The 57,671-nt window shown below is 64.8% G+C and carries 42 protein-coding genes and 1 tRNA gene (1 of these 43 only partly in view); 25 read left to right on the plus strand and 18 right to left on the minus strand.

Annotation, left to right across the window (positions count from 1 at the left end; all coding sequences use genetic code 11):
* Positions 1-875 carry the 5' portion of a glycoside hydrolase family 43 protein gene (locus tag EMB92_RS09940; protein ID WP_150394741.1) on the minus strand. 733 nt of this gene lie to the left of the window's left edge, so the window shows 875 of its 1,608 coding nt (coding positions 1-875); it begins with the start codon at positions 873-875; the stop codon falls past the left edge of the window.
* Positions 876-1,029: 154 nt separating this feature from the next.
* On the opposite strand from EMB92_RS09940, the gene EMB92_RS09945 reads away from it, so the two are divergent.
* The 6 genes from EMB92_RS09945 to EMB92_RS09970 all read left to right on the plus strand — a co-directional run bounded on the left by EMB92_RS09945 (position 1,030) and on the right by EMB92_RS09970 (position 9,195).
* Complete coding sequence (locus tag EMB92_RS09945) at positions 1,030-3,180, plus strand: family 43 glycosylhydrolase (RefSeq protein WP_150394742.1); 2,151 nt, start codon at positions 1,030-1,032, stop codon at positions 3,178-3,180.
* A 113-nt stretch (positions 3,181-3,293) separates the two neighbouring features.
* The gene (locus EMB92_RS09950) at positions 3,294-4,352 is read left to right on the plus strand and encodes a LacI family DNA-binding transcriptional regulator (protein WP_150394743.1); all 1,059 of its coding nucleotides are present in this window, start codon (positions 3,294-3,296) and stop codon (positions 4,350-4,352) included.
* Positions 4,353-4,513: 161 nt separating this feature from the next.
* The gene (locus EMB92_RS09955) at positions 4,514-5,551 is read left to right on the plus strand and encodes a glycoside hydrolase family 43 protein (RefSeq protein ID WP_150394744.1); all 1,038 of its coding nucleotides are present in this window, start codon (positions 4,514-4,516) and stop codon (positions 5,549-5,551) included.
* Positions 5,552-5,809: 258 nt separating this feature from the next.
* Positions 5,810-7,126: an ABC transporter substrate-binding protein gene (locus EMB92_RS09960; protein WP_150394745.1), complete on the plus strand. Its 1,317-nt coding sequence runs from the start codon at positions 5,810-5,812 to the stop codon at positions 7,124-7,126.
* 189 nt (positions 7,127-7,315) lie between these two features.
* Entirely contained in the window at positions 7,316-8,272 is a 957-nt protein-coding gene (locus tag EMB92_RS09965) for a carbohydrate ABC transporter permease (protein ID WP_150394746.1), read from the plus strand.
* Positions 8,269-9,195 (plus strand): carbohydrate ABC transporter permease, encoded by a 927-nt coding sequence (locus EMB92_RS09970; protein WP_150394747.1) that lies wholly within the window; start codon positions 8,269-8,271, stop codon positions 9,193-9,195. The genes EMB92_RS09965 and EMB92_RS09970 overlap by 4 nt, the downstream gene beginning before the upstream one ends.
* 173 nt (positions 9,196-9,368) lie before the next feature.
* Here EMB92_RS09970 and EMB92_RS09975 read toward each other — a convergent pair whose 3' ends face one another.
* Together EMB92_RS09975 and EMB92_RS09980 are read right to left on the minus strand one after the other, a co-directional pair.
* Positions 9,369-10,430 carry a LacI family DNA-binding transcriptional regulator gene (locus tag EMB92_RS09975; RefSeq protein ID WP_150394748.1) on the minus strand — a complete coding sequence of 354 codons (1,062 nt, stop codon included), beginning with the start codon at positions 10,428-10,430 and terminating at the stop codon, positions 9,369-9,371.
* A 122-nt stretch (positions 10,431-10,552) separates the two neighbouring features.
* On the minus strand, positions 10,553-13,189 hold the full coding sequence (locus tag EMB92_RS09980) for an HAD-IC family P-type ATPase (RefSeq protein WP_150394749.1): 2,637 nt from the start codon (positions 13,187-13,189) through the stop codon (positions 10,553-10,555).
* A 226-nt stretch (positions 13,190-13,415) separates the two neighbouring features.
* Here EMB92_RS09980 and EMB92_RS09985 point away from each other — a divergent pair, with 226 nt between their 5' ends.
* The 4 genes from EMB92_RS09985 (at position 13,416) to EMB92_RS10000 (ending at position 16,804) form a co-directional block, all read left to right on the plus strand.
* Entirely contained in the window at positions 13,416-13,697 is a 282-nt protein-coding gene (locus EMB92_RS09985; RefSeq protein WP_107043811.1) for a metal-sensitive transcriptional regulator, read from the plus strand.
* 35 nt (positions 13,698-13,732) lie between these two features.
* Positions 13,733-15,208, plus strand: a complete 1,476-nt coding sequence (rmuC, locus tag EMB92_RS09990; RefSeq protein WP_150394750.1) for a DNA recombination protein RmuC — start codon at positions 13,733-13,735, stop codon at positions 15,206-15,208.
* 103 nt (positions 15,209-15,311) lie between these two features.
* A complete protein-coding gene (locus tag EMB92_RS09995; protein ID WP_150394751.1) occupies positions 15,312-15,953 on the plus strand; it encodes a type I phosphoribosyltransferase in 642 nt (213 codons plus the stop codon).
* 8 nt (positions 15,954-15,961) lie between these two features.
* On the plus strand, positions 15,962-16,804 hold the full coding sequence (locus EMB92_RS10000; protein WP_150394752.1) for a TrmH family RNA methyltransferase: 843 nt from the start codon (positions 15,962-15,964) through the stop codon (positions 16,802-16,804).
* A gap of 542 nt (positions 16,805-17,346) precedes the next feature.
* Here EMB92_RS10000 and EMB92_RS10005 read toward each other — a convergent pair.
* A complete protein-coding gene (locus tag EMB92_RS10005; protein ID WP_150394753.1) occupies positions 17,347-18,306 on the minus strand; it encodes a hypothetical protein in 960 nt (319 codons plus the stop codon).
* A gap of 723 nt (positions 18,307-19,029) precedes the next feature.
* On the opposite strand from EMB92_RS10005, the gene EMB92_RS10010 reads away from it, so the two are divergent.
* The 9 genes from EMB92_RS10010 (at position 19,030) to EMB92_RS10055 (ending at position 31,501) form a co-directional block, all read left to right on the plus strand.
* The gene (locus EMB92_RS10010; RefSeq protein ID WP_150394754.1) at positions 19,030-19,716 is read left to right on the plus strand and encodes a hypothetical protein; all 687 of its coding nucleotides are present in this window, start codon (positions 19,030-19,032) and stop codon (positions 19,714-19,716) included.
* A 95-nt stretch (positions 19,717-19,811) separates the two neighbouring features.
* Positions 19,812-20,111 carry an Asp-tRNA(Asn)/Glu-tRNA(Gln) amidotransferase subunit GatC gene (gene gatC, locus EMB92_RS10015; RefSeq protein WP_043167208.1) on the plus strand — a complete coding sequence of 100 codons (300 nt, stop codon included), beginning with the start codon at positions 19,812-19,814 and terminating at the stop codon, positions 20,109-20,111.
* Positions 20,112-20,119: 8 nt separating this feature from the next.
* The gene (gene gatA, locus EMB92_RS10020; RefSeq protein ID WP_150394755.1) at positions 20,120-21,661 is read left to right on the plus strand and encodes an Asp-tRNA(Asn)/Glu-tRNA(Gln) amidotransferase subunit GatA; all 1,542 of its coding nucleotides are present in this window, start codon (positions 20,120-20,122) and stop codon (positions 21,659-21,661) included.
* A gap of 34 nt (positions 21,662-21,695) precedes the next feature.
* Positions 21,696-23,195, plus strand: coding sequence for an Asp-tRNA(Asn)/Glu-tRNA(Gln) amidotransferase subunit GatB (gene gatB, locus EMB92_RS10025; RefSeq protein WP_150394756.1), 1,500 nt, complete (start codon positions 21,696-21,698; stop codon positions 23,193-23,195).
* 268 nt (positions 23,196-23,463) lie between these two features.
* A complete protein-coding gene (locus EMB92_RS10030; RefSeq protein WP_150394757.1) occupies positions 23,464-24,570 on the plus strand; it encodes a GNAT family N-acetyltransferase in 1,107 nt (368 codons plus the stop codon).
* A gap of 54 nt (positions 24,571-24,624) precedes the next feature.
* Positions 24,625-24,939: a DUF2469 domain-containing protein gene (locus EMB92_RS10035; protein WP_150394758.1), complete on the plus strand. Its 315-nt coding sequence runs from the start codon at positions 24,625-24,627 to the stop codon at positions 24,937-24,939.
* A 91-nt stretch (positions 24,940-25,030) separates the two neighbouring features.
* Positions 25,031-26,635 (plus strand): NAD(P)/FAD-dependent oxidoreductase, encoded by a 1,605-nt coding sequence (locus tag EMB92_RS10040; protein WP_150394759.1) that lies wholly within the window; start codon positions 25,031-25,033, stop codon positions 26,633-26,635.
* An 835-nt stretch (positions 26,636-27,470) separates the two neighbouring features.
* Positions 27,471-29,828 carry a transcription termination factor Rho gene (gene rho, locus EMB92_RS10050; protein ID WP_150394761.1) on the plus strand — a complete coding sequence of 786 codons (2,358 nt, stop codon included), beginning with the start codon at positions 27,471-27,473 and terminating at the stop codon, positions 29,826-29,828.
* Between the two features lie 386 nt (positions 29,829-30,214).
* Positions 30,215-31,501, plus strand: a complete 1,287-nt coding sequence (locus EMB92_RS10055; RefSeq protein ID WP_223847691.1) for an ABC transporter substrate-binding protein — start codon at positions 30,215-30,217, stop codon at positions 31,499-31,501.
* A 105-nt stretch (positions 31,502-31,606) separates the two neighbouring features.
* On the opposite strand, the gene EMB92_RS10060 is transcribed toward EMB92_RS10055, so the two are convergent.
* From EMB92_RS10060 to EMB92_RS10080, 5 genes are all read right to left on the minus strand, one after another.
* Positions 31,607-32,512 carry a glutamate cyclase domain-containing protein gene (locus EMB92_RS10060; RefSeq protein ID WP_395952092.1) on the minus strand — a complete coding sequence of 302 codons (906 nt, stop codon included), beginning with the start codon at positions 32,510-32,512 and terminating at the stop codon, positions 31,607-31,609.
* A 140-nt stretch (positions 32,513-32,652) separates the two neighbouring features.
* Positions 32,653-34,614, minus strand: coding sequence for an acetyl/propionyl/methylcrotonyl-CoA carboxylase subunit alpha (locus EMB92_RS10065; protein WP_150394763.1), 1,962 nt, complete (start codon positions 34,612-34,614; stop codon positions 32,653-32,655).
* Position 34,615: 1 nt separating this feature from the next.
* Complete coding sequence (locus EMB92_RS10070; RefSeq protein ID WP_150394764.1) at positions 34,616-36,649, minus strand: 5-oxoprolinase subunit B/C family protein; 2,034 nt, start codon at positions 36,647-36,649, stop codon at positions 34,616-34,618.
* A gap of 97 nt (positions 36,650-36,746) precedes the next feature.
* Positions 36,747-37,511, minus strand: coding sequence for a LamB/YcsF family protein (locus EMB92_RS10075; protein WP_150394765.1), 765 nt, complete (start codon positions 37,509-37,511; stop codon positions 36,747-36,749).
* A gap of 60 nt (positions 37,512-37,571) precedes the next feature.
* Positions 37,572-38,390 (minus strand): putative hydro-lyase, encoded by an 819-nt coding sequence (locus EMB92_RS10080; RefSeq protein WP_043165979.1) that lies wholly within the window; start codon positions 38,388-38,390, stop codon positions 37,572-37,574.
* Positions 38,391-38,624: 234 nt separating this feature from the next.
* Between EMB92_RS10080 and EMB92_RS10085 the strand changes: the two genes are divergently transcribed.
* The 4 genes from EMB92_RS10085 (at position 38,625) to EMB92_RS10100 (ending at position 42,678) form a co-directional block, all read left to right on the plus strand.
* A complete protein-coding gene (locus EMB92_RS10085; protein WP_150394766.1) occupies positions 38,625-39,581 on the plus strand; it encodes an aminodeoxychorismate lyase in 957 nt (318 codons plus the stop codon).
* A 55-nt stretch (positions 39,582-39,636) separates the two neighbouring features.
* Positions 39,637-40,005: a hypothetical protein gene (locus EMB92_RS10090; RefSeq protein ID WP_150394767.1), complete on the plus strand. Its 369-nt coding sequence runs from the start codon at positions 39,637-39,639 to the stop codon at positions 40,003-40,005.
* Between the two features lie 86 nt (positions 40,006-40,091).
* Positions 40,092-40,577: a chorismate mutase gene (locus EMB92_RS10095; RefSeq protein WP_223847692.1), complete on the plus strand. Its 486-nt coding sequence runs from the start codon at positions 40,092-40,094 to the stop codon at positions 40,575-40,577.
* Between the two features lie 16 nt (positions 40,578-40,593).
* Positions 40,594-42,678 (plus strand): hypothetical protein, encoded by a 2,085-nt coding sequence (locus EMB92_RS10100; protein ID WP_150394768.1) that lies wholly within the window; start codon positions 40,594-40,596, stop codon positions 42,676-42,678.
* A gap of 11 nt (positions 42,679-42,689) precedes the next feature.
* Here EMB92_RS10100 and EMB92_RS10105 read toward each other — a convergent pair whose 3' ends face one another.
* The 5 genes from EMB92_RS10105 to EMB92_RS10125 form a co-directional block, all read right to left on the minus strand.
* Positions 42,690-44,174, minus strand: a complete 1,485-nt coding sequence (locus EMB92_RS10105; protein WP_317908933.1) for a sugar porter family MFS transporter — start codon at positions 44,172-44,174, stop codon at positions 42,690-42,692.
* A gap of 631 nt (positions 44,175-44,805) precedes the next feature.
* A complete protein-coding gene (gene valS, locus EMB92_RS10110; RefSeq protein ID WP_150394769.1) occupies positions 44,806-47,580 on the minus strand; it encodes a valine--tRNA ligase in 2,775 nt (924 codons plus the stop codon).
* Between the two features lie 54 nt (positions 47,581-47,634).
* Positions 47,635-49,338, minus strand: a complete 1,704-nt coding sequence (locus EMB92_RS10115) for an ABC transporter substrate-binding protein (RefSeq protein WP_223847693.1) — start codon at positions 49,336-49,338, stop codon at positions 47,635-47,637.
* A gap of 52 nt (positions 49,339-49,390) precedes the next feature.
* Positions 49,391-50,056, minus strand: coding sequence for an endonuclease III (gene nth / locus EMB92_RS10120; protein ID WP_190973650.1), 666 nt, complete (start codon positions 50,054-50,056; stop codon positions 49,391-49,393).
* A 194-nt stretch (positions 50,057-50,250) separates the two neighbouring features.
* Entirely contained in the window at positions 50,251-50,994 is a 744-nt protein-coding gene (locus tag EMB92_RS10125; protein ID WP_181281165.1) for a winged helix-turn-helix transcriptional regulator, read from the minus strand.
* A gap of 377 nt (positions 50,995-51,371) precedes the next feature.
* On the opposite strand from EMB92_RS10125, the gene EMB92_RS10130 reads away from it, so the two are divergent.
* On the plus strand, positions 51,372-52,193 hold the full coding sequence (locus EMB92_RS10130; RefSeq protein ID WP_150394771.1) for a hypothetical protein: 822 nt from the start codon (positions 51,372-51,374) through the stop codon (positions 52,191-52,193).
* Between the two features lie 50 nt (positions 52,194-52,243).
* Here the strand turns inward: EMB92_RS10130 and EMB92_RS10135 are convergent, their stop codons facing one another.
* From EMB92_RS10135 to EMB92_RS10145, 3 genes are all read right to left on the minus strand, one after another.
* Positions 52,244-52,822 (minus strand): manganese efflux pump MntP, encoded by a 579-nt coding sequence (locus tag EMB92_RS10135; RefSeq protein WP_107043832.1) that lies wholly within the window; start codon positions 52,820-52,822, stop codon positions 52,244-52,246.
* A 219-nt stretch (positions 52,823-53,041) separates the two neighbouring features.
* Complete coding sequence (locus tag EMB92_RS10140; protein ID WP_150394772.1) at positions 53,042-53,536, minus strand: inorganic diphosphatase; 495 nt, start codon at positions 53,534-53,536, stop codon at positions 53,042-53,044.
* A gap of 67 nt (positions 53,537-53,603) precedes the next feature.
* Entirely contained in the window at positions 53,604-55,892 is a 2,289-nt protein-coding gene (locus EMB92_RS10145) for an alpha-1,4-glucan--maltose-1-phosphate maltosyltransferase (protein WP_150394773.1), read from the minus strand.
* A gap of 433 nt (positions 55,893-56,325) precedes the next feature.
* Between EMB92_RS10145 and EMB92_RS11540 the strand changes: the two genes are divergently transcribed.
* Complete coding sequence (locus EMB92_RS11540) at positions 56,326-57,438, plus strand: hypothetical protein (protein WP_190973651.1); 1,113 nt, start codon at positions 56,326-56,328, stop codon at positions 57,436-57,438.
* Positions 57,439-57,492: 54 nt separating this feature from the next.
* Here EMB92_RS11540 and EMB92_RS10155 read toward each other — a convergent pair.
* Positions 57,493-57,569, minus strand: a tRNA-Met gene (locus EMB92_RS10155).
* Between the last annotated feature and the right edge of the window lie 102 nt (positions 57,570-57,671).

Genomic DNA, 57,671 nt, shown 5'->3' on the forward strand with positions numbered 1-57,671 from the left:
AGATACCAGTGGTCGTTGGCGTGGATGATGGCGTTGCCCTCGCCGGAGTTGCCGAAGCCGCCGGCGATCTTGATGCCGTAATAGGCGTCGGACTGATTGGGAACGGTCTGGTAGGTGGTGGCGTAGTCGCGCAGGCCGGTCTTCGGGTCGATCCTGAACATCCAGATGCCGCCGAACCAGGAGCCGAAGCTCATCCACAGGTCGCCGTTGTCGTCCTCGGAGATGTACGGGTCGATCGCGTTGATGCCGGTGTCGGTCTGCGAGGTGTAACGAGTCAGGTCCGCGCCTTCGCCGAGGACCTTCCACACGTCGGTCTTGCCGGCGTTCACCTTCTCGAATCCGGAATAGGTCACCGGTCCCACGTACGTCCAGTCGCCCTCGATGTCGTCGGCGGTGAGCAGGACGATCGCCGAACGGTAGTTGGCGCCGTTGATCGACATGTACATGCACCACTTGTTCATCGTCTTGTTCCAATACACTTCGGGCGCCCACATGTTGCCCTTGACGTCCGGGTTGGATGACTGCTTCGACCAGTTGGTCCAGATGTCCTTGAAGATCGTCTCGTAGTCGGTGCTCAGATTGTTCTTGAACGGTGTCCAGTTGATCAGGTCGTCGCTCTTGAGCCAGGCGAGGTGCGATCCGAAGATGTAGTACTTGCCATTGGCCTTGACGATGTCCGGGTCGTGCGATTCGCCGCGCTTGATCGTAGCGGTGCTGGTCTGTCCGTCTGTCTTGGATGAGCCGGACGACGACGAGGACGCCGTGTCGGACGAGGACGTTGTGCCGGCGGTCGAGCAGCCGGCCAGCGTACCGATGAGCATGGCGGCGGCCAGGCCGGTGGTGATTGCCTTGCGTAGTGCACCTGCGAATGTCATGGTTCCTCCTTTGAACGCATGCCGGGCATGCCGGATGGTTGGCGCATGGCGATGCCGATGCGATGGATCAGGCAACGCCGCATTTGTACATCGATGTAAATCCGTCTATATTATACATCGATGTAAACTTCTTGTCGAATCGAAAGGACAAGGAATGTCCGATTCCTACTCCCTGCTGTGCTACACGCGCATCCCCACGGCGCGCGAAGAAGCGAACAACGCGGACATCGCGTTCAGCGTGCACCTGGCGCTGCGCTCGCATATCGACGGCTCATGGACGCCGCTCAACGAGAACTACGGCATATTCTTCGCCGCAGGCGTGCCGATCGCCGCCGCGGACCGACGCTCGCGTCGCGCATGCACCGCGGCCGGGCGGTTCGGCGACGATCCGTATGAGGGCGTCGCCCGGACCGGCGAATCGAAGCGACTCAAGGCCAGTGCCGCCGTCACGCACGGTGCGGTAATGCCCGGCGTGGATATCGAGCTCAAAAGCCTCAAGGACCCCTATCTTTTCCGCACATCCACCGGACGATTCGCGATCGTCGCGACCCGTACCGCCCGCGGTGGAGCCCCGGACGGCTCCGAACGCTCCGCGTTCCTTCTGGCGACCAGCCGCGACCTGACATCCTATGATCAGCGCGGCTTGGTGCGCCTTGACACCGATAGAGGTGTGCATCGCCCGTCCGTCGCCTACGATGCCGCCGCCAAGCGATACGTCATCCGTTGGCGTGACGACGATGGCGTGCCGATGCGCGCGACCTGTGCCGATATCATCGCCGCGGCGGGCGGCGCACCGTTGCCGATCGAGGTGTCGGACGCAGGCATCGGCGACGCATCCGCGATCGGGCGAGATGCTGCGACCGCCGCGCATTATGACATCGCCGACGTCGTCCCCGGCAACGAGATCTCCATAAGCGGGAAGGAGGCGGCCGCGCTCATCGCACGATTCGGCCGCGTCTACAACACCGGCGTGAGCGTGCAGGAGATGACCGTTTCGTCCGCTTTGCGTGACGGTGAGGCGCGCGACCTGATCGGATCGCTACGCCGTACCACCGCAAAACTCCATTACTCCGACGGCTCCACGGCCATGCGTGCCGTCGATTGGGACGCCGCACAGCTCGAGGCACTCGTCGACGATGCCGAGACCGGTCGACTGCGTGCCGGCGAGCGTCGCAGCATTCGCGGCGTCGTCCGTCAGCCCGTCTATCCGGTGCCATTTGCCGTCGAGCGCGCCGATCCGTCGGTGTTCGCGTGGAACTTCAACGGCGAGCCGATGTTCCTGTTCATCGCCACAGACGATACCGACGGCAACTGTGTCGATCCGAATGACGGGGCGACGCATATGCCGTTGCGGGCGGCATCGTGCATCGCGGATTTGGCGGATGAGAACGGCGGCAGGGAACGTGAGGACGACCTGCTCAGGTGCGGTGATCTCAACTCGGAGGGGCGTGCGATGACCGGCTGCTTCTGGGCGCCGGAACTGCATGTGATCGGCGGAAGGTTGTCCATCCTGTTCATGCCATGCTTTGACGGAGAGCAGACCAATCCCGACGGCAGTGCGAACGATCGTGCGGGCAAGCCGGACATGTGGACCGGTCGATGCCATATCATGCAGCTCAAGCGGGATGCCGACGGACGTGATCTCGATCCGCGCGAGCCGGGCAATTGGACCGTGCCCGAACCGATTCTCGGTATCGGGGAGAGGGGCCTCAACCCGGTGGAGCGCATTTCGCTGGACATGACCGTGATCGTCGACTCCGGTCGCTGGTACTACGCGTGGCAACAGGTGGGCAGCGTGTGGATCGCCCCGTTCGATCCGTCCCGTCCGGCTCGCCTGACCGGTGAGCCGACGCAGATCGTCGTGCCGGAATTCGCCTGGGACAACATGATCGCCGAAGGGCCGAACGCGTTCGTGCATGAGGGGAGGATCTTCCTGATCTACTCCGGTTCGGCCGTAGGCATCGACTACACCACCGGACTGGTGACGGCTCCGGCGGGCGTGCGCGCCGATCTGACCGATCCGGCCTCATGGACGAAGCTCGATTATCCGCTGCAGAAATCCGGCATCTACAACGGTGAATGGCAGTTGGGGACCGGGCATGGCATGTGGTCGCATGACGAGGACGGCAACCTCATCTACGTGTTCCACAACGCGGAGTATGAGAACGGGAGATACGGCGGACGGGATGCACAGGTGCGCCGCGTCCATTGGTCGAACGAGGGCATGCCGATCCTCGACATGCAGCGAGACGAGGAATTGAGCCCGGTCTATGCTGATATAACGATGGAAATCGCCGTGCGGTAAGGCCGCCATGCGGCGTGGGGTCTGTTTTTCGGCCCTCCGATCCGCCGGACATGGGCAGTACAAGGCATGACGAGCATCCGTCATCATCGAGAACAGAATATTGAGGATTTTCCATGGTCAAGAAAACATCCGCAAAGGGCGGCGATCACGTCGTCACCATGCGCGAGGTCGCCAAGGCCGCCGGTGTGTCCATCAAGACCGTGTCGAATGTGGTCAACGACTATCAATTCGTCTCTGATGCGACGCGTCAGAAGGTGCACCGGGCCATCGACGAACTCGGCTATGTCATGAACGTGTCCGCGCGCAATCTGCGTCGCGGCCGTTCCGGCATCATCGCGCTTGCGATTCCCGACCTGCAGCTGCCGTATTTCGCGCAGTTGTCGTCGCTGGTCATCACCGAGGCGAAGAAGGTCGGTCTGCGCGTGATCGTCGAGCCGACGCTGTATTCGCGCGAGGGCGAGCTGGACGCCCTGCATGGTTCGCAGACGGCGATGGTGGACGGGCTGATCTACTCCCCGCTGGAGCTCGGTCCGGATGATGCCGCCGAGGTTGACGTGGATTATCCTCTGGTGCTGATCGGCGAGCGCATCTTCACCGATAAGGTCGATCACATCGCCACCGAAAACGTGGAGGGTGCCAAGCACGCCACCTCGTATCTGCTGCAGAGCGGGTGCAGGCGCGTGGCCGTGGTCGGCGTGCATGAGGGGGAGGAGGTCGGTTCGGCCGCCCTGCGATTCCGAGGCTATCGCGAGGCGCTGGAGGAGGCCGGCGTGCCGTTCGACCCCTCTCTGGTGGTGCCGATGAAGATGTGGCATCGTGTCGACGGCGTGAACGCGATGAACGCCCTGCTCGACTCCGGTGTGCGTCCGGATGGCGTGGTGGCCCTCAACGACATGCTCGCCTCCGGCGTCATGCATTCGATCCAGATGCACGATCTGCGCATTCCCGAGGATATTTCGGTGATCGGCTTCGACAATTCGGACGATTCCCAGTACCTGTCGCCGTCGCTGACCTCCATCGCGCCGAATCTCGAGGCCGTGGCGCGTCTGTCGGTGCGCGTGCTCAAGAACCGCATCGACGGGCTGCCTCCGTTGGATGATGCGTCGACCGCGCCCGTGTTCCGCAAGGTGTCGTCCTCTCTGGTCGTGCGCAACTCCACCCGCAGAATGTAGCGCCTCGCGACACCGGTTCTCCGGCGCAGGACTCCGGTGTTCTGCGCCCGCCCTCAAATTGGCTTTACATCGTTAGAAACGCCGAGTTGTTACATCGTTGTACATCTGATATATTCAACGATGTAAACACTGAGCCACTTGGATTGCGGAAGGAAGAAACAATGACTGTTTACAACAATCCGATCGTGCTCCAGCGTGCGGATCCGTGGGTGGTCAAGGTCGACGGCGAATACTATTTCACCGGCTCCGATCCCGAATACAACTGCATCGCCATCCGTCACGCCTCGACGATCAACGGCTTGCAGCAGGCCCCGGAGACCGTGGTCTGGCGCAAGCACGAGTCCGGAGCGTGCAGCAAGTACATCTGGGCTCCCGAACTGCATCGCGTGAACGGCGTATGGTACATCTACTTCGCCGGCGCGGAGCATGAGTTCGAACCGAACGGCATGCCCACGCATCGCATGTTCGTGCTGGAGAACACCGACGACGACCCGACCTCCGACAACTGGGTGGAGAAGGGGCAGATCGCCACGCCGATGGACTCGTTCTCGCTTGACGCCACCACCGAGGTGATCGACGGTGTGCAGTACCTCGTCTGGGCGCAGAAGGACTACGCCATCCCCGGCAACTCCAACCTGTACATCGCCCCGATGTCCAACCCCTGGACGCTGGCCGCAGATCCGGTGATGCTCTCCAAACCCGAGTACGACTGGGAGTGCATCGACTTCCTCGTCAACGAGGGGCCGGCGTTCCTGTTCCATGAGGACGGGATCTACCTGACGTACTCCGCGTCCGGCACCGGCGTGCCGTATGCCGTGGGTCTGCTGACCGCACAGCGCGGCTCGGATCTCATGGATCCGGCGAGCTGGACCAAGAGCCCGGTGCCGGTGTTCAGGACCTGCGCCGAGAACGGCCAGTACGGCCCCGGCCATAACTCATTCACCAAGTCCGAGGACGACTCCGAGGATCTGATGATCTACCATGCCCGCAACTACACCGATATCAAGGGCGATCCGCTCTTCGATCCGAACCGTCACGCCCGCGTCGGCGTGGTGCGCTGGAACGCGGACGGAACCCCCAACTTCGGAGTCCCCGAGCCGGACAATCTCTGGACCCCCGTCACGACCGATGTCCTGCCGCCCGACGGCGGACCGCGCGCCGGCACCCGGGTCGAGGAGATTCCGGTGCAGGCCGCGTAGGGCTGTCTATAATCCACAATCCGCCAATTCCATCGGTGTGTCACGCAGTTGTACAACGATAGAAATGGCGTTATAATCAATTCCAACGTTGTAAATGAGCGCTGCGGCTCGACAAAAAGCAAGTCCGAAACAGAGATGTTGACGAGGCGTGCACCTATTCGCCCGGTAAGGCGGGAACCATCAGGGATTCGTCAGGGCGCGGGCCCCGCGCACAACACAAGATTCTCGGGAAACCAAGAGAACCAAGGAGGAAATCCAATGAAGATCAAGAAGAACCTCATCGCGGCCACGGCGGCCGTGCTGGCGGCCGGCATGGCGCTGGCCGGCTGCGGTTCCAGCAGCAACGGCGGCGATGTGCAGAAGACGGCCGACGGCAAGGTGAAGATCACCATGTGGCATGGCTTCTCCGAGGCCGACGGCAAGACGCTGGAATCCATCGTCGACGACTTCAACAAGTCCCAGGACAAGTACGAGATCGACGCCCAGCTGCAGCCGTGGAGCACCATCGGCGAGACGATGGTCACCAAGGTCACCACCGGTGACGGCCCCGACTTCGTGACCACCGGCGCCGACAACGGCCAGGGCTGGTCCATCGACGGCACCTTCCAGTGCGTCACCGACTTCTATGACGACAAGGACAACGGCACCGACGAGTACCTCGACAACGTCGTCAAGCAGGTCACCTTCAACATCGACGGATCCGAGGAGAAGTGCGCCGTCCCGATGGGCTACGCGCCGACCTCCGTGTGGTACAACACCGACATGTGGAAGGCAGCCGGCCTGACCGACGCCGACATCCCGACCACGTGGGATCAGATGCTCGAGGTCGCCAAGAAGCTCACCAAGTCCGACGGCTCCCAGTACGGTCTCGCGATGGCCGACTCCGGATGGGCCGCCTTCATGAAGGGCAACGGCACCGGTCTGTACACCACCGATGGCAAGGTCTCCATCAACTCCAAGGAGAACAAGGCCTTCCTCGAGAAGATGCGCGCCTTCTACAAGGGTGGCTACGCCCTGTCCGGTCTGGACGACACCGCCGCCCGCGAATCCTTCGAATCCGGCCAGTCCGCGATGGTGATCGTCGGCCCGTGGGAGGACCAGGCCGCCACCGACAAGGGCATCAACCACGACACCTTCGCCGTTCCGGACGGTGACGGCACGTACAAGTACTCCGACGGCAAGACCGGCTCCAACACCGGCTCCACCGGCCTGTACTGGTGGGTCACCTCGCAGGTCGGCGACTCCGAGAAGCTACCCGGCATCTACGAGTTCTTCAAGTTCTACAACAACCACGACAACCAGGTGAAGTGGTCCCTCGGCTCCGCCTACCCGCCGAACAACAGCACCGTCACCGAGGATGAGCTGTCCGAGCGCCCGCTGATCGCGAAGATCGCGCAGTACACCGACAACTCCTACATCGGCATCGCCGGTCTCAAGGGCGGCTTCGGTGACATCGCCGCCTCGCTCGACACCCTGACCCAGAACACCGTCCGCACCGACGATGACATTCAGGGTCTGCTCGATCAGGCAGAGACCTCCATCCAGGGCTACCTCGACGAGTACGCCGACAACTGATCGGCTCACCCGGACGACTGATCCGGTCGGCTGATCCGCGGTCCTGACTCCCGCGGACCAGCCGCCGATCATCCCGAAAAGCAGCCCACGTTCCGCCTCCCCATGTTCCGCACGGACGCAAAGTGCATGGGGAAGGGGGAGGCGGAACATCCCCATCGCCCAATCCACGTGTCCTTTTGGAGGAGCAAAATGACCACAGCAACTTCGCCGCGAAGCGAAGCACATCAGGTCGCCAAGGAGAACCGGAAGGCCATCCAGATGCGCAACCTGCGCACCGGCATCCTGTTCACCGCGCCGGCGCTCATCGTCCTCGCGATCTTCGTCTTCTATCCGGCCGTCCAGACGTTCATCACGTCGCTGACCAACGGCCGCATCAATTCCAACGCCCGACGTCCAGCCAAGTTCATCGGCTTCCAGAACTACATCACGCTGTTCCAGAGCCGTGACTTCTGGACCGACGTCAGGAACACCCTCGTATACGCCGTGCTGTACGCCCCGATCGTCGTGATCGTCGCGCTTGCGTTCGCACTGCTGCTCAACCGCAAGGACCTCAAGTTCGTCGGATTCTTCCGCACCTGCATGTTCCTGCCGTTCGTCATCTCGCTGACCGTCGCCGCCATCGCATGGCAGTTCATCCTCTCGCCGTCCCTCGGTCTCGTCCCGTACTGGATCTCGCTGCTCGGCGGTCCCGAGCACATCGATCTGCTCGGCACCCGCGAGACGTCGATGGCCACCATCGTCTTCATCACCGTGTGGAAGATCTTCGGCTACTTCATGGTCATCTTCCTCGCCGGTCTGCAGGGCATCTCCGCCGAACTGTACGAGGCCGCATCCCTCGACGGCGCGAGCGCATGGCAGAAGTTCCGCTACATCACCCTGCCGGCTCTTCGCCCGACCTTCAACTACGTCGTCATCTTCGGCCTCATCGGCTCCTTCCAGGTCTTCGATCAGGTCTTCATCCTCACCTCCGGTGGTCCGGCGCGATCCACCGAGACCATCGTGTACCGCATCTACACCGAGGCGTTCGGCAACGGCAAGCTCGGCTACGCATCGGCACTGTCGTACGTGCTGCTCATCATGACCCTCATCGTGGGTCTCGTTCAGCTGTACACCAACAACAAGCATGAGAAGGAGGAGATCGCATGAGCACCGCAGCCGCAACCTCCGTGAGACTGACCGCGGAGCAGGAAGCCGCCAACGCGCGCATCAACGCCGAAAACGAGAAGCTGCGCAGGAAGGCGCGCACCAAGCGCAACATCAGCCTGACCCTGAGCTACATCGCCCTGATCCTGGTGACGTTCCTCATGATCTTCCCGCTGATCATCGTCGTGATCGTCTCGTTCACGCCGAACGCAGTCACCCAGACGTGGCCGCCGAAGGTCATCCCGAGCGCGTGGACCCTTGAGAACTACACCAGCCTGTTCCAGCGTCTGCCGATCGGCCGCGAGCTGCTCAACACCGTCGTGTTCGCCGGCGCCGTGACGATCATCTCCGTGTTCTTCGACTCGCTCGCCGCCTACGGCCTGTCCCGCGTCGACTTCAAGGGCCGTGGCATCCTCCTCGCCGTGCTCATCGCCACGATGATGATCCCGGGCATGGCCCTGCTCATCCCCGTCTACAAGCTTCTCGGCTCGATGGGTCTGGTCAACAGCTACCTCGGCATCATCATCCCGCGTATGGCCGATGTCGGCGGCATCTTCCTGCTACGCCAGTTCTTCATCTCCATTCCGAAGGATCTCGACAACGCGGCGCGCATCGACGGTGCCGGTGAGTTCCGCATCTTCACGCAGATCATCCTGCCGAACGCCATGCCGGCGATCCTGACCGTGGGCATGTTCAACTTCATGGGCAACTGGAACGACCTGCTCTGGCCGTTGATCATGACCTCCAAGCCGGAGACCCGCACCATCACCGCAGGCCTCGCGATGCTGACCGGCCACGGATCCTCCGTAACGCCGTACGGCGTGGTCATGGCCGGCGCACTGATCTCCGCCCTGCCGCTGCTCATCGTGTTCTTCTTCGTGCAGAAGCGCTTCGTCGAAGGCATCGCGATGACCGGCATGAAGTAACCAATCCGTATCGCGTCGGTTGTTTCCCTTCTTCTTCCTCGGCCGTACGCGATATCTCCACCGGGTGCCGTACCGCAGCTCCTCCTGCGGTGCGGCACTTCTGCCATCTGCTCTGCCATCTGCCCGGAAAACACCGTTCGGCATCGCCCGGCTGCGGTCGGCCCGCGCACGAGTCAGTCGGCTGTCTCCGTCAGACTTGACTCTCGCTCCCTGATCGTGGAGGGCGCGGTGAACTGCACGCGTCCATGAACCGTCACACCTGCCAGCGTCGGCGCCTGTCCTTCGATGCGATCGCAGATGAGCTCTACCGCCGTCCGGGCCACTTCCTCAAGATTCGGATTCACCGAGCTGAGCGACGGGTACAGGTACTGCGAGTCGACGGAATCGTCGAACCCGAACACCCGGACGTCCTGTGGCACCCGAATGGACTGCCGGCGCAGCTCCTGCAGCACGCCCGCGGCCAGCAGATCGCTCATGCACACGATGCCGTCCGGATTTAGGCCTGCGGCGAGCATCCTGCGCACGGCCTCCTCGCCGCCTGGCTGATGCCACATGGCCGCCGGGATCTCCAGCGCCGGGTCATTGGGCAGCCCGGCGTCGCGCAACGCCTGTCGATATCCTGCGAGCCGCAACGGGGCGGCGCCGGCGGTCTGCCCGTCATGCACGCCGATGATCGCGATGCGTCGGCATCCGTGTTCGATCAGACGGGTGGTCGCATTGTAGATGCCGACGCGGTTCTGCGTGGTCACGCGATCGAACGAGGTCAGCGGCAGCTGGTCGCCGATGATGACCAGCGGGTAATCGACGTCAATGACGGGTTCGTCCGCCGCGGACAGATGCAGGGGACTCATGATCATGCCGTCGGCGAGCGAGGAGAGCGGTCCGTGCAGCAGATCGAGCTCGTGCTGCCTGCTGACTCCCGAAGGGCTGAACATCACCTGTCTGCCCCGCAGATGTGCCTCCTCGATGATCGAGGACAGCAGTCGCGCGAAATACGGCACCTGCGGGTCGGGAATGCACAGACCGATGATGTCGCTGCGCCCCTGACGCAGGCTTTTGGCCGTCACGTTGACGCTGTAGCCCAGTTCGTCGATCGCCTCCAGCACCTTGCGCCGGGTGCTCTCCCTGACGAACTCGTACCCGTTGACGACGTTGGAGACGGTTTTCAGCGATACTCCGGCCAGTTTGGCGACGTCGTTCATCGTGACGCGCCTATGGGCCATTCCGCGGGCCATGACCTTCACCTTTCTTCCGATTCTTCCGATCCGTCCGTTGATCCGTCCGCCAGTATGCAACGACGGCTCCCCTCACACGAGGAGAGCCGTCCATACTGCGTACTGCGTCTGTCCGCTTTGGCTCACTGCTCGAGGAAGAGCTGCGGGGCCTTGTCGAAGTTCTTGGCGCAGTGCTCGCCGCAGAAGTAGTAGGTCTTGCCGTCGTGCTCGCGCGTGATCGCGTCGGCGTTCACCGCGACGGTCATGCCGCACACCGGGTCGGTTGCGGTCTCGCCGTCGGTGGGGGCTGCGTGATGCATGTGCATGTGGTTCATTTCCATGGTGTTCTCCTTGTGATTGGTGTTATGGGAAGTGTTGTCCGTGGTGAGCATGGTCCGTTCGTCGATGATCACGTGCGGGCCGTCGCCCGACGGCTTGGCGGACTCGGCGGTGTCCGCCGCACTGCGTCCGGTCACCGTCTCCGCGCTCGGATGCGCGAGATTCAGGCGATTCGCGTTGAGCACGAGGCACACCGAGCTCAGCGCCATCGCCAGTCCCGCGATCATCGGGCTGAGCAGCCATCCGGTGAACGGATACAGCACGCCGGCCGCGATCGGGATGCCGATCACGTTGTAGCCGAACGCCCAGCCGAGATTCTGCCTGATGTTGCGCATCGTCGCCTGCGAGAGGTTGATCGTCCTGATCACGCCGCGCAGATCGCCGCTCATCAGCGTCACGTCGGCCGACTGCATCGCCACGTCGGTGCCGGTGCCGATCGCGAGTCCCAGATCGGCCTGCGCGAGTGCGGGCGCGTCGTTGATGCCGTCGCCGACCATCGCGACGAGTCCGTCGTGCGGCTCGCGCTGCAGCTTCTCGATCCAGTACGCCTTGCCGTCCGGCCTGACCTGCGCGATCACCGTGTCGATGCCTACCTCGCGCGCGATATGCGCGGCCACGTCGGCCTTGTCGCCCGACAGCATAACCGTGCGGATGCCGGCGGCGCGCAACGCGGCCACCGCCTCCTTCGATCCCGGCTTGATCGGATCGCGTTCGTAGCTGGGACGGCTCCAGTCGGTCGAATCGGCGTCGGCCACGCCGCGCGTGATCGTACCGGTCTTGTCGAAGACGACGACGCCGATCCGGCGCGCGTTCTCCAACGCCTTCGCGCTGGTGACGAGCACGCCGTTCGTCGCGCCGACGCCGGTCGCGGCCGTCACCGACAGCGGCGTCGCCAGTCCCAGCGCGCACGGGCAGGCGATGATGAGCACGCTCACCGCCGTGACGAGCGCGTGCGCGAGCGCCGGATCGGGGCCGATCGCGAACCAGATCGCGAACGTCCACACCGCGATGATGAACACCGCCGGCACGAACACGCGGGCGATGGAGTCGGCCATGCGCTGCACCGGAGCCTTCGTCGCCTGCGCGCGGGCGACCATCGCGACGATCTGCGAGAGCACCGTGTCGCCGCCGACCTGCGTGGCGCGCATGAGGAGGTTGCCTTTAAGGATGATCGTCGCGCCGGTGAGGATGGCGTCCGCGGGATCGTCGGCGTCCGGCGTGCCCGCCGACTTGCGCACGGGACGCGATTCGCCGGTGATCATCGATTCGTCGACCTGCGCATCGCCCGCGACGACCACGCCGTCAGTCGGGATGCGCTCGCCGGCCTTGACGACGATGAGGTCGCCGGGCTGGACCTCGTCGATGTCGACGTCCGTATAGGCGTGCGGATCGAGCCAGTCGGACGCGGCGGCTTCGCCGTTGCCCGTCGTCCGCGCGATGGCATTGCGACCGGACTCGTCTCCGGCCGCGATCAGTCGGTGCGCGGTGCGCGGACGCAGTCCGATCAGCGCCTGCACCGCCTTGCCGGTGCCCTCGCGCGCCTTCGTCTCCAGAAGGCGCCCGACGAGCACGAGCGTGATCACCACGCCGACCGATTCGAAGTATGGTTCGCGCGATCCCTCCGGCAGCAGCCACGGCGCGATGCACACGAGCAGGCTGTATAGGTACGCGGCGCTCGTGCCGAGCGAGACGAGGGAGTTCATGTCGGGGGAGCGATGCTGCAATGCGGGGAATCCGACGCGATGGATCGGCGCGCCGCAGTAGAACATGACCGGTGTGATGAGCACGGCCTGCAGCCACGGGTTGATGAGCCAGTCCGGCACGAGCATGTGGTCGATCATGTGCAGCATCATCCCGACGAATACGGGCAGGGTGAGCACCGTGCCGAGCGCGACGAGCTTGGTGAGGTTCCTGATTTCGGCGCGACGTTCCTCGGCCTCGCGCGTCTGCGCGGCGGCGAAGTCGGCGCCGGAGGTGGCGGAGGTGGTCGTGTTCGGCGTGTCCGGCGCTGCGGCGGAGGTCGTTGCGGCCGATGTTTCGCCGGCATCGCCCTCCCCTTCTCCTTCGACGCGCAGCAGGCCGTGCACCATGTTCATGCCGCAGGCGAACGGGTAGTCGCCCGCCTTGAGTGCGGGAAGGCGGACCTCCGTGGCGGTGTTGCCCGGCAGCATCGCGTCGAGCCCGAGATCGCCGAAGACGACGTGCGACGTGCATTCGCCGGTCTCCTGACGATCGAAGTTCAGCACGATCGGCACGCCGGCGCGCATCGTCACCACGTCCGGCGAGTATCCGCCCTTGACGGTGATGGTGGCGTGCTGCTCGCCGTCGCCCATCTCGCCCTGCGCGGCCTTGCGCGTGCCGAAGAAGAAGCGCAGGATGAGCCATGTGAGCAGGACCGCGCCGATCAGCGATGCCCCGATGGTGAATATGTTGAGTTCCATGCGCCCTTCGTCTCCTTGCCGTATGCCGTGCGTTGCCGTGTGCCGTGCGCCGTGTGCGGCCCGTCGTGCGGATCGGTTTCATTGTATCCCTGATGACAGTGTATACCCTATACCCCTATGGGGTATAATGAGGGGAGTTTCCCTCATGGAGAATCGGTCGGAAGGGACGACGCGCCGGAGGGGCGGCAAGCCGGAAGATACGGCAAGTACGGCAAGGAGGACTGCCATGCACGGTTACGGTGACGACAAGGCGAAGGTGTTGGCGCGACTGCGCCGCATCGAGGGCCAGGTGCGCGCGATCGAGCAGATGGTGCAGGACGACAAATACTGCATCGACGTGCTCACGCAGATCGCGGCGTCGAACTCGGCCCTGAAATCGGTGGCACTGCTGTTGCTCGACGACCACCTCAAGCACTGCGTGTACCAGGCCACGCAGGACGGCGGCGCGGTCGCCGACGAAAAGATCGACGAGGCCTCCGCCGCCATCGCCCGCCTCGTCAAATCCTGAAGCAGGGCTTCGCGCGTCCGTGGTTTACTTGGGGCATGACTGATAACGCTGTTGTATGGATCATGGCCGCGGTCGTGCTGCTGATCGGCTTCGCGCTGGGCGCGGCCATCGGCTTCGTGCTGGGCAAATCGAAGGGGCAGGAAAGCGCGCGCGGCGTCCGCGTCGCCGAACTGGAGGACGCCAAGTCGAACGTCGAATCCGCCAATATGGAGATCGCGCGACTCAACGCCGCATACGCCGAGGCGCGCGCGCAGCACGAGGGTGCCATCCAGCAGCTCTCGTTCGTCAAATCGCAGCTGGCGCAGGCGCAGCAGGCCGAGCAGATCCGCATCCAGCGCGATCGCGAGCGCGCCGAGGCCGAGGCCGAGGAACGGCGTCAGGCCGCGCTGGAGGCCGCCGAACAGCGGCGTCAGGCGGAGGCCAAGGCCGCGGCCGAACAGCGCAGGATCGAGGCGCAGGATGCCGAACGCCGTCAGGCCGAGCAGGCGCAGCGACTGAAGGAGCAGAACCGCGTCATCGAGGCGCTCGCCCCGGTGCAGAAGAACCTCGACGCGCTGCAGGCCAAGGTCGCGCAGATCGAGGAGGGGCGCAAACGCGAGATGGGCGCCCTCGGCGAGCAGCTCAAGGGCCTCAACGAGCAGCAGACGCGCCTCGACCGCGAGACCAGCGCCCTGTCCGCCGCGCTGAGCAACAACAAGGTGCGCGGCGCGTGGGGCGAGGCCCAGCTCAAGAACATCGTCGAATCGGCCGGACTGCTCGAGCACGTCGACTTCGACACGCAGGTCGCGGTCAAGGGCGACGGCGATCGCGACCAGCGTCCGGACATGGTCGTCCACCTGCCTGGCGGCAAGACCATTCCGATCGACGCCAAGGCGCCGTATTCCGCCTATCAGCGCGCCTGCGAGATCCCCGACTCCGCCGGCCCCGACGAGCTCGCGCGCCGGTCCGAACTGCTCAAGGAGCACGCCAAGGCCCTGCGCGAACACGTGAACGTGCTCGGCGCCAAGGCCTACTGGAAGGCGTTCGATACGACGCCCGACTTCGTCATCGCGTTCATCCCGAACGAGGCCCTGCTGCAGGCCGCGCTCGTGGCCGATCCCACGCTGCTCGACGACGCCTTCTCGAAGAAGGTGGCGCTCACCTCGCCGGTCACCCTGTGGGCGGTCCTCAAATCCGTCGCGTACGCGTGGCAGCAGCAGAATCTCACCGAGGACGCGAAACTGCTGTTCGATCTGTCGCGCGAACTCTACGAGCGATTCGCCAAGCTGGGCGAGCACGCCACCAAGCTCGGCGCGCAGATCACCCGCACCGTCGCCGCGTACAACACCTTCGCCTCGAGTCTCGAACGCCGCGTGCTGCCCACCGCGCGCAAACTGCAGAAGATCGACGCGACCAAGGTCATCGCGGAGGTGCCGCTGCTCGACCCGGACAAGAGCAACATCACCGAACTGACCGCCCCGGAAGTCAGCGGTGACGCGGACGGCGACGGTGCCGCGTCGGATGAAGGCTGACATGGACTGACGTCTGATCTGGGCTGAGGTCTGATATGGTCCGGCGTCCGTCGTCGACGATTGCTGACATTCGGTGACGAGACCGGGCCGTATTGTTGGCGCTATGACTGATTCCGGTTTCCGTTCCACTGGTCCCGCCGATCTGCGCGGCGACGCCATCGACTTCGCGGCCCTCGACCCGCGCGATCAGCTGCGCGCCCTCCTCAAGGAGCGCGTGGTCGGCCGCCCGTTCTCCGAACTGTACGGTGTCACGCTCGACCATCACGGCGCCGCGGTGATGGGTCACGTCCTGCTCGACACGCTTGAGGACGCCGGATACTCCGTGGACGACTTCGACGCGGTCGGCGCGCTGACCGCCGCCTCCGTGCCGCTCGTCAGCTCCGTGATCCAGGCCGCCGCCTCCCGCGGTGAGGACCTCGACGGATTCGTCATGGACTTCGTCTTCCCGTCGATCAAGGGCCCGTCGATCAAGGGCAAGCGCGTGGTGCTGCTCGATGCGTGGCTCTCGGAGAAGTCGTACGTGCAGACCAGCTCGCTGGTGACGCTGCGCAACGGCAACGAGCTGAGCCTCGATTTCTCGATCGTCGAGCACGAGGGCGCTTCGGTCGTGGCCGTCGCCTCGCTCGTCGGCGAGGTCGGCGAGGGCGCGGACGAGCACGAGATCACCGTCATCAACCCGGTCGACGACTCGCGCCACGAGGTGCCGTTCATCCAGGTCTTCCACGAGTCCGAACTCAACGCCTGACAGGTCGCATGCATCCCCGTAATCCCATCGATATCGAGGCCGAACGCTCCGGCGAGCCCGTCTTCCGCGAGGTGGGCGTGGGGCCGTGGGCCCAGACCCATCCCGGTGAGCCGCGTCCCGACGACCCGGCGTCGCCGGCCTACGATCCGTACCGGTACGACTCCGCCCTGCTCGATGAGGGCGATCGGCGCAACGTGCTCGACCGCTACCGCTACTGGAGCGTCGCCGCGATCAAGGCCGATCTCGACGCGCGCGGCCGTCATGACTTCGAGATCGCCTGCGAGAACTGGACGCACGACTTCAATATCGGGTCGATGGTCCGCAGCGCCAACGCGTTCCAGGCGCGCCGCGTCCACATCGTCGGCCCGCACAAGTGGAATCGCAACGGCGCGCTGATGACCGAGCTGTACAGCCACGTTGAGCATCATCCGTCGATCGCCGAACTGGTCGAATGCTGGCGCAATCGCATCGCCGGTGAGATCGCCTACGAGCGATCCCGCGCCGCGGCCGCCGCACTCCGCGCGAGTGGGGACGCCACCGGCGTCGCCTCGCATACGGATGCCCTTGCCGAACTCGACGCGGCCGACGTGCGCATCCGGGAACTCGAGGCGGCGCGCGTCATCGCGATGGACATCATCCCCGGCGCTGTGCCGATGGAGACCTACGCCTTCCCCAAGCGCTGCCTGCTGCTGTTCGGCGCCGAAGGCCCGGGACTGACGCAGACCGCCCTCGACCTCGCCGACGACGTGGTCTACATCTCCCAGTTCGGTTCGGTCCGCTCCATCAACGCCGGAGCCGCCGCCGCCGTGACTATGCACGCCTGGATCGCCCAGCACGCCACCATCCGCTGAACGCGGCCCCGACGAACGATCCCCGCCGCCTCTGGCGGTGATCACCCACTGGAGGGATATGCCCGTTGCCTCCTGACGGAAACCTCTCGCTGAGGTGGTTCTTCGCGAGAGAATTCCGTCATTACCCCACCGGAACCTCTTGCTATGAGGGCCGTGTGCGAGAGAACCGTGTTCTGAAATGGCAGAAGTGTCTCGCTGAAACTCCGTCAGTGAGAGGTCCTTGGCATATGGGTAGGAATAACCTCTCACTGGAGAAGTCTCAGTGAGAGCTTCGTGCCACCATATGGCAGCGATCTCTTGCTGATGGGGCGTCAGCGAGACGTCATCGTTGCCTCCTGACGGAAACCTCTCGCTAAGGTGGTTCTCCGCGAGAGGTTTGCGTCACCGTTGCCGTGAGATCTCTCGCCATGGTGGTGATCCGGCGCTATCTGTGAGAGATCGATGTAATACGGTGGCGACGGCCTCTCTCGGACGGACGGGCATGGGACAGGAGCTGCGGGTGGGGTGCAGGGATGCGAGCCCCTGCCGGCTGGGTCGGTCGACTAGAGCTGATTCCTCGGTACCCCGGCGGCAAGCAGCTTGCCGATGAGCGGTTCCCGGCGGATCGCATCATCGAACGTGAATCGGAATATCGTCGTGACTCCGGCCTGGCGCAGCGCGGTCTCGCGTTCTCGTTCCGCGAGTACCACGCCTTGGATGCTTCTGCGATTGGTCATCTCCGGATTCACATACTTCTCCGTGCCATCCAGCTCGCCGACGATGACACGCCCGTCTGGCAGTCGCCAGACGAAGTCGACCCGATACGTCTGCTCCGTAGCGGGGTCGACGAAAGTCGTCTGGATCTCCGGAACCATGAATCGCTGTTCGATGATCGTGCCGCGCGCCAGTGACTCGCCGCCGTTCTCGCTGGCGGGATTCGCATAGTGCAGCAGGCGGAGCACCGGTGTGGAATCCTGTTGTATGCGCGAACTCGCCACCAGCATGTCCGCGATGGACAGACCTCCGGCCATCGCGGAATCGACGATGGCGAGCGCATCGCGGAACTGCAGGGTGAGGCCGCAGTCCACGACGGTGCGGGCGCGATCCGTAACCGGAATCCCGTTGGCGGTGACGATGTGCTGCTCCGGCGGGATCCGTAGTCGTTGGATGCGTTTGCCGGCGGTGGTGTCGGTGCTGCGAGTGGTGGTGGTCACGGTGATCCTACCGTCGTGCAGCCTCCAGCGGTGGTCGAAGCCGTGTGCGGCAGCGGCGGTGAGTCCTCCGAAGACCCAGCTGGGATGCTTCCTCGACAGGGTGCGAGCCATATGCAGCGTACGCTCGGGAGGACTGAGCGATTGCCAGTATGCGGCGTCGGCGTACATATTGGGCATCGCCTGATGGAGCTCGTTCGCGTGTGCACGGCGGGACAGTGCCTGACGCTGTGCGTGTGTGGTCCCGAACGCGCATCGGCGTTCGGATTGCGCCGTCTGAATCAGCGCCGTGACTTCGTGGTGTTGTCTCATGACCCGACCATAAGGGGCGGCACCCGCTGTGGGAGGAGTCGAACGACTCCGGTGGACGAAGCTCCTCGAGGCTTGGGATTCCGCCGATGGGTTCGCTGCGGGATGCTGTGGATAAGTCGTGGGTGGCGTCTGCGCGATGCCGGGCATGTGCGTTAACGGGTCATTGGTGCCCACCTGTGACGGGTATCTCTCGTCGTTACGGACGCGGTTGGTGAGCCGTTTATGCTGGACGGCGATGCGGAACTCTCGCTGAGACACATCAGTGAGAGGTTCCCGTCGCCGGCTGGGGGTAGATGTCTTGCTATCTGCACCGGTGCCGATACCTGTATGCCGGCCGTTAGCATGAACGTCTCGCCAAGCGGGTGATAGGTGGGATGGTTTTGTCATTATGTGACGGTGATCTCTCGCTGAGGGGGTTCTAGTGAGAGATGTATGTCATTGATGGCCGTCGATCTCTTGCGGGAGGAGCCCTTAGCGAGAGGTGCTCGTTATTGGCGGTCGCCGACCTCTCACATGGGGAAGAATGGCGAGAGGTTTCCGTCACCGGCATGCTGGCACCTCTCGCTGAGAGCCGGCTTGGTGAGAGGTATTTGCTATCGGTGTTTGTCCGCCTCTTGCTGGACGGGGTAAGGGGCGGGCGGGTAGAATGGAGGCAGGCGTTGCGTAGACGCTGTAGACGCCGCAATGGGGCGGAGTCGCGGTAGAGCGAAGTGGGTGAGGATCATGAGTGGCAATGGAGCATCGCAGACATCGCACGGTGGTTCGCATGGTGTGCTCGGCAGGGGAGTGCCCGGCGGAGGTACGCCCGATAGGGGAGTGCCCGGTGGAGGAACTCCCGGCGGACATGACCGCATGCGCGGGAACCGATGGGGCGGGCGTCGGCCGTGGGCGGTCGCGGGAGTGGTGGTGCTGCTGGTCATTGTGTGCGCGACGGTGGTGTGGGCGTGGCATCGCGGCAACGCCGACGCCGAAATCGGCCCCTACCAGCTGCCCGCACAGAGCGATCGGCGATACACGCTCAAGGACATGACCGACATGATCGCCGCATGCAACGATCCGGACAACGCGGACGGAACGAAGGCCGAGTTCCAGATCGTGCCCGCGGGCGTGGCGAACGCGACGAGCGCCGCGAACGGGGAGGAACATCCCCCGAGGGACATCAACCTCATCGTCCCCGCAAACGAGGCCAAGGATCCGATGCGATCCGAAGGATTCCAATGCATGGCCGGGAAGCTCGGCATGCCGGACGAGACGCAGCGGGACCTCGTCAAGCAATCGCAGTCCTTCACTGATGAGGCCGGTGCGATGCCGATGAGCTGGAACGAACTGGGATTCCGGGGATGGCAATCCGACGACGGCACGTTCCGCCTGCACATCATCTGGTACGACCCGGCGGCATCGGAGGAATAAAGGATCGGAGGAATAAAGAGATGGGAATAGAGGAATAACGGACGGATAACAGACATGTCCCGCGCGTGTCACAAACCGCTCGTATAGTTAGGCGCATGCCTACATTCACACGCGAAGAAATCGTGCATTTGGGCGATCTGGCCCGAATCGCGCTCACCGATGAGGAGATCACCCGCCTGCAGGGCGAGCTGAACGTCATCGCCGACTCCATCAACAAGGTCCAGGAGGTCGCCTCCGACGACGTGCCGCCGACCGCCAACCCGGTGCCGCTCGAGGCCTACCTGCGCCCCGACGAGCCGGTTACCCCGCTCACGCAGGCCGAGGCGCTCGCCGGCGGCCCGAAGACCGAGGCCGGCATGTTCGTCGCGCCGCGAATCCTGGGAAGCGAGGAGTGAGAGCAGACATGACGCAAGCAACCAACGAACTGGTCAAGCTGTCCGCCGCCGAGATGGCCGCGGCCGTCCGCAAGGGCGAGGTCTCCAGCCGCGAGCTGGTCGACGCGCATCTCGAGGTGATCGAGGCCGCCGAGCCGAGCATCAAGGCGTTCCTCAAGGTCTCCGCCGACGTCGCCCGCGAGCAGGCCGACGCCTTCGACGCCAAGAGCGCCGACGAGAAGGCCGCTCTGCCCGAGCTGGCCGGTGTTCCGATCGCGATCAAGGACATGATCGTCACCAAGGGCATCGAGACCACCGCCGCCTCCAAGATCCTCGAGGGCTGGATCCCCCCGTACGACGCCACCGTCATCGAGAAGCTCAAGGCAGCCGGCATGCCGATCCTCGGCAAGACCAACCTCGATGAGTTCGCGCAGGGCTCCTCCACCGAGCACTCCGCCTACCAGACCACCCACAACCCGTGGGATACCGAGCGCGTCCCCGGCGGTTCCGGCGGCGGTTCGGCCTCCGCGGTCGCCGCGTTCGAGGCTCCGCTGGCCCTTGGTACCGATACCGGTGGCTCCATTCGTCAGCCGGGCGCTCTGACCGGCACCGTCGGCGTCAAGCCGACCTACGGCGGCGTCTCCCGCTTCGGCGCGATCGCCATGGCCTCCTCGCTCGATCAGATCGGCCCGGTCTCCCGCACCGTGCTTGACTCCGCCCTGCTGCAGGAGATCATCGGCGGCAACGATCGCCGCGACTCCACCTCCATCCCGGAGGGTCCGCGTCCGATGGCCGCCGCCGCGCGCGAAGGCGCCAAGCGCGACCTGAAGGGCCTGAAGGTCGGCCTGGTCAAGGAACTCGGCGGCGAGGGCTTCCAGCCCGGCGTCGAGGCCCGCTTCAACGAGGCCGTCAAGAAGCTCGAGGACATGGGTGCCGAGGTCGTCGAGGTCTCCTGCCCGCACTTCGAGTACGCTCTGGGCGCCTACTACATCATCATGCCGTCCGAGGTCAGCTCCAACCTGGCCCGTTACGACGGCATGCGCTACGGCCTGCGCGTGATGCCGCCGGCCGACGTGCCGCAGACCGCCGCCAACATGATGGCCTACACCCGTGAGGCCGGCTTCGGCGACGAGGTCAAGCGCCGTATCATCCTCGGCACCTACGCCCTGTCCGCCGGCTACTACGACGCCTGGTACGGCTCCGCGCAGAAGGTCCGCACGCTGATCATCGAGGACTTCAGGAAGGCCTTCGAGCAGGCCGACGTCCTGGTCGCCCCGACCAGCCCGTCCACCGCGTTCAAGTTCGGCGAGAAGATGGACGATCCGCTGGCCATGTACATGAACGACATCGCGACGATCCCGGCGAACCTCGCCGGCGTCCCGGCCATGTCGATCCCCGCCGGCCTGTCCGACGACGGTCTGCCGGTCGGCTTCCAGTTCATCGCCCCGCAGCAGCGCGACGAGGTCATGTACAAGCCCGCCGCCGCGCTCGAGGCCGCCCTCGAGGAGGACTGGAACGGACCGATCTGGAAGGACCTGAAGGCCCCGTGGCTCGACGGCCTCGCCAAGTGAGACCAAGCATCGGAAGGATCGAAAGAAAAACATCATGGCTGAAAAACTGATGAAGTACGCCGATGCCACCAAGAAGTACGATGTGGTGTTCGGCCTCGAGACGCACGTCGAGCTGTGCACGAAGACCAAGCTGTTCTGCCCGGCCGAAGTTCACTTCGGCGGCGAGCCGAACACGCAGCTGACCCCGGTGAGCCTCGGCCTGCCGGGCTCCCTGCCGGTGGTCAACAAGACGGCCGTCGACTACGCGATCAAGCTGGGTCTCGCCCTGCACTGCGAGATCAACGAGTGGAGCCAGTTCGCGCGTAAGAACTACTTCTACCCGGACATGCCGCGCGACTACCAGATCTCCCAGTACGACAAGCCGACCAACGGCAACGGCTACCTCGATGTCGAGCTGGAGGACGGCACCGTCTTCCGCGTGCCGATCGAGCGCGCCCACATCGAGGACGACGCCGGCAAGAACACCCACGTGGGTGGCGCCGACGGCCGTATCGAGGGCGCCGATCACTCGCTGGTCGACTACAACCGCGCCGGCGTGCCGCTGATCGAGATCGTCACCAAGCCGATCGAGGGCGCGGGCGACCGCGCTCCGGAGATCGCGGGCGCCTACATGCGCGCGATCCGCGACATCGTGCGTGCGCTGGGCATCTCCCACGCCCGCATGGAGCAGGGCAACATGCGCGCCGACGTCAACGTCTCGCTGCGTCCGTCCGCCGACGCCCCGTACGGCACGCGTTCCGAAACCAAGAACGTGAACTCGTTCCGTGGCATCGAGAAGACGATCCAGTACGAGATCCGCCGTCAGGCCGCCCGTCTCGACGAGGGCAAGGAGATCCTGCAGGAGACCCGTCACTGGGACGAGGCCACGCAGACCACCGCCGGCGGCCGTCTCAAGTCCGATGCGGACGACTACCGCTACTTCCCGGATCCGGATCTCGTCATGCTCCACATCACCAAGGAGCACATCGACGAGATGAAGGCCCAGATGCCGGAGATGCCGCGCGAGCGCCGCAACCGTCTCAAGACCGAGTGGGGTCTGACCGACCTGCAGCTGCGCGACATCCTCAACGCCGACGCCCTCGACCTGATCGAGGAGACCGTCAAGGCCGGTGCCTCCGCTGCCGGTGCGCGCAAGTGGTGGCTCGGTGAGCTGTCCCGCGAGGCCAACGCCAAGGGTGTCTCGCTCGAGGAGCTGCCCGTCACCCCGGCCGATGTGGCCGAGGTCGAGAAGCTCATCGCCGACGGCAAGCTCAACGACAAGCTCGCCAAGCAGACCGTCGCCGGCGTGCTCGCCGGTGAGGGCACCCCGGACGAGGTCGTCAAGAAGCACGGCTACAAGATCGTCGAGGACTCCGGTGCGATCGAGGCCGCGGTCGACGCCGCGTTCGAGGCCAACCCGGACGTCGTCGAGAAGCTCAAGAGCGGCAACATGAAGCCGATGGGCGTGATCATCGGCGCCGTGATGAAGGCCACGCGCGGTCAGGCCGACGCCAAGGCCGTCACCAAGATCGTCATGGGCAAGATCAAGGGCTGAAGCCACCAAGGAAGCCAGCTCATCCGATCGGTTGCGTGAATCCCGTCGTCTCCCCGTTTTGTGGGGGAGCGGCGGGATTCGTCGTTTCGATGCCGTTGCGGCAAACGAGGGGCGTGTGGAAATTCGGTTACATGTAACCTATATGTTCTCCCAGCGTTCATACAGCTGAGTAAGATAACTTCGGCAATGATCGGTCGGCAATCATCGGCGATCATCGACCGGATCAGGGCGATCCGGCGCGTTTGATTTTGCGAGGGACGACAGGGAAATGACTGAGTACATGGAAGCGAACACGGCCGCGACGTGGAATCCGGAGCGTCGCGAACTGCCCGCGAGCATCGTGATCCCGCCCATCCGCGGCGAGATGGTGCATCTGCGCCCCGCCACCATGGAAGACCTGCCCAAGCTCGACCAGCTCGACGCCTACTACGGTGCCACCAAGATCACCGGCAAGGACGAGAACGCGGAACGCGCCGTCGTCCACGCGTGGGTTGCGCGCTCCGTCGCATGGACGCAGGGTCAGGCACCGAGCGAGTCCGGCGTGGGCGATCCCGAGGCGCGTCGCACCATTGCCTGGGCGATCCTGACCGACGCCGACCACGATATGGACCACAAGACCGATGCCTCCGCCACCGGCAACGTCATCGGCATGATCTTCCTGATCGACATCGACGGATGGTCCCGTTCGGCGCGCATCCAGATCATCCTCGGCAGGGACTACCGCGGCCGCGGCTACTCGCGCGACGCGATGCCGCGCGTCATGACCTACGGCTTCGCGCCGGAGCCGGCCGGACTCGGCATGCATCGCATCTGGGTGAGCGTGCCGGAGCAGAACACGCGTTCCGTCTCGGTCTACCAGTCGCTCGGATTCGTGCCGTCCGGCACGTCGCGCGACGCGCTGTGGGATCCGGTCGGACGCAAGTACCAGGATCTCATCGTCATGGACACGCTGGTCGACGAATACGATCCGATCCGTTCGCTCGAGGCGTTCGGCATGCACCTGATCGAGGACAATCCCGGCGTGCAGGAGGCGCTGAGCGCACGCGAGCACTCGATCGCCATCCAGCAGCGCTCCCGAACGGACAGGTCGGACGGGACGAACAGGTCGGACGGCGGCGAGTCGGCATCGGATGAGCACGCGGTCAAGCATGAATCGCACACCCGGGAAAGCGCATACCGCATGACCCCGCAGGAGGCGCGCGAACGGCTCGGACTGCCGCCGGCAGCGCCCGAGACGCCGACGGGGGAGTCCCACGCGTACGATTCATCCGACGAGGAAAGCAACTGGCCATACGGGCAGAGCGAACGCAAGACGTCGAAGGACGCCTGGTGGCGTACCCTTGGTCGTGGTCGCAAACGCGAAAGCGACAAATAGCGACGCATAGGGCATAACCAGGGCATAACAGGAAACAAAAGGAATCAGGAAGGTATGAGCGCCGAGGATCTCGACAATTACGAAACCGACGCCGAGCTGTCGCTGTACAAGGAATATCGCGACGTCATCAAACTGTTCACGTACGTAGTGGAGACCGAACGCCGGTTCTACCTGGCGAACAAGGTCGACTTCAATGTGCGATCCGCCGGGCAGGACGTGTACTTCGACGTCCAGCTCACGGACGCATGGGTGTGGGACGTGTACCGTCCGAGCCGATTCGCCAAGAACGTGCGCATCGTCACGTTCAAGGATGTCAACGTCGAAGAGGTCCAGAAAACCGACATCGACATCCCCGACGACATCCACTGACCTGAAGTATCTGTGAGGAAACGCACATGGTCGGCGTGCGCTTCCGAGGCCTCCGGTAGGATATGCGTGATTTTGTTATAAGGAGATGAACGTGACCGACAAACAATCCGTGGTGATCATCGGTGGAGGCCCCGCAGGCCTGACCGCGGCATGGGAGCTTATCAAGGACGGCGGCGCCGACAAGTACGACGTCACGGTTCTGGAGGGAACCCGCGAATTCGGCGGTATCTCGCGCACCGTCAAGCACAACGGCAACCGCATGGACATCGGCGGACATCGCTTCTTCTCGAAGGACGACCGCATCATGGACTGGTGGAAGGACGTCCTGCCGCTGCAGGGCGCCCCCTCCTACGACGACAAGAAGCTCGGTCGTGAGCACGACATGGAGCCGGGCGGCCCCGATCCGGAGGTCGAGGACAAGGTGATGCTCAAGCGTCATCGCGTCTCCCGCATCTACTGGAACCGCCACTTCTTCGACTACCCGATCTCGCTGAGCCCCAACACGCTCAAGGCGATGGGTGTCAAGCTCACGCTGGTCGCCGGCTTCTCCTACCTGAAGTCGATGATCCACAAGCTGCCCGAGACGAACCTCGAGAACTTCTACATCAACCGTTTCGGCCGCAAGCTGTACTCCATGTTCTTCGAGGGATACACCGAGAAGCTGTGGGGACGTCACCCCTCGCAGATCTCCGCCGACTGGGGCTCGCAGCGCGTCAAGGGCCTGTCGATCCTCGGCGTGCTCAAGAACGCGTTCCAGAAGCTGTTGCCGAAGAAGCGCTCCAACGCCGAGGTCGAGACCTCCCTCATCGAGGAGTTCTGGTACCCGAAGTACGGTCCCGGCCAGCTGTGGGAGACCGTCGAGCACAACTGCGAGGCCGCCGGCGTCAAGGTCGTCACCGATGCCACGGTCGTCGAGGTGCGTCAGGTCGCCGGTCACATCTCCTCCGTCATCACCGAGGACTCCGAGGGCAACCGCAAGGAGATCCACGCCGACCAGTTCATCTCGTCGATGCCCGTCAAGGACCTCGTCGACGCGATCGACGCCGGCGAACAGGCCGTGCAGGGCAAGCCCGCCCCCGCCGATATGGTCCACATCGCCGAAGGCCTGCCGTACCGCGACTTCGTCACCGTCGGTCTGCTGGTCAAGCACCTGCGCCTCAAGAACACCACCGACATCCCCACCCTCGGTAACCCGCCGATCGTGCCCGACTGCTGGATCTACGTTCAGGATCCGGGCTACAAGGTCGGCCGTCTCCAGATCTTCAACAACTGGAGCCCGTACCTGGTCAAGGACGTCGACAACACCGTGTGGATCGGCCTCGAGTACTTCTGCGAGGAGGGTGACTCCTTCTGGAACATGTCCGATGAGGAGGCCACCAAGTTCGCCATCTCCGAGCTCACTCGCATGCGTGTCATCAGTGGTCCCGCCGATGTGCTTGACTCCCATCGCGAGCGCGTCAAGAAGGCCTACCCCGCCTACTTCGACACCTACGAGCACATGGACGAGCTCATCGAGTACCTCGATGGCTTCGGCAACCTCTACTGCGTCGGCCGCAACGGCCAGCACCGCTACAACAACATGGACCACTCCATGGCCACCGCCATCGAGGCCGTCTCCAACATCAAGAGCGGCAAGACGTCCAAGAAGAACGTGTGGTCCGTCAACACTGACAAGTCCTACCACGAACAGAAGTGACATGACGGCGTTGCCGTTATTGTCGTCGTCATTGTCATTGTCATTGTCGTTGTGACGAAAGGCTTCCTCATTACGAGGAAGCCTTTTTGAGTTTTTGGTCTTTATTGTGTCTTTATTGCTCTGTGCGATGTGGTGTTCAGTAGAGGTTTTTGCGGTGGCAGTTCGTCAGCGTCACATTTTCCCGAGATTTCTCCATCGCGCGGAAATAAGTGACGCTGGTTCCGGGTCAGCGTCACATATTCCCGCGCGATGGGCTGATTTCGGGAAAACATGACGCTGAGGGGATCGCGGGCGCGAGCAGCCTGCTCGACTCCTACGGAATGGGCCTATTTCGGGAAAAAGTGACGCTGAGAGACTGGGATGGGGATACAGATGGGGATGGAGACTGGGATGGAGACCGGGATGGGAATACAGACGGGGATGGGGATACGGATGGGGATACAGATGAAGACTGGGATGGAGACCGAGATGGGGGTACGGATGTGGATGGGGATACGGATGGAGACTGGATGGAGACCGGGATGGGGATACGGATGGGGATACGGATGGGAATACGGATGAAGATTGGGATGGGGATTACGGGGGTATACGGATGGGGGTGAAACGGGGGTTCGGATAGAGGTGCTGGAGGAAAATAGAGAGTCCACAGCCCGTACACGCCATAATCGCAAAGGCCGGTTTGCGTTGGTCTGGGAGACGTTGTATGGTGAGGTCAGTCCGCGAGCATAGGAGTGCGGCGGGCGTTCACAGACGGCGGGAAAAGCCGTAATCACTCTTCAGGCTAGTGCCGGTGTGTCACGTATGCGTCGGTTGGTGCTGTGGAAAGGTATGAATCGTGGCCAATAGCCAGAATCTCGAGGATATGAAGCTGCCGGAGCTCAAGGAGCTCGCCAAGCAGATGGGTCTGCGCGGCACGTCCACCATGCGTAAGCCGGAGCTGCTTGCTACGTTGCAGGCGGCCCGTTCCGGCGGTCAGGCGCCGGCGGGTGTCACCGTTCGTGCACCGAAGGGCGGCAAGACCGCCAGGACGAAGGCCGCCGCCAAGCCGGTCGAGACCCCGATCGACGCACAGTCCGACACTCTGGCGCAGTCCGCATCGAACGACACGACCTCCCCGGCTGAACCGGCGTCTCAGGTCGAACCGAACACCCCGGTCGCCGAAACCGCGCCGGCCGATCAGGATCAGAGCGCGCCGGCCGTCGTCGCGCAGTCCGACGCGCAGTCCGACGCGCAGCCGGAGCAGCAGTCGTCCGCACAGGCCGACGATGCCGCCGCCTCCGTCGTGGCGGGACTTGCCGGATTCGAGGCGATCCCGGCATCGAACGAGGACGCCCCGCGCGAGCGTGCGACGCGCAGCCGCAGCCGCAGGTACGACTACGATCGCGCCGAACGCTTCGATCGCGCCGATCGTGAGCGTGAGCGTGAACGCGAGCAGGAGCGCGACGCCCGCGCCGATAGGCGCGACAGGCGGGCCAATGATCAGGACGCCGCCGCCAGCCTGCTCGACTCCCTCGATCTGAGCGAGCCGACCCCGTCCGGCGAGGAGCGCAAGGAGCGCGGCCGTCGCCACACCATCGACGAGAACGGCGACGAGATCATCGTCGCGAACGTGCGCCGTCGCCGTCGCCCCACCGAGGAGCATGAGCAGAACGAGGAGGTCGTGCGCGATCTTGACGACATCCTCGCCACGCTGCCGACGCAGAACAACGCGCCGCGCGACGAAGAGGACGACTCCCGCCGCAACCGTGGCGATCGCACCAACCACGGCGCTCGCAACGATCGCGGCAACGACCGCAACGCCGATCGGGACGATCACGGCGATCGCCGCGGTCGTCGCATGCGCGGCCGTGACCGCGGACGCGACTTCGAGGAGCGCGAGGATCGCCGCGACCGTGGTGGCGATCGCGCCGAACGCGCCGTCGACCATGTCGAACGCGACTGGGGCGACGACCGCGGTGGACGCGCCGATCGTCAGGATCGTGCGGACCGTACGGACCGTGCGGATCGCACCGCCGATCGCCGCGGCAACGAGGAGCAGAACAACGACCTCGTGCCGGTGGCCGGCATCATCGACGTGCTCGACTCCTACGCGTTCGTGCGCACCTCCGGCTACCTGCCCGGTCCGAACGACGTGTACGTCTCCATGGGCCAGGTCAAGAAGTACGGTCTGCGCAAGGGCGATGCCGTGCACGGCGCCATCCGCGCCCCGCGCGAGGGCGATCGCCGCAACCAGCGTCAGAAGTTCGTGCCGCTGCAGTCGATCGACTCGATCAACGGCATGAGCGTCGAGGAGGCGGCCAACCGTCCGCAGTTCAACAAGCTCACCCCGCTCTACCCGCAGGAGAGGCTCAAGCAGGAGACCACGCCGAACAAGCTCACCGGCCGCATCATGGACATCGTCTCCCCGATCGGCAAGGGTCAGCGTGGCCTGATCGTCTCCCCGCCGAAGGCCGGCAAGACGATCACGCTGCAGAACATCGCCAACTCGATCACCACGAACAACCCTGAGGTCCATCTGATGGTCGTGCTCGTGGACGAGCGCCCCGAGGAGGTCACCGACATGGAGCGCACGGTCCAGGGCGAGGTCATCTCCTCGACCTTCGATCGCCCCGCCTCCGACCACACGACCGTCGCCGAGCTCGCGATCGAACGAGCGAAGCGACTGGTCGAGCTCGGCCAGGACGTGGTCGTGCTGCTCGACTCGATGACCCGACTCGCCCGCGCCTACAACATCGCCGCTCCGGCCTCGGGCCGCATCCTGTCCGGCGGTGTCGACGCGCAGGCCCTGTACCCGCCGAAGAAGTTCTTCGGCGCGGCCCGCAACATCGAGAACGGCGGTTCGCTGACCATCATCTCGTCCGCGCTGGTGGAGACCGGCTCGAAGATGGACGAGGTGATCTTCGAGGAGTTCAAGGGCACCGGCAACATGGAGCTGCGCCTGTCGCGCGAGCTCGCCGACAAGCGCCTGTTCCCGGCCATCGACGTGAACGCCTCCGGCACCCGCCGCGAGGAGCTCATCACCAACCCGCAGGAGCTGCCGATCATCTACCGTCTGCGTCGACTGCTCGGCGGCATGGAGCCCGAGCAGGCCTACCAGACGCTGGTCCCGCGTCTGAAGAAGACCGCTACCAACCGCGACTTCCTCACCGCGATCGTCCAGCAGGCCAACGGCAACGCCGTCAACGGCAACTGATCCATAAGACGGATCTCGGTATCCCGCGCCAATAATTCGTTGACGGGTTCACTACCCCTCAGACACGCTTCGCGTGCCAGCTCCCCTGACAAGGGGAGCCGAAGATGTGGACCAACGGATCGCGGGGACCGGATCCTCGATACGCATTGCGCCCGCCCGTCATGTTACGGGCGGGCGTTTTGCATTACGGGGCGATTACGAATGATTTCCCCGTGTTTCCGCCGTTTGTCGTCCGTCATCCACCGGTTACGTGCGAACAACGTGACCGAATCACCCCGCTCGTAGTGTCGTCACCAAGATTCAAGCGAAATGCAAACGAAGCGAGAATCCCGACATCACCTGCCGCAAGGCTCAAGAGAGGAACGTGATGACGTATGTGGAAGAACATGACGAACACGAGGAAGACGATGCGATCGATGCGATCGCGTGCAATGACCGTGGCGGCGCTGGTCGCGGTGGCGTCGATGACGCTGGCGGGCTGCGGCTCGTCGTCGACCGGCGCATCCGGCGCGTCCGGTGACTCGGGCAAGCAGAGCGCGTTCGTGGCGGCCGGCCTGTTCCCGTCCACCGGCTCGATGGCCTACATCGGACCGTCGAACGTGGCGTCGCTCAAGCTCGCCATAGAGGACATCAACGCGGCCGGCGGCGTGCTCGGCAAGGACGCGACCTCGGTCACGGCCGACACGTCCGACGCCGACCACGCCGACCAGAACACGTCCGCGGCCCAGTCGGTGATCTCGAAGAAGCCGTCCGTCGTGGTCGGCCCGCCGTCCAGCTCAGTCGTCAAGAACAGCTACAAGCAGGTCGTCACCTCCGGCGTGCCGATGATCTCCAACGGCGCCACCTCCACCGCGTTCAGCGGACTCGACAGCAAGTTCTTCCGCACGATTCCGCCGGACACCGTCCAGGGCGCCGTGCTAGGCCAGATCATCGCGCAGGACGGCGTCAAGAACCTCGCCATCGCGGTGTTCAACGACGAATACGGCACGTCGCTGCGTGACGTCGTCGTCAAGACCGTCGAGGCGGCCGGCGTGAACGTCGTCTACGGCGAGAAGGACACGTTCGACCCGACCGAGACGAACTTCTCCTCGATCGCCACCGCCATCAAGGCATCCAACCCCGACGCCGTGCTCGCCATCGCGTTCGACCAGACGGTCTCGCTCGTCAAGGCGCTGAAGACCGCCGGCATCGACACGCACAAGCTGTACATGACCGATGGCAACACCGTCGACCACTCCGCCGACTTCGATGCCGGCATGCTCGAAGGCTCGACCGGCACCATCCCGGGCGCCCACCCGACCGACGCGTTCCAGAAGCGCGTCAAGGGCATCGACCCGAAGGTCAAGGACTTCACGTACGCGGCCGAAACGTATGACGCGGTCATGCTGGCGGCGCTCGCGGCCCAGAAGGGCGGTTCGGCCGACGGCGAGACCGTCGCGAAGAACCTGCCCGCGGTCTCCGGCGTGTCCGGCGGCGAGAAGTGCGATTCGTACAAGGCGTGCCTCGCCCTGTTGAAGGACGGCAAGGACATCCAGTACTCCGGTCAGGCCGGCATCGGCCCGTTCAACGACGCGCACGATCCGTCCACCGCCTCCATCGGCGTGTACAAGTTCGACGCCAGCAACAAGCCGGTCTTCGATCACGCGCAGGAGGGCTCCGTGCCCAAGGCGTGACGGCTGATTCGGTGGAATCCCGGCGGAATCCTCCGATATAGCAAGGCGTTCGGAGCGGCAGCAGCCGTTTCGAACGCCTTTTCGTATGTTCGATCCGTTTGCGGTCTAGGCGACCAGCGCACTTAGCGCCGCGATCTCGGCGTAGTAGCGCTCCGGTTCGAGGCCGTCGACGGTGGCGACGTTGGTCATGTGCACGCCGTCGAGGCCGCCGTGTGCGACGATCGTCTCCAATGTCGCGCGATGCCAGTCGGCCTTGAGATACGGGTCGATCGCCGGCCGACCCATCGCCCGCATCGCACATACGAGCGCATGCGCACCCCAGTTCGACGTGCCGGAGACGATCAGCTCGTCGGTCGGCACCCGGCAGGCGATGCGTTCGCCGTGATCGACGACGCCCTCGATCGCGTATTCGGCGACGCGTCCCATGCCGATTTCGTTGCCGCCGTCGCCCACGCCGATCGTGTGCAGCTGCATCTGCGTGAGCCTGCTCAAGGGGGCGGTCCATTCGCTGATGTCGACGCCGCGCATGTTGCGAGGACGCCCGTCGCGGGCCGGGCCGACCCGTTCGATGTAGATCAGCGTGTCGATCCGTTCGGCCTTCGCCAGATCGATGACCCCGTTCATCCATCCGTCGAACCGTTCGCGCACCGGTGCGATGAGCACGTGATCGTCGGGCAGCATCGCGACGGCGCTCGGACGGATCACCGGCTCGCAGCATTCGTCCGTGACCAGCCACGCATCGCCGCCGATCGCGCGCAACGCCATGCATACCTCCAGCGCGCCCAGCGGTCCGTCGGTCTCCGCAGCCGGTTGGTCGGCCTGCGGAATGTAGAAGCCAGTGACGACCAGTGCGCGCGCCGGCCGTCCCGTGACCAGCTGACGCGCCGCGCGGAACAGGTCGCCGCGTGAGAACGTCATCAGGGTTTCGGAGCCGCGGCCCACGTCACGGCTCGCAAGATTGGCGATGCGTGCGATGCGCGGGTAGAACCTCCAGCTCGCGATGCTCGCGATCGACGACGTATTGGCATCCATGACTGCTCCTCTCAACAGTGTCGATTGAAGGTGGTGATCGACGGTGTCGATTGACGATGGCGGTGATTCCGGTCGGTGATCCGTGTCGAGATCGGCCTCAGATCGGCCTCAGCTCTACCTCAGCTCGGCACGACCTCACCGAGCACGTCGTCGAACCGGACCGCGTCACCCGGCTTGGCCTGCCGGCGTACGGTTCCCGCGACGGGCGCGGCGATTTCGGTCTCCATCTTCATCGCCTCGACCACGACCACCGGATCGCCCGCGGCGACGGTCGCGCCGTCGTCGGCAAGCCAGCGCACCACCGTGCCGGTGATCGTCGAGACGATCGCGCCGGCGGGGCGGGCGGTGCTGTCGGGGAAGCCCGAGGCCTCGGAAGGATTGCCGGACGGACCGCCGGAAATACCGCCGGCCCGATTCGCGGCCGCAAGCAGTCCCGCAAGACCTGCGGTTTCGGCGGTTCCACCGACGGCTGATCCGGACAATGACCCCGTCAGGGCATCCGCCATCCCGACGAGTCCGGCCAGTCCGGCCGGCACGCCGAGTCGCATGCGTTTACCGTCGAGTTCGATCCACATCGTCACGTTCCTCGGCGCGACGCCGCGTGACTTCGGCGAACCGCTCGCCAGCGTGGCGGCGTCGACGTGAGGCAGCAGCACCTCCTCGATCCAGCGCGTGTACACGCGGAACGCGTCCGGCTCGCCTTCGCCGCCGTCACTTTCGCCGCCGTCCGCGATCGCCGTGAAATCAGGGTCGGCGAGCACCCGCTCGTCGAACGCCTTGACCGTCGGCACGCCGTCGATCCTGAGCTCGGCCAGCGCGCGGCGGGCGCGCACGAGACACTCCTCGCGCGTCGGAGCCCAGACGATGAGCTTCGCAAGCATCGAATCGAACTGATCAGGCACGATCGAGCCGGCCGCAACCCCCGTATCGAAACGGACGCCCGGACCGCTCGGCGTGCGCAACGATTCGACGACACCCGGGAACGGCACGAACCCGCGCGACGGATCCTCCGCGTTGATACGGAACTCGATCGCGTGCCCGTGCGCCGGAATCGGAGTGATCGCGCCAGCGGGGGAGTCGCCGAACACGCCCGTCGCCTTGGCGATCACCTCGCCGACTGACGCGCCCTCGGCGATCGCGAACTGCGCGGCGACCAGATCGACTCCGGTCGTCACCTCGGTGACCGGATGCTCGACCTGGATGCGCGTGTTCACCTCCATGAACGACATCGTGCCGTCCGGATCGACCAGAAACTCCACGGTCCCCGCGCTCGCGTACCCGGCGCGCTCGCAGATCGCGACCGCCGCCCGCTCGAGTCGCGTCGTCGTCTCCGGCGACAGGAACGGCGCCGGAGCCTCCTCGATGAGCTTCTGATTGCGACGCTGCAGTGAGCAGTCGCGCGTGCCCACCGCCACGACCCGTCCGTCCAGATCGCCCAGCACCTGCACCTCCACGTGACGCGGGCGGGCGAGGAACCGTTCGATGAAGCAGTCGCCGTTACCGAACGCCACCTCGGCCTCATGCGTGGCCGACAGGAACGCCTCCTCGACGTCCTTCAGCTCATGAACGACCTTGAGTCCGCGACCGCCGCCGCCGTACACGGCCTTGATGGCCAGCGGCAGACCGTGCTCGCGCGCGAAGGCGACCACCTCCTTCGGATCGTGGACGGGTGCGGTGGTGCCGGGGGCCATCGGCGCGCCCACTTCGGCCGCGATGCGCCGCGCCTCCACCTTGCTGCCGAGCATGCGGATGGTGTCCGGGCTCGGCCCGATCCACGTCATCTCCGCGTCGATCACCGCCTGCGCGAAATCGGCGTTCTCGGACAGGAAACCGTACCCGGGGTGCACGGCGTCGGCGTGGGCCTTGCGCGCCGCCGCGACGATCGCCTCGATGTTGAGATAGGTGTCCTTCGATGTCTCGCCGCCCAGCGCGTACGCTTCGTCGGCGAGGTGCACGAACAGCGCGTCGGCGTCCGGATCGGCGTACACGGCGATGGCCGTACGCCCGGTGTCATGGCACGCGTGGATGATGCGGACCGCGATCTCGCCACGGTTGGCGATGAGGATTCGATTGAGACGCATGTCATGCGGTCCTTTCCGGGAATGCTGGTGATTGGGGGAGCGTTTGTGATTGGGACGGTGTTAATGGTGTTGGCGGTGGTGCCTGTGTTGGCGATTGCGGCACGAACCGTATCCGCGCGCCGGGCGGCAGCTGCCCCGCGAGGTCGAGCGACGCGCGCGTCAGCACGGCGATGACCGGGTAGCCGCCCGTGACTGGCTGATCGCGCAGGAACAGCACCGGCTGGCCGCTGGTCGGCACCTCGATCGCGCCGGGAAGCGTGGCCTCGCTGGCCAGTTCCCGGGAATCCAAGCGTTGCAGCGATCGCGCGCCTTCGAGTCTGAGGCCCACGCGATTCGAACGTGCGGTCACGGTCCACTCCTGATCGAGGAACGTGGCGATGCCATCGGCCGTGAACCAGTCGTCGCGCGGTCCCATCGTGACGGTGAGCGTCGTAACGGAACCGTCGATGCGGGGCAGGTCGTCCGGCCACGGTTCGGGGAGTCCGACGGTGGCTGGACAGTCGCAACTGGATGTGGAAGGTGTGCTGATTCGTATTGCCAGCAGCTGTTCGGGGTGCAGGGGTTGGGGGCCTAGGTGGCTCATGGTGTCGGTCGAGGCGGAGTTGAGGATCTTGGGGACGTCGAATCCGCCGCGCACGGCCAGATAGTCGCGGAATCCCGCGCGGGGCGTGCCGATCGTCAGGGTTTCGCCGTCGCGTAGCAGGAACGCCTCCTGCTGAGTGATATGGAACGTGGTTGGATAGCCCGTTGCGGAGACGATACCTGCCATGTCGATGGTGTCCGTTCCGGAAATGGTGATGTCGACGGGTGCGCCGGCCACGGCGACGGTCAGATCGCCGTGCGCGACGAACGAGGCGTCGCCGCCCGTGATTTCGATCACTGGCGTGCCGGCGGGATTGCCCACCAGATTGTTCACCAGACGGAACGCTCGACGATCCGCGGCACCTGAACCGGTGACGCCCATCCGTGCGGCGTCGCGCCCCTCATCCTGGAAGGTGCTCAGCATGCCGGGATTGCGCACCTCCAGAGCCGCGACTGCAGGAACCACCGAGGACGCGTCGGAGCATGTGACGTGCGCGGTGTGTGCGATGTGGTTCTGGCGATGGCCGTCCGAAGTGGGTGATGCGGTCGTCGAGTCACCGACGGGCCCTGCTTCGACGGAGTGCGGACGCGCATCGCTCTGTTCAGGCTGCTGCACAATCGCGTGGTCGGTACGATCGAGCCTGACCTGCGCGCGGACCGGCGTGAATCGCACGGTATCCGCGGGGCTGAGCAGGGCAGGGGGAGTCGCACTCTCGTCCCACATCGGCGTATCGGTCGTGCCGATCAGCTGCCAGCCGCCCGAACTACTGCGCGGGTACACGCCGGAGAACGTGCCGGCCAGTCCGACGGCACCCGCGGGAACGGCCAGTCGGGGCGATGTTCTACGTGAAACATCGAAGATCGGGTCGCCGCCGGTCAGATAGTCGAATCCGGGGGCGAACCCACCGAACGCCACCGTCCACGGGTGTCCGCTATGCCGGGCGACGACCTCCGATTCGCTCACGCCGAGCATTCGCGCCACATTACTCAGGTCCTCGCCGTCGTACACGACCGGGATCTCGACGACCCGCGTCGACCCGGCATGCAGGGGAGGGGTGTCCAGACGGGCGATGGCATCGCACAAGCAAGCGCGGAAACCGTGCGGGTGAGTATCTCCCGCGGCATTACTCGCGGCACCAGTGCTACTCGCGTAACCGCCCGCGTCCACATGAGTCGTATAGCCGGACATGGGCGCAGTGCGGTCCGACTTCCGGTGTGCGGACACGTGAAACATCGCTTCAGCAAGAGGATCGTAGGAGACCAGCACCGTACGCGCCGCCGGCAGCAGCCCGGTCACATACCGCCACACAGAGTCATCGCCGCTGCCGCCGACCGCAGCCGTCACCGCCCGGTCGATCGCCGCGTACAGACGCAACGTGGCGTCGAGATCGGCGAGTTCGACCAGCACCGCCGCGTCCCCGCACGGCAGAAACCGGACATTCGTCGCGTTCATCGTCAGCCTCCGCCCGTCAATTTCGTTAATCCGTTAATCCGTTAGTTTCGCCAGGTTCGTCAGTCTCGCCAGTGCATCGGGTTCGCCAGTGCGTCCATCAGTCCGCCGTGAACGCGCGCACCGTCACGCCGTCGGCGATCAGGCGCTCGCGGATCGCATGCGCCATCGCGACCGCGGCCGGCGAGTCGCCGTGCACGCACACCGAATCGGCCGCGATCGGCACCACGGTCCCGTCGATCGCGACGACCGTGCCATCCAGCACCATGCGCGAGACGCGTTCCGCCACGACCGCGGGATCGCTGATCACCGCGCCAGGCAGCCGACGCGAGACCAGCGTGCCCTCCGGCGTGTATGCGCGATCGGCGAACGCCTCGTGAAACACGCGCAATCCCGCGGTTTCGGCGATACGCCCGACCGCCGAACCGGGAAGCGTCAGGATGCCCAGTTCGGGATCGATCCCACGAATCGCCTCCACCACGGCACCGGCCTGCGCCTCGTCGGCCACGATGCGGTTGTACAGCGCGCCGTGCGGCTTGACGTACGACACGTGCGTGCCCGCCGCGCGGGCCATGCCCTCCAACGCCGCCAGCTGGTACATCACGTCGGCCGTCAGCTCGTCCGGCGTCTCGTCGACATAACGCCGACCGAATCCGGCCAGATCGCGGTAGGCGACGTGCGCGCCCACCGCGACGCCGTTCGCAGCCGCGTTCGCGAGCGTGCGACGCATCACGCTCGGGTCCCCCGCATGGAATCCGCACGCGATGTTCGCGCTCGACACCACCGTCAGCAGCGCCTCGTCGTCGCCCAGCCTCCAGCGGCCGAAACTCTCGCCCATATCGCTGTTCATGTCGATGTTCGTCATGATCGCCACGCCTTTCGTCTCGTTTGCCGTCTCGATTGCACCCGACTCGTGAATCCCATCTCACACCATGTAGTCGAGGTCGCGCTTCGACGTGATCAGCATGTGCCCCGGAGCGTGCGTGATCGCGAACGCCGGCCGCGACGCCATCACCGCCGCCTGCGGGGTCACGCCGCACGCCCAGAACACCGGGATGTCGCCTTCCTCGAGAATCGGCGCATCGCCGTAATCGGGGTGATCGAGGTCGTCGATGCCGATGGCCTCCGGATCGCCGACGCATACCGGCGCGCCGTGCACCGACGGATAGTAGCCGGAGATGCGCACCGCGTCGGACACCTGGCGCGAGGGGATGCCGCGCATCGAGACGACCATCGTCGAATGGAACCGGCCCGCGGATGCGCACGGGATCGACGTGTCGTACATCGGCACGTTGCGGCCGGCCGTGATGTGCCGGACCGGCACGCCCGCCTCCATGAGCGGGAACTCGAACGTGAAACTGCATCCGATGACGAACGTGACCAGATCGTCACGCCAGTAGTCGGTGATGTCGGTGGTTTCGGCGACCAGTTCGCCGTGATCCCACACGCGGTACAGCGGCACGTCGGTGCGGATGTCCGCGCCGGGGCAGGTGGCCGGTTCGGTGACGCCCGCCTCCATCACCTCGAGCAGCGGGCATGGTTTCGGATTGCGTTGGGCGAACAGCAGGAAATCGAAGGCGAGCTCCTTGGGCAGGATCATGAGATTCGCCTGTGCGTAGCCCTTCGCGATGCCGCACGTCGGGCGCACGAGACCGCCGCGAAAGGCGAGTCGCGCCGCCTCGGGCGTCGAATCCGCGTCGAGATCGAGCGATGCGGCGGTCGATGGCGCATGCGGTTCAGACATCGTGTCCGATTCCTTCGTGTCCGATTCCGCGTCCTGCCTTGTATCCTTCATGGCTTCCCTCCTGCTGGATCTATGTATCCGTCACCCTACCGCCGCCATGCATTACGCTTCGCTCCCGTTTGTGACGCGCCGATTACCGGCGTGCAACGCGATGTGCCCGATTCGAAACATCGCGTGGTTAGGTTTGGTCGCACAACGTGCGTATACGGAAAACGAGAGGAGAGGATGGTTCGCATGGCTTCCATCGTGTTGGCAATGGGCAACGGCAAGGTGCTGTTCGGTGGTGGCGATGTCGCCGACATCGCGGCCGTCCCCGATAGGGATCTCATCACGCTGGTCGATCCGGAGGGGCTCAATATCAACGCGTTCGACCTGAGCGTGCTGCGCGGCGACGGCATCTTCGAGGCGACCACCGTGTGGAAGGGCTACCCGATCTCGCTGGAGAACCATCTTCGCCGTCTCGCGCACTCCGCCGCGCTGATGGACATGCCGGTGCCGAACATCGCGGCGTTCACGCGCGCCGTGGATCTGGTCATCGCCGCGTACGACGATCCCGAACCCGGTCCACTGCTGCGCATCATCGTCTCGCGCGGACTCGATCCCGACACCGGTGTGGGCAAGGCCTCCGACGGCACGCCCACGGTGTTCATCTTCCTCGACGCCAAGGGGTCGCTGCACGAGATCGACCCGATCACCATGGCCTCGATGACGCGCGGCTACCCGTCCGACATCACCTCGCGCGCGCCGTGGCTGCTCAATGGCGCGAAGACCCTGAGCTACGCGTTCAACTGCGCCGTGCATCGCGAGTGCGCGCGTCGCGGCGTCGGCGACGCGGTCCTGTTCACCGAGGATGGCTTCACGCTCGAATGCCCGAACTCGTCGATCGTCGCCCGCTACGGTGACACGTTCGTCACCCCCGATCCGTCGATCGGCATCCTGAACGGCACATCGCAGCGTGAACTGTTCGCGTGGGCGATCCAGGAGGGCAGTCGGATTGAATACCGCAAACTGCCGATCGCCGAACTACGCGAGGCCGATCGCCTGTACATGACGCACGGCGGCTGGGTCATCCCCGTCAACGAGCTCGACGGCCGTGCGCTCGACTACGATCCGGCCGAGATCGTCGCGATCAACGACGCGATCCACACCGGCCGCACCCACGACGACGCCCTCACCATCGGTCCGCAGTGAATGCGGATCATGTATCGGGTGCCATCGATCTCCATCCTCGGGATTCCATGCGCAAGTGCCACTGAACGCGAATAACTGCAGAAATCGCGTTGAATGGCACGATTCACTGCCGCTCAACGCGATTTCGAGTGTTTTTCGCGCTGAGCGGCAGTCGACCACGCGCCGACGTTCAATCGCCATTGTTGACGATACGTCAAAACGGCTATTTTTCAATGATTTGATCAATGGCGATGCGATGATTCACGCCGATTCGACGCCCGCTGCTGCCGCACAACGCGAAAAACAACGAAAATCGCGTTACGCGGCACGAATATCTGCCACTCAATGCGATTATGGATGGTTTTCGCGTTACGTGGCAGCGTATCGTGCCGCTCAACGCCACGCAATGCGATTTCGCACGATTTTCTCGTTCAGTGACACCTAGGTGAAGGAGCATGCGGACGGAAGACGGCGGATGGCAGATGGCCGGTGCAACGACCGCGTCCGTGCCGTTGCGGTAAGGTTGGGATTATGAGTGAAACGAACGGCACCACGACGAACGGCAACGCAAACAACGCCGGCACCGGCAGCGGCAATGACAACGAAGGCGGCGACTGGCTGAGCGCCAGCGTCACCCGCAATCCCGGCGAACACGCGACGGTCATCGACTCCGAGCAGGTCTCCGACGATCCCGAAACCGCCCTGACCGTGGCCAAGATCAAGGCGTTGCGCCAGTCCATCGACAACGTCGACACGGCCATCGTCTCCCTGCTCGCCGAACGGTTCAAGTACACGTCCCAGGTGGGCGTGCTCAAGGCCCGCGCCGGCTTCGCGCCCGCCGACTACAAGCGTGAGGACTACCAGATCGAGCGACTGCATCGCATCGCCGTCGGTGCCGGACTCGATCCGGACATCGCGGAGATGTACCGCGAGTTCGTCGTCACCGAGGCGAAGAAGCGTCACCAGCGCATCGCCGACGCGGGCGGCGATCCGGGCGTCCTCGACGTCTTCGCCTGAGACGAGACGAGGCCAGATGAGGAGGCCGATATCCGGTCTTATTCGCGCGTGCGTCTCGGCCTGCGCGCTCGCCATCGCGTCGTCGCTGGCGTTGGGCGGTGCTATCGGCATCGATGCCGCCGCCCAACGTGCCGCGATCCCCTCGATCGACGGCGCCAGCGTCTTCACCGTGATCGATGACGACGGCGACCCTGGAGACCTGTTCCTCGTCGATGCCGGGGATTCCTCGGCATCCGGCTCCGGCCGATCGCTCGCCGTCACACAGGTCGAAGCCGGCAAACGTGCGATCCCGCTCGACGTGGACGTCACCTATTCCCTCGACGGGCCGAATGTGGACCGCGCCGCGATCTCCGGCGCCACCGGCGTCGTCGGCGTGCATATTCAGATCCACGAAACCCTCCTCGACGATCTGGCCGACGCAGGATCCGACGATTCCGGGCGATTCCTCATCGTCTTCACCGTGCCGACGCGCGTGGCTGACGACCTGACCGTCAGCACCGACAGTTCGATCATCGGCACGCAGGGCTCGAACACGCTCGTCGCCGCAGTCGCGCGCGTGGGGGAGCAGATCGACTGCTACATGAACGCGAAGAAGTTCACGATGGGGCAGATCGCCGTTGTCTCCGCGCAGGGGTCTTCAGGCGATTCCGCCACAGCCGCGCTCGCCGCCGAAGCACAGGCGATGGGCAACGGTTCGGCGACGTTCCGCCAGCCGGGGGATTCGGCCGGCAAGGCATCCGGCACGACGGGCGAAGGCTCCGCGTCGACCAGTCGATACCAGCATCTCATCGACCAGCTCACCACGCTGCGCGATCTCGAACGCTCGCTCGCATCGAGCGAAATCGCCAGCAAACAGGCCGATTACGACAAAGCGTTCCACACCTACATGGCCGCCTACGTCGGCTCGTACACGAATCACCTGTCCGGTTCGATCGGTTCATCCACGCAGCTGACCGCACTGATGGGCACCGCCGGCGAGCTGAGCGGCGACACCCCGCTCGCCAAGGCCGTGCTCGGCGAGGCGAACGCCACCGACGCGCTCGCCTCCGCGCACCAGCACACGGGAGCGGCCGACGCGATCGACCAGGTGATCCGCATGGTCCGCGCGCAGGGGGTCGATGGTCTCGCCGACACGCTGCGTCGACGCGCCGGAGAGGAGGAGACCGAAGGCGCCAAGGAGTACTCGGCCGGCCAATCGCAGCTTTCACAGGCGATGATCCCGTATTCGATGGCCTATACCGACGCGTACACGAAGCATCTGAGCACGCTGACCGGTGGCACATCCGCCGACGCGGCATCGCATCTCGACGAGGCGCTTGCCGAAACGGACAAGGAGTTCGCCGCCGGTGGCGCGCATGCCGCGGATGCCGGCAAGGTCGATGCCGCGCTTACGGCTCTCGCCTCCGCGCGTGAGCGCACCGGTGCGGCCGCAGCCTACCGTCAGATCACGCTCCGATTCGCCGACGAGTTGAGCGGCGTGGGCGTGGCCTCGGGTGCCGGGACGTCCGATACTACGGGATCGGACGTTTCCGGTGGGAATTCAGGCTTCGGAACGTTGGAACCTGTAGGATCGGACGGGTCGCTTGCGGCTCGTGCCGAGGTCAGGCGCCTGCGCAAGCTGGCCGATGCCGAGCGCAGGGCCGCCAAGGCGTCCTCCGGCGATGTGACCACCACCGTGGTCGACGAAACCGCCGCTAAAGCCGATGCGAGCGATGTGATGAAGTTCGCCGGAGGCATTCCTGGCGCCGGTGGCACGAGCGGTGCCTCGGGGAAAAAGTCGGGTGTGGACGAGAGCAAGGGCACTGCCGATTCGGCCACCACCTCGGGTAAGTCCGGGGGCGGCAACGAAGACAAGGACACTGCCGGGACCGCGGCGAACCGGCTGTCGCCGTACTTCGGCATGGTCGGCATGGATCCCGGTCCGATGCTGGTCGTAGACACCGACGAGCTCATCAACGACACCACCGTGATCAGCGATGCCGGAGCACTCATCGCCTCCGCCCTCGATCAGGGCGCCGACAGGTTGCTGTCCGCCGGTGCCAGCGCAGGCAACGCCGGCGCCGCCGTCACCAGCTTCCTTATCGTCGAACCGGGAATCTGACGCTGCCAATTTCAGCGACGGGTCATGTCCTCCTCGATCTCCTCGAGGGACTTGCCCTTGGTCTCGGGCACGAAGCGAAGCACGAACGGGATCGACAGCAGCGAGAACACGCCGAAGATCGCGAACGGACCACCCACGTTGTTGCCGAACGCGGCGAGGAGCATCAGGAAGAACTGGGAGACGATGAAGTTGCCCAGCCAGTTCGCGGCCGAACCGAAGGAGGAGCCGATGCCGCGCACGGACAGCGGGAAGATCTCACCGATCAGCACCCAGGCGATCGGGCCCCACGAGACCGCGAATCCGACGATGTAGATCGCGATGAGGACCATGGTCGGGATGGCGAGCACCGACACATCGCCCACGAAGTTCATGATGGAGAGCACGGCGAGCGAGACGGTCATCACGATGGAGCCGAAGATCAGCAGCTTCTTGCGCGGGAACTTATCCATGATGAGCGTCGCGACGATCGTGGAGGCGAAGTTGACCACGCCGATGCCGACGGACACCCAGATCGCGTCGGCCTCGGGGAAGCCGAAGCCCTTGATGAACACCTGCGGGAGGAAGTAGATCACCGAGTTGATGCCGACGAGCTGCTGGAAGAGCATGATGCCGACGGCGGCGAGCAGGGCCGGACGGGCGATGCGGAACAGCTCACGCACGCCACCCTTGGTGTCCTGAGCGGCGACCTCCCTGATCTCGTCGAGCTCGAGCTGCACCTGCGCCTGATCGACGTCCTTGCGGATAAGGGTAAGGACCTTGAACGCGTTGCGGATATCGCCCTTGTTGACGAGGTAGCGCGGGGATTCGGGAAGCACGAGGCCGCCGATGAGCAGCAGTGCGGCCGGCACGAGCGCCGAGCCGAGCATCCAGCGCCAGTCGCGCACGCCCAGCAGGTTGTGGCTGAGGAAGCTGAGGTTGGAGGCGTAGGCGAGCAGGATGCCGAACGTGATCATCAGCTGGAAGAGCGTGGAGAGCGATCCGCGGCGCTCCTTCGGGGCGAGCTCGGCGAGATACGCCGGGGTCAGGGCGGATGCGGCGCCGACCGCGAGGCCGAGGATGATACGCGCGGCGACCATCATCAGGAATCCGGTGGCGGTGGCGCACAGACCGGAGCCGAGCAGGAACAGGATCGCGGAGACGATGAGCAGCTTCTTGCGTCCGAATCGATCGGACAGCGCGCCGATCGACAGAGCGCCGGCGCACGAGCCGATGAGCACGGACGAGGTGATGAAGCCGGTCTGCGAGACCGTCAGACCGAAATCCGATTCGATGAGCGGGGATGCGCCGGAGATGATGCCCGTGTCGAAGCCGAAGAGCATGCCGCCGAGCGCGCCGAACGTGAAGATGAAGGCGCTGTTGAGCGGCCAGCGCGTGGACCAGGTGGGCTTCTCATGCTCCGCGACCGCGCTTACCGCGTCGTCCAGAGTCGTGCCGGTTGTGTGCGGGGTGCTTATGGCACCGCTTACGATGCCATCCGTGATGTTCGATGTCGTCATTGTCGTCCTTTCGTCGTTCCATCCATCGCCGTCGATGAGGTTGCCGCAACAACGAAGAAAGACCTGAGACGGCGTAGGCCGACGCCGCGAGGCTGCAAACGGATGCACACGGTGATTTCCTACGCCGACCCAGGTCTTGCCTCGATGGAGTAACAACCCTGCAATTTCCGCACTGACCATCTTCACTGCCCGTGGTCTGTGCGTTGTCGGTGACTCCAACGATACGACCAGAGAGAGGTTCGACACGCCGTAAAACGCGATTTTCAGAAAACGATTACCCGTTTCGTTACATGGGTTTTACCGTGCGCGTTCACATCGCCTGTGGGTGTCGGTGCCGTCGCTACACGGCTTTCTGCGGTCGCGTGGTAGTGCCGTTTTGCCGGCAAATGGCGTAGAACGCGAAGTGGCCCCCGAATCCGTGTGTATACGGATTCGGGGGCCACTATGAATTGCTGGCTGCTAACTACTCCTCAGTCCCGCTTTGCGGGCCAGCTCGTCCCGCAATTAAGGACGCGCTGCGCGCGCGATGCACCAGCTCGCCTGTCGGCTCGCACGTTGCCTACAAACAGCTCTGCTGTTTGCTTCACAGCAACGTCCTGACAAGGGGAGCCAAGGATGGTCACGGAGAGCGCTAGTTGCGCGGCTTCTTGGCCGGCGGCTCGCCGAGCTCGCTGTCCTCGACGATGACGTCGACGGCGGCCTCGGTCTCGGCCTTGGCGGTCTGCGCGGCGGCCTTGGCGGCTTCGGCCGTGGTCTTCACGGCCTTCGCGGCGGCGGCAAGGGCGGCGAAGTTGATCTTGCCGACCACGCGACCGGCCTCGGCGATGTCATCGAGCGCACCGGAGAGCGACTCGCGCACATCGTCGGCCACGCCCAGCGTGACGGACAGGATCGGGGTCTTCATCGAGACCTTGGCCTTGGACTTGATGCCACGCAGCGCGGCCAGCGTCTCACCGGCATGGGTGAGCAGCTCCGGGGCGACCTTGAACGCGGCGGCCTTGTACACGTCCGGGGTCGGCCATGCGGCGCGGTGCACCGAACCGGCGTGCATCCAGCTCCACACCTCCTCGGTGGCGTACGGCAGGTACGGGGCGAGCAGGCGGGTGAACGCGTCGAGGCCGAGGCCCAGCGCGGTGCGCGCGGACTTCACCGCGGCCTCGCTCGGCACGTGGCCGGTCGCGTCGGCGGTGCCGTAGGCGCGGTTCTTGACCAGCTCGATGTAGTCGTCGCAGAACTGCCAGAAGTAGTTCTCGATCGCCTCAAGCGCCTTGGAGTGCTCGTAGGCGTTGAGCGCGGCGGTCGCCTCGCGCACGACCAGCGCCATCTTCGCCATCGCGGCGCGATCGAGCGGCTCGGTCACGTCGGCCGGGTTCCAGATGATCGTCTCGGAGTCGGAGACGTGATGGTTCTCGTCCTCGCGGCCGATCGCCAGCGCGAACTTCGTCGCGTTGAGCAGCTTGATCGCAAGGCGACGGCCGATCTTCATCTGGCCCTCGTCGTACGTGGCGTCGAGGCCGAGACGCGCGGCGGCGGCCCAGTAGCGCACCGCGTCGGCGCCGAACTGCTCGATCGGCTTGTTCGGCACGACGACGTTGCCCTTGGACTTCGACATCTTCTTGTGGTCCGGGTCGAGGATCCAGCCGGAGAGCGTGGTGTGCTCCCACGGCAGGCACTTGTTCTCGAGGTGCGCGCGATCCACGGAGCTGAACAGCCAGGTGCGGATGATGTCCTGACCCTGCGGGCGCAGATCCATCGGGAACGTGGCCTTGAACAGGGCCTGGTTCTCCTCGCCGGGCTCCTCCCAGCGGGTCACGATCTGCGGGGTGAGCGAGGAGGTCGCCCACGTGTCCATGATGTCCTTCTCGGCCGTGAAGCCGCCGGGCACGTCGCGCTGCGACTCGTCGAAGCCCTCCGGCACGTCGGTCGTCGGGTCGATCGGCAGGCGATCCTCGGACGGGGTGATCGGGTGGTCGTAATCCGCGGAACCGTCCTCGCGAACCGGGTACCACAGCGGGAACGGGACGCCGAAGAAGCGCTGGCGGGAGATCAGCCAGTCGCCGTTCAAGCCATGGACCCAGTTCTCGTAGCGCACGCGCATGAAGTCGGGGTGGAACTTGAGCTCGCGGCCGCGCTCGATGAGCTCGGCGTTCAGCTTCTCGTCCGTGCCGCCGTTCTTCAGGTACCACTGGCGGGAGGTGACGATCTCGAGCGGCTTGTCGCCCTTCTCGTAGAAGTTCGTCATACGCTTGGTCGGAGTCGGCTCGCCGTCGAGGTCGCCGGACTCGCGCAGGTGGTCGACGATGATCTTGCGGGCGGAGAACGTGGTCTTGCCTTCGGTCTCCTCGAAGATCGCCTTGCCGTCCTCGTCGGTGATCCAGTCCGGCACGCTCGCGATGATGCGGCCGTTGCGCTGGATGATCGGACGGGTCGGCAGGTTCAGGTCACGCCACCATTCGACGTCGGTCACGTCGCCGAAGGTGCAGCACATCGCGATGCCGGCGCCCTTGTCCATCTCGGCGGCCGGGTGCGCGAGGATCGGCACCTTCACCTTGAACAGCGGGGAGTAGACGTACTGGCCGAAGTACTTCTTGTAGCGATCGTCGTCCGGGTGCGCGATCAGCGCGCCGCAGGCGGCCAGCAGCTCCGGGCGGGTGGTCTCGATGTAGATCGGGGTGCCGTCCTCGAAGCGGAAGGCGACCTTGTGGTAGAAGCCCGGGTATTCGCGGCTTTCGAGCTCGGCCTGGGCCACGGCGGTCTGGAAGGTCACGTCCCACAGACCCGGGGCGTCCTTCTGATAGGCCTCGCCGCGCGCGAGATTGCGCAGGAACGCCTTCTGGGCCACGCGGCGTGGATGCTCGCCGATGGTGTGGTAGGTCTGCGACCAGTCGATTGACAGACCCAGCTTGCGCCACAGCGCCTCGAACAGCTTCTCGTCCTCGGCGGTGAGCTTCTCGCACAGTTCGATGAAGTTCTGACGCGAGCAGGGCACCTGGTCCTTCGCGTCGATCTTCTTGCCGTCGGTGCCTTCGAACGGCGGCTTGAAGTCGGGATCGTACTTCAGGGAGGTGTCGACGCGCACGCCGTAGTAGTTCTGCACGCGGCGCTCGGTCGGCAGGCCGTTGTCGTCCCAGCCCATCGGGTAGAAGACGTCGTAGCCCTGCATGCGCTTGAATCGGGCGATGACGTCGGTATGCGTATAGGAGAACACGTGACCGACGTGCAGGTGGCCGGAGACGGTGGGCGGCGGGGTGTCGATGGAGTACACGGCCTTGCGGTCGCGCGTGTTGTTGAACTTGTACGTGCCCTGCTCGTCCCAGACGGCACGCCACTTGTCTTCGAGACCGTCGACGCCCACGCGGTCCGGCAGCGGGGTCAGGTTGGCGGTGATGGATTTGGCTTCAGTCATACAGGCGAGTCTATGCAGAATCGGTGACAATACTGGGTTCCCGCCTTACGCGCTTCACTTGCGCGCCAGATCGGCGAGCGACAGTCGATCGTCGGCCATCGCGGCCGTGTATCCCTCGATCCTTGTCGACGCCGCGATCGTGACCTTGCGCGCGTACAGCCAGTCGCTCGCCGCGTCCTCGCTGATCGTGCGCGCGTACGTTTTGAGCCCGTTCGCGTAGGCGTCCTGACTGGTCGCGCCGACGGCGGCCTCATACTGCTGCTGCGCGGTCGCGTTCGTATAGTGCGAGGCCGATTCCGCGTCGGCGAACGACGCGGTGCCGTCCTCGCCGTCCAGTTCGGTGATCATCATCGTGAACCCGCGCGAGGCGACCCGTTCGGCCAGCTGCGCCTGATCGAGCACCTGCATGTCGACGGCGAGACCCGCGGCGGTCATCTGATCGGCGATGGCGCGGGCGATCGACTCGTATCGCGCCGGCGTGATCAGCGTGAACGTGCCCAGATACCGCGATCCGAAGTAGGCGAGCAGCGATTGGGCCTGCGCCACGTCGTGCGTCAGCGTCGAGGTGAGATCCTCATAGCCCGGCTCTAACGGTCCGATCGGTCCGCCGAGCGGCTTCGAGACATCCGTCCGTCCGTTCAGGATCGCCTGCCTGTCGACGATCATGCGCAGCGACTGTCTCACGCGCGGCATGGACAGAGGGGAGTCGGCGTCGTTGTTGAACAGAAGCGTCACCTTGCGCGTGCTCGCCCCGTCGACGGCCGTGAACGGCGTCGCGCCGCCCTGCGAGTCGGCGGCGATCGTCCTCGCGTTCGCGGGATCGGCCGGCACGGCCATGTCCAGCGAACCCTTCTTCGCCGCCGCGACGAGCGCCGCGTCGTCGGCGAAGTAGCGCAGTCGGATCGTGCCGGTTCGCGCGGTGCGTCCGATGTCGTTCTTACCGCGATCGCCGTCCGTATCGTTCGATCGCGACGCGTACGTCCCGTCCGTGCGCGCGGTCAGGGTGATCGCCTCGCCCTTGGCGAATCGCGAGACGGTGAACGGACCGGAGCCGAGCGCGCGCGTCGTGTAGTCGACGGTCGCCTCGGCGTCGTAGACGATGCCGAGCCGGCCGGAGAGCGTGTACGGCAGCGTCGCATCGGGGTGACTCAACGTGATCCGCACGGTGCGCCGGTCCGGATTCGTGACCGATTCCAGCGCGGCGAACCGTTCGGCCGTACCCGGCCACTTCCCCTCGATCGCCCGTTGCAGCGACGTGACGACGTCGGACGAGTCGAGCCTGTCGCCGTTGGAGAAGGTGAGATCGTCACGCAGCGTGAACGTGAGTGTCTTGGCATCATCGGACGTCTTCCATGACGATGCGACTGCGGCGGTGAGCGTGTTGTCGTCGGCCCGTCCGACGAGCGTCTGATAGACGTTGCCGATCAGCGCGCGATCGAGTTCGGGGGAGTCCGCGGTGCGGATGTCGAGCGTCTGCGGAGCGGCGGAGCCGTTCTGCGGTGTCAGTCCTATGGTCGCCGAGGTCGTTGCGGGAGAGTCGGAGCGCACCACGTTCGACGTATACGGCAGGGTGATGCGATGCGTGGTCACCGACCAGCCGGCCCACACCAGCAGGAACAGCGCGGTGGCGACGGCGAGGAACACGATCCACTGTTTCAGTCCGCTGCGGCCGCTCCGGGCGCGTGACCCGCGTTGCTCGTCGGATGGTCCATCGGGCCGTCCGCCCGCCCGATCGTCCCCGTGATTAGCGTTGTTCATCCCTCTCATGCCGCCCAGTCTAGCGTCCAAGGGTGTATAGGCGTTGTGATGCCTATGCGATAGCGAACGACGGACACGTCTCGCGTAGCGGGCAGTTGCCGCAGTCGGGCTTGCGCGCGTGGCACACGTCGCGTCCGTGGAAGATGAGGCGATGGCTCAGGTCGGTCCAGTCCTCGGGCGGGAAGCAGGCGCAGATCTCCTTCTCGACCGCCACCGGATCCGATTTGGCGATGCGCCAGTCGGAACGCCAGCGCAGGCGGCCGGTCACGCGCATCACATGCGTATCGACCGGGAATCCGGGGATGCCGAACGCGTTGCCGAGCACGACGTTCGCGGTTTTGCGCCCGACCCCGGGCAGGGTCACGAGTTCGTCCATCGTGCGGGGCACACGCCCGCCGAATCGCTCGTCGAGCGCGGCGGCCAGTCCCAGCAGATGCTTCGACTTGGAACGGTAGAAGCCTAAGGGGCGGATGATCTCCTCGACATCCTCGGGGTTCGCCGCCGCAAGATCGGCGGCTTCGGGGTAGCGCGCGAAAAGTTCGGGCGTGACCGTGTTGACGCGTTTGTCGGTGGTCTGCGCGCTCAGCACCGTCGCGATGATGAGCTGCAGCGGATTGGCGAAGTCGAGCGCGCACTTCGGCGCGGGGTAGCGTTCGCACAGGATCGCGTATTCGTCGTGCATGCGTTCGATTCGCGCCCGCTTCGATTCACGTGCCATCGCATACGCTTTCGTCGGTGCCGGTAGTGTCGGCTCTTTTGCCATTATTTCTCTCGTACTCTCTCGCCATGAGGAGGACGGTACTGGCCGAGGGAGCCGGAGAACAATGTGAGATTTCGCTCGATCTGCTGTCCAAAATGTGAGCATCACAAATCGAGTGTCTCACTATTTGGACTTATTGGGTTCACTCATCATCACTCATCAAGAGGCGAGTGCTTGGCGGCGTTCTTGGCGGCCGACTCCTCGGCCTCGTCGTCCGGCGGATCGAAACGGTAGCCGACGTTGCGCACGGTGCCGATGAGATGCTCGTACTCGCCGCCCAGCTTGGCGCGCAGACGACGGATGTGCACGTCGACGGTACGCGTGCCGCCGTAGTAGTCGTAGCCCCACACCTCCTGCAGCAGCTGGGCGCGCGTGAACACGCGTCCGGGGTGCTGGACCAGATACTTGAGCAGCTCGAACTCCTTGTAGGCCAGATCGATCGGACGGCCGTGCAGAGAGGCGGTATAGCCGTTCGTATCCACGATGAGGTCGCCGGAGCGGATCTGACCGTCCTCCGTGGTCACGCCTTTATCGCCGGAACCGGTGGAGGCCGCGGCGGTCGGGGAGTTGCCGCGCTCGGACACCAGTCGCAGTCGGCCCTCCACCTCGGCCGGGGAGGCCGTGGAGACCACCACGTCGGCGATGCCCCACTGCGAGTTGACGACGGTGAAGCCGCCCTCGGTCAGGATCAGCACGATCGGCGTGGACAGGCCGGAGGCATGGATGAGGTTGCACAGGGTCTTGGCCGTGGCGAGATCGTCGCGCGCGTCGAGGAACAGGATCGTGTTCTCCGGCATTTTCACCAGACTGGCCGCATCCATCGGCAGCACGCGCACGCGGTGTGACAGCAGGGCGAGCGAGGGCAGTACCGAAGCGGGATTGCTGGCGAACGTCATCAGCGTCAGATCAGTCACGTCTTGCCCCTCTTCTCTATCGGATTTCTTGGAATGGAAATCATGTTTCGGGATTGGCCGAAAACGGACGGGATGCCATGCGGGCCGTTCGGAAGTGGAACTTTCCGTACATGGAACCCTATGCGAATTCTTCAGCTCATTGTACGCGCATATCGCGGACACATAATGTTCACCTTTGTGATGCGTGGACGTCATGCGAACATCCGCGATGTGCGTTTCGCCGGCACGGGAAGCCGTTCCGCCGTGCATCCACGAGGTGCCATCCCGCATGGTGGGTAGGATTGACGGGAGTCAATAGGTCCGCCCGTGCGTCTGCCGTGGGGCGATCGGGCGACACGTGGGAACGTGGGGAGTGAATCATGAGCGAAGACAGCAAGACGGCATGGTCGACCAAACGCGGGGTGATGCTCGGCGTACAGGTCGGCGTGTACCTCCTGTTCGCCGTATTCGGCGGTATATGGGCCGGTCTGTCGGTCTCCGGTGCCGATGCTGCGGCGAGAGGCGTCGCCGCACTGCCCTCGGGAGTGGCCCCCGCGCTCATCGCCGCGATCCTGCTGGTGCTGTTCTGGTTCCACGCGAACTGGCCGTTCCGCGCGACGATGGTCGACCGCGCGATCGGTGTGATCGTGGGGATCCTGTCCGTGCTCGCCGTTTCTTCGCCGCTTATGTCGATCTACGGTATCTCCGATGAGCTCGCCGGCGACCCGCTGAAGCTGCGCACCTATCCGATGGCGCGATGGGCGGCCGCCGTGGCCGGCCTGCTGGTGTTGCTGACGATCGTCTCGTTCGCGCGTCAGATGGCCCGCGAGAACCGTTCGCACCTGATCCGCGCGCTGTCCCACTGTGTGACCGGCGGCGCCGCATCGATCTCGCTGGCCGGATGGTTCTACCTGCCGTATGTGGCGGTGGCGGGCCGGGCAGCGTTCTCCACGGGCGGTGCGGGCGATTCCGCCGGTGGCGGTGTTTCGGCGAACGGTGGGGTCAGCCCCGCCATGTTCATCGGCGTCGTCGTGGCGATGGCGCTGTTCGCCGTGATCCTCGCCGTCGCCTCCGTATGGTGGCTCGACGAGCTCGACCCCGACCCGAAGACCCGATCCCCGTGGATCGGCGTCGCCCTGCTGCCGGTCATGTTCTACGGCCTCGTCGTCTTCGCCGCAGCTCTCTTCCTCCAGCTCGTATAACGACGCCTCGATCCTATAAGGATCGAGGCGTTCCTCGTGCGGGTATCGCGTCAGAACGCGATCAGACCGAGGTGTTCGAGCAGCACCTTGACGCCGATGATGATGAGCACCACGCCGCCGGCGATCTGCGCCGGCTTCTGCCAGCGTGATCCGAAGACACGGCCGATGTAGATGCCCGCGATCGAGAACAGGGCGGTCACGACACCCATCGACGTGACGGCGAAGGCCACGTTGAGCTGCATGAGGCCGAGGCTCACGCCCACCGCGAATGCGTCGATGCTGCATGCCACGGCGAGCGGCAGCATGTGACGCCAATCGAATTCCGGCGTCTCCTTGGCGTTCTCCTCATCCTCCTCGAAAGCCTCGCGGATCATGTTGCCACCGATGAACGCCAGCAGGCCGAAGATGATCCAGTGATCCACCGCGGTCACATAGGAGGCGAACGCCGCTGCGGCGAAGAAGCCGAGCAGCGGAAACAGCGCCTGGAATCCGCCGAACCACAATCCGCATTTGAGCGCGTCGACGAATCGGGCCTTATGCACGGTCAGACCCTTGCCGATGGAAATGGCGAATGCGTCCATCGCGACGGAAACGGAAATAAGCAACGACTGAACAATCATCGAAATCATGGTGTGCGTCAAATGGGTTCATCCCGATGCCGGCCGATGGCGCGCAACAGTCGCGGTCACGACACGGCGAATCCCACGGGATGGGCCTCGACCAGCGCTCCCACACGCCGCCTACGCCTAGGTGAAATTACAGATGACCAGTGTACCGCCGCATATGGAAAAGCGGCCTTCCGAAATCAATCGGAAAGCCGCTTCAGTCAGCGTTCGTGACGGACGAGATCACTTCGCCGCGTTCGCGAGGCGCTCGCGCGCCTCCTTGATCTCCTTCTCGGCGACGTCCGCGCCGGTCCAGTAGTCGCCGGGCTTGACTTCCTTGCCGGGCTCGAGGGCCTTGTACTGCTCGAAGAAGTGCTTGATCTCCTTGAGGTGGAACTCGTTGACGTCCTTGACGTCCTTGATGTCGTCGTAGCGGACGTCGGCCGGCACACACAGCACCTTGTCGTCGCCGCCCTCTTCGTCCTCCATGTGGTACAGGGCCACGGCGCGGCACTCGATGACGCAGCCCGGGAACACGGAGTTCTTGACCATCACGAGCGCGTCGAGCGGATCGCCGTCCTCACCGAGGGTGCCCTCGATGTAGCCGTAGTCGTCCGGGTAGCCCATGGCGGTGAACAGCTCACGGTCCAGGAAGACGCGACCGGTCTCCTGATCGACCTCGTACTTGTTCTTCGAGCCGCGCGGGATCTCAACCACGACGTTGAAGGTTTCAGCCATAATCGGTTTTCTCCTATCGATATATCGGATGAATCGTCCTAACCACAATACCGCTTACGAGCGGGAATCAGTACTCCACGTGCAGCACGTGCGCCACATCGGCCCACGGTGCCAGCGACACGAAGTTGTCCCAGCTCCAGTCGAACTCGCGATCGGTCAGCTCGTCGCGCACATGAGCGCCCTTGTCCGGATCGATGCCGAGCGACGGCAGATCGAGGTGGATGGTGGACTGGTGCGCGTTGTGGCAGTCGAGGTTGACGACCACGATCAGCGTCTCCGGCTTGCCCGATGCGGTCAGCTCGGCGGGCGTGTGGCGCGCGAAGGCGAGCACGTTCGGATCGGAGCTCTCGAGCACCGTGAGGTTATGGTAGCCGAACGCGTCCACATGCTCGCGGCGGATCTTGTTGAGCGAGGTCAGCAGCTTGGCGATGCCGAACTTCTTGGCCAGCGACCAGTCGCGGACCTTGACCTCGTACTTCTCGTTGTCGATCTGCTCCTCGAAACCGGGGCGCTGCTTGTTCTCGATCAGCTCGAAGCCGTTGTAGATGCCCCACGACGGCGAGCCCATCGCGGCGAGCACCGCACGCACCGCGTGGCCGGCGATGCCGTTGTCGCGCACGTAGGCGGTGAGGATGTCCGGCGTGGTCGGCCAGAACGTGTTGTGCTGGTAGTAGCCGTCGTCGCCGTTGGTCTCGGCGAGGTACTCGGAGAGCTCCTCCTTGGTGTTGCGCCACGGGAAGTAGCAGTGCGACTGCGTGAAGCCCACGTAGCTCAGCGCGCGCATCATGCCCGGGCGGGTGAACGCCTCGGCCAGGAAGATGACCTCCGGGTGACGCTTGGTCACGGCGGCGATGACGTCCTGCCAGAAGCGCACCGGCTTGGTGTGCGGGTTGTCGATGCGGAAGACCGTCACGCCGGCCTCGATCCACAGCGTGAGGATGCGCTCGACCTCCTTCTCGATGCCGGGCATGTCCGCGTTGAAGTCGATCGGGTAGATGTCCTGATACTTCTTCGGCGGGTTCTCGGCGAACGCGATCGATCCGTCCGGCTTGGTGCGGAACCAGTTCGGGTGCTCCTTGACCCACGGGTGATCGGGCGAGCACTGCAGCGCGAAGTCGAGCGCGACCTCGAGACCCAGCTCATGCGCCTTGGCGGTGAGGGCCTTGAAGTCGTCCATCGTGCCGAGCTTCGGGTCGACGGTGTCATGGCCGCCCTCGGCCGAGCCGATGCCGAACACCGAACCCGGATCGTCCGGGCCGGCGACCAGCGCGTTGTTCTTGCCCTTGCGGTTGGTCGTGCCGATCGGGAAGATCGGCGGCAGGTAGACGATGTCGAAGCCCTCGGCCTTCGCGCGCTCCAGTCCGGAGACGGACGTCTTCAGCGTGCCCTGGACGATCTTGTGCGTCTCCTGATCGATGTACGCGCCCTCGGAACGCGGGAAGAATTGGTACCAGGCGGCGAAGCTCGACTTCGGACGCTCGACCTTGAAGGTCTGCGGCGCGCTTTCGGACAGGCCGTCGCGCAGCGGGTTGGTCAGGTGCAGCTCCTTCACCTCATCGGAAGTGGCGGCCGCGAGACGCTCCTTGGGGGTGAGGGTCTTGTCCTCCATCACCTTGGCTGCGTCGCGCAGCATCTTGCGCTGGTGCTGCGGCAGATGCGCGTCGGCGGTGCCGGCCCAGCGGTCCAGCAGCTGGGCGCCGGAGGCGAGCGCGTTCTCCACGTCGTCGTTGACCTCGACCTTGATCTTGGCGTCGTGCAGCCAGGAGGTGTACGTGTCCTCCCAGCCCTCGACCGTGACGGTCCACAGGCCCAGCTGGCGCTTGACGGCGGCGAAGTCGGGCTCCCACGGCTTGACGTCGGTGCGCTCGCCGCAGGTCAGTTCGACGGACCAGCGGTCGAGGCCCGGGTTGATGCAGGTCATCTGGCGGCGCAGCATCTCCTTGCCGCGCGCGTTCCTGACGACCGCGGTGGCGCCGACCTTGGTGCGGCCTTCGATGAACACCTGCGCGGTGACCTTGAACGGCTCGCCAAGCTCCACGCGCGCCGGGTAGATGCCGCGTTCCTCGTTCGGCGTGACGTCCATGACGTTGACACGGCCGAACTGGCCCGGCTCCTCGATAGGCAGCGACGGCGCGGGCACTTCGCCCGGCTCCGTGACGGTCTTCACGGCCGTCTTCGCGGCCTTGGCACGGGTGGTGCGGGTCGCGCGAGGCTTGCGTGCACGAGTGGTTTTTACGGTTTTCTCGGCCTTCGCGGACTTCGTCTTCTCCGCGGCGGGCGTTTCGCTCGCGGCCGCGGTCTCATCGGTTACTGCTGCTGCGGTGTTAGCGTTTTCATTCGCAGTCTGCTGTGACATGGCGTCCTTCTCCTTACCTCTGCGCATATCGCGATGGATGATGCCATACGTCCCCATTGTAGGGGCCAAATGGCCGAAATAGTAAGGATGGTGTGGTTGATGGCGCCAAGATGACGTCCGGATGACGCCCGGATGACGTTCAAGATGGGGTGTTCCCCCTACTTGCGCCTGATCATGTGAGCGAGCACAACGTTGTCATGTGCCTGTTCCGGGCTGGACAGTCATCCACAACACGCCGGGGGAGAGGGTTTCCGTCCACATCGTCCGCATGACGGGACAAGGGGCGTGCGGAGCTGACAGTGTGGTCGCATGCGTCCGGTGAAGGGCATCGGACGATCCGTCGTTTCGCGACAGGCGCGGGGCGGATATGTAACACGCACGTAACATGCGCGATGGTGCGCGATGGTTCGCGTGCGTGGGAAAGGACACAATCATGAGGAACGATATGCCACGCATTGCGTCGGATGGTCGATGGCGCCGTCCGCTCGTAGCCGGGGCGGCGCTGCTGGTCGCGGCCGCGATGATCGCGATGCCGGCGGGGGCCGCGCATGCCGGACAGGCCGTGCGTGCCGATGCCGAAGTCGGCGTCGTGCGATCCACGGACGACGGCGCGAGCGGCATCGACGATGGCGACGGCGAACGGCCCGAGCCCGAGCAGCCCGATCCGGACAAGCCGACGCCTGAACCTGAGCCGGAACCCAATCCCGAACCTGAGCCGGAACCCGAACCCGAGCCTGAGCCCGAGCCCGAGCCTGAGCCGGAACCCGAACCCACGCAGGCCGAGCCGAAGGCCACGTCGCCGACCGACCAGCACAAGCCGGTCGGCGTCGGTTCGGCGATCGCCGACACCTTCGACGTGACGGGATTCCCCGACGACCACACCACCGTCGACGGGGATAGGGCGAACGTGACCATCACCCTCTGGTGGTGGTCCGGGGGAGCGAACTTCGAGACGATCAAGGCCGAGGATCTGTTCAGCGATCTCAATCGCCCGGTCGGCAACGAGGAGCCGTACGAGGACCGGAACCACAAGCGGATCGGCTCGTGGGAGTATCCGGCCGTCAACGGGCGCATCCGCATCGGCGACGGCGAGGAGGGGCCGGACGGCAAGCCGGTGACCATCACGGCCGACAAACCCGGCTGGTACGTGTTCATGTGGCGCTTCGACGGCGACGATCGTGCGAAGGCCGCGGCCACGCGATTCGACGATCTCGGCCACGCGCACGTCGTCATCGCCGACGGCGAGCGGGTCGATGATCCCGAGGAGCCCGGCCCCGCCCCGAATCCCAATCCCGAACCGGAGCCGGGTGAACCCGACGACAAGAACGAGCAGGATGGTGGCGACGCCCCGACGCCCGATGCTGACAAGCAGAACGGAGACGACGGCAACGCCGACATCCTCAAGCAGATCTCCGCGCAGAAATACGGCACCGGCAAAACCCTCGCCAAAACCGGCGTCAACGTCGGTGCCGTCATCCTGATCGTCATCTCCACGCTCGGAGTCGGAGCATTCATGCTCGTCGTCATCCGGCGGCATAAGGCGTAAAGCGTGAAAACGAAAATGGTCGAAAACCATGAAGGCTTTCGACCATTTGTTCGTTGGTAGCGGGGCATGGATTTGAACCATGGACCTCTGGGTTATGAGCCCAGCGAGCTACCGAGCTGCTCCACCCCGCGTCGGCTTGTCTTTGCGACAGCTCTATCTAATTTACCGTCGAATCGAAATACGTCAACCCCGGCGTGTCGCGCTATAGTCGCCTTAAAAAGGAACGTGCTGAT

The sequence above is a fragment of the Bifidobacterium callitrichos genome, assembly GCF_008698085.1.
Taxonomy (GTDB): domain Bacteria; phylum Actinomycetota; class Actinomycetes; order Actinomycetales; family Bifidobacteriaceae; genus Bifidobacterium; species Bifidobacterium callitrichos.

Coding starts and splice junctions, on each gene's coding strand:
- EMB92_RS09945 (WP_150394742.1), top strand. CDS start 1,030: ATGTCCGATTCCTACTCCCTGCTGTGCTACACGCGCATCCCCACGGCG.
- EMB92_RS09950 (WP_150394743.1), top strand. CDS start 3,294: ATGGTCAAGAAAACATCCGCAAAGGGCGGCGATCACGTCGTCACCATG.
- EMB92_RS09955 (WP_150394744.1), top strand. CDS start 4,514: ATGACTGTTTACAACAATCCGATCGTGCTCCAGCGTGCGGATCCGTGG.
- EMB92_RS09960 (WP_150394745.1), top strand. CDS start 5,810: ATGAAGATCAAGAAGAACCTCATCGCGGCCACGGCGGCCGTGCTGGCG.
- EMB92_RS09965 (WP_150394746.1), top strand. CDS start 7,316: ATGACCACAGCAACTTCGCCGCGAAGCGAAGCACATCAGGTCGCCAAG.
- EMB92_RS09970 (WP_150394747.1), top strand. CDS start 8,269: ATGAGCACCGCAGCCGCAACCTCCGTGAGACTGACCGCGGAGCAGGAA.
- EMB92_RS09975 (WP_150394748.1), bottom strand. CDS start 10,430: ATGGCCCGCGGAATGGCCCATAGGCGCGTCACGATGAACGACGTCGCC.
- EMB92_RS09980 (WP_150394749.1), bottom strand. CDS start 13,189: ATGGAACTCAACATATTCACCATCGGGGCATCGCTGATCGGCGCGGTC.
- EMB92_RS09985 (WP_107043811.1), top strand. CDS start 13,416: ATGCACGGTTACGGTGACGACAAGGCGAAGGTGTTGGCGCGACTGCGC.
- rmuC (WP_150394750.1), top strand. CDS start 13,733: ATGACTGATAACGCTGTTGTATGGATCATGGCCGCGGTCGTGCTGCTG.
- EMB92_RS09995 (WP_150394751.1), top strand. CDS start 15,312: ATGACTGATTCCGGTTTCCGTTCCACTGGTCCCGCCGATCTGCGCGGC.
- EMB92_RS10000 (WP_150394752.1), top strand. CDS start 15,962: ATGCATCCCCGTAATCCCATCGATATCGAGGCCGAACGCTCCGGCGAG.
- EMB92_RS10005 (WP_150394753.1), bottom strand. CDS start 18,306: ATGAGACAACACCACGAAGTCACGGCGCTGATTCAGACGGCGCAATCC.
- EMB92_RS10010 (WP_150394754.1), top strand. CDS start 19,030: ATGAGTGGCAATGGAGCATCGCAGACATCGCACGGTGGTTCGCATGGT.
- gatC (WP_043167208.1), top strand. CDS start 19,812: ATGCCTACATTCACACGCGAAGAAATCGTGCATTTGGGCGATCTGGCC.
- gatA (WP_150394755.1), top strand. CDS start 20,120: ATGACGCAAGCAACCAACGAACTGGTCAAGCTGTCCGCCGCCGAGATG.
- gatB (WP_150394756.1), top strand. CDS start 21,696: ATGGCTGAAAAACTGATGAAGTACGCCGATGCCACCAAGAAGTACGAT.
- EMB92_RS10030 (WP_150394757.1), top strand. CDS start 23,464: ATGACTGAGTACATGGAAGCGAACACGGCCGCGACGTGGAATCCGGAG.
- EMB92_RS10035 (WP_150394758.1), top strand. CDS start 24,625: ATGAGCGCCGAGGATCTCGACAATTACGAAACCGACGCCGAGCTGTCG.
- EMB92_RS10055 (WP_223847691.1), top strand. CDS start 30,215: ATGACGAACACGAGGAAGACGATGCGATCGATGCGATCGCGTGCAATG.
- EMB92_RS10065 (WP_150394763.1), bottom strand. CDS start 34,614: ATGCGTCTCAATCGAATCCTCATCGCCAACCGTGGCGAGATCGCGGTC.
- EMB92_RS10070 (WP_150394764.1), bottom strand. CDS start 36,649: ATGAACGCGACGAATGTCCGGTTTCTGCCGTGCGGGGACGCGGCGGTG.
- EMB92_RS10075 (WP_150394765.1), bottom strand. CDS start 37,511: ATGACGAACATCGACATGAACAGCGATATGGGCGAGAGTTTCGGCCGC.
- EMB92_RS10080 (WP_043165979.1), bottom strand. CDS start 38,390: ATGTCTGAACCGCATGCGCCATCGACCGCCGCATCGCTCGATCTCGAC.
- EMB92_RS10085 (WP_150394766.1), top strand. CDS start 38,625: ATGGCTTCCATCGTGTTGGCAATGGGCAACGGCAAGGTGCTGTTCGGT.
- EMB92_RS10095 (WP_223847692.1), top strand. CDS start 40,092: ATGAGTGAAACGAACGGCACCACGACGAACGGCAACGCAAACAACGCC.
- EMB92_RS10100 (WP_150394768.1), top strand. CDS start 40,594: ATGAGGAGGCCGATATCCGGTCTTATTCGCGCGTGCGTCTCGGCCTGC.
- EMB92_RS10105 (WP_317908933.1), bottom strand. CDS start 44,174: ATGACGACATCGAACATCACGGATGGCATCGTAAGCGGTGCCATAAGC.
- valS (WP_150394769.1), bottom strand. CDS start 47,580: ATGACTGAAGCCAAATCCATCACCGCCAACCTGACCCCGCTGCCGGAC.
- EMB92_RS10115 (WP_223847693.1), bottom strand. CDS start 49,338: ATGAACAACGCTAATCACGGGGACGATCGGGCGGGCGGACGGCCCGAT.
- nth (WP_190973650.1), bottom strand. CDS start 50,056: ATGGCACGTGAATCGAAGCGGGCGCGAATCGAACGCATGCACGACGAA.
- EMB92_RS10125 (WP_181281165.1), bottom strand. CDS start 50,994: ATGACGTTCGCCAGCAATCCCGCTTCGGTACTGCCCTCGCTCGCCCTG.
- EMB92_RS10130 (WP_150394771.1), top strand. CDS start 51,372: ATGAGCGAAGACAGCAAGACGGCATGGTCGACCAAACGCGGGGTGATG.
- EMB92_RS10135 (WP_107043832.1), bottom strand. CDS start 52,822: ATGATTTCGATGATTGTTCAGTCGTTGCTTATTTCCGTTTCCGTCGCG.
- EMB92_RS10140 (WP_150394772.1), bottom strand. CDS start 53,536: ATGGCTGAAACCTTCAACGTCGTGGTTGAGATCCCGCGCGGCTCGAAG.
- EMB92_RS10145 (WP_150394773.1), bottom strand. CDS start 55,892: ATGTCACAGCAGACTGCGAATGAAAACGCTAACACCGCAGCAGCAGTA.
- EMB92_RS11540 (WP_190973651.1), top strand. CDS start 56,326: ATGAGGAACGATATGCCACGCATTGCGTCGGATGGTCGATGGCGCCGT.